Source organism: Streptococcus sp. SG1 (genome assembly GCF_030439935.1).
Lineage (GTDB): Bacteria > Bacillota > Bacilli > Lactobacillales > Streptococcaceae > Streptococcus > Streptococcus gordonii.
Map to the genome: position 1 here is coordinate 1 of NZ_JAQFJC010000010.1, position 56,659 is coordinate 56,659.

Here is a 56,659-nt window from a genome sequence, read left to right on the forward strand (position 1 = left end):
AGAAATCTATTCCAGGTCAAGGAACTTACACGATTGCACCAGACGGAACTGTAACTTTCACTCCAGACAAACAGTTTGTCGGAAACCCAGATCCAGTCACAGTCAAACGTGTGGATAAGAATGGCACTCCAGTCACTGCAACTTACAGTCCAGAGTTTACTAAGGTAACACCAACTGGTACGGGCGATAAGACAGAAGGACTTCAAGGTCAGGTCCAAGAAGGTAAAGTGACCTTCACTCCAGGCCATGACTCTGTTCCATTCCCAGCGGATTCGACTCCACTATTTGACAATGGGACAGCTGTGAAGGAAGTTCCAAATGTTGGTAAGTTCGAGGTGAACGCAGATGGTAAGGTGACCTTCACTCCAGACAAACAGTTCAAGGGTGAAACACCAGAACTTGAATTGACTCGTGTGGATGCCAACGGCACTCCTGTTACTGTCAAGTACCAAGCAGTGGTGAAAGAAGTGGTTCCAACCAGCACTAACGCAACTAGCACAGGCCCTCAAGGCCTTCCACAAACAGGTACTCCAACCTTCCAAGGTGGTGATCCACTGGTTCCAATTGATGAAACAGTTGAACCAACCTTCGAAGATGGAAGCAAGGAAAAAGTGATTCCAGGTCAAGGAACTTACACGATTGCGCCAGATGGAACAGTAACCTTCACACCAGACAAGCAGTTCGTTGGTAAACCAGATCCAATCACCGTGAAACGTGTGGATAAGAATGGCACTTCAGTCACTGCAACTTACAGTCCAGAATTCACTAAGGTCACTCCTACAGGAACTGGTGCAACTAGCACAGGTCCTCAAGGACTCCCTCAAACTGGTACTCCAACCTTCCAAGGTGGCGATCCACTGGTTCCAATTGATGAAACAGTTGAACCAACCTTCGAAGATGGAAGCAAAGAGAAGACCATTCCAGGTCAAGGAACCTACACGATTGCACCAGATGGAACAGTAACCTTCACTCCAGACAAGCAGTTTGTAGGGAAACCAGATCCAATCACCGTGAAACGTGTGGATAAGAATGGCACTCCAGTGACTGCGACTTACAGTCCAGAATTTACGAAAGTAACACCAATTGGTAAGGATGCTTCCTCTGAAAATATTAAGGGACTTGTACAAACAGGTACTCCAACCTTCCAAGGTGGCGATCCACGGGTTCCAATTGATGAAACTGTAGCACCAACCTTTGAAGATGGCTCAACTGAAAAAGTGATTCCAGGTGAAGGAACCTATACCATCTCACCGGATGGCACAGTAACCTTTACTCCAGAAGCTGATTTTGTAGGAAAAGGAACCGGCGTAACAATTGTTCGTAAGGATAAGAACGGTACCTCAGTTACTGCAAGCTATCGTCCAACAGTTGTAGATCCGTCTACTGGACAGGATACAACCTCTACAGGAGCTAAAGGCCAAACGCAAGTGGCAACCCCAGCGTTTGAAGGACATATCGATAGTACAGTTCCACCAACCTTTGAGGACGGCAGCACGACACTGGTTGTTCCAGGAGAAGGAAGCTATACAATTGATAAAGATGGTAAGATTACCTTTACTCCAGAACCAGACTTTGTTGGTACAGCCAAAGGAGTGGTTGTAAAACGTTTGGATATTTATGGCAACGTTGTTACAGCGCAGTATACACCAACGGTCATCGGCCAAACACGAGTAGAAGATGTAACCTCAGATGGACTCAAGGGTCAAACACAGACTGGTAAACCAATCTTTGAAGGTGATGTAGACTTAACAGTAGCACCAACCTTTGAGGATGGCTCAACTGAAAAAGTTGTTCCAGGAGAAGGCACTTATACCATCTCACCAGACGGTGTTGTAACTTTTGTTCCAGAGCCAAACTTTGTTGGTACAGCTAAAGGAGTCGTTGTAATCCGTAAGGATCGAAATGGTCAAACAATTTCTGCAAGCTACACACCGAGAGTGACAGAAATTCCGGTCGTTCCAAACAGACCAAGTACTCCAGAACAACCAAAGGTTCCAGTAATTCCAGCTGATCCTGCAGTAGCAGTTCAAACACCTAAAGCTGAAGAGAGAGTAGAACCTATTTATGTCGATCCAAAAGACGAAAAAGGGGTTCTTCCAAGAACAGGAAGTCAGACAAGTGATCAGACTGCTTCAGGTCTCTTAGCAGCCATTGCCAGCTTAACATTCTTAGGTTTAGCAAATCGGAAGAAGAAATCTGAAGAAGATTAAGAGAGATCAATGTCTCCGCATTCGACAGATTGAGTGAAGTTTAAAAGCGATTCGGATATTCCGAATCGCTTTTTTGGTTATTGAGTTTTCATACTCTTGATTTTCTCTGCGTCAGGTGTAACGCGAAGGGTTTTCTGTCCTGTATAAGTGACAAATCCTGGCTTTCCACCAGTGGGCTTATTTAGCTTTTTAATCTCAATCATGTCTACTTGGACAAGATTGGAGAGTCTGGCCTTGGAAAAGTAGGCCGCTAGCTCGGCAGCGTCAGTCTTGACCTCATCGCTGGGCTGAAGATTGCCTGTGATGACCACATGACTACCTGGAATATCCTTGGCGTGAAACCAAAGCTCGTCCTTCTTGGCCATCTTAAACGTCAGCTCATCATTTTGTAGATTGTTGCGGCCAACCAGGATAATAGTTTGGCCATCTGTTGCCAGATATTTCTCAGGTTTCTGTCTTTTCTGAATTTTCTCTCTCTGGCGTCGGCGGATAAAGCCAGTCTGGATTAGTTCCTCCCGAATTTCCACAATCTCACTAAGACTGGCCTGAGCAAGGGCTGTTTCCACGCTTTCTAGGTAGAGAATTGTGTTCCGTGTCTCTTCAATCAAGCTGGTCAGATGTTTGACGGCTTCCTTTAGCTTCTGGTAGCGTTTGAAATAACGCTGAGCATTTTGATTGGGGGTCAGGGCCTTGTCAAGTGTGATGAGGATCTTTTCACCTGTGTAGTAATTGTCCAGCTCCACCTGATTTTGGTCGTTAGGTACCTGATGTAGAAAGGTGGTCAAAAGTTCCCCTTTTTGGCGGAATTCTTCTGCATTCTCCGTTGCTAGGAGCTCTTCCTCTTGCTTGCCCAACTTTTTCCGGTTCTTTTCCAACTCATTTTCTACTCGGCGGATGAGTTCGCTGGCCTGCTGGTTAACTCGATCGCGCTCAGCCTTGTCCTTGTAGAAAGTGTCTAAAAGTTCGGATAACGTGGACATTTGGGTCTTGCTGTCGGAAAATAGCAGAGCAGAGAAGGATTTTTCGGTCAGGCTAGGATGAGTCGGACTGGCAAAGAAGGATCGGAAAGTTTTGAGCTTGTCAGCTGTCAGACGACCACTGAGCTCAGTAGCCGTATCCCGACCCAATCCCTGAAAAATTTGCTGAAGGCGTTTGGGCTCTATTTCCTCAGTCTGTAGGATTTGAAAGAGCTTTTCATCGCCCACAGTGAAAGGATTGAGACTGCCTGTCTGAGGCGGTGCGACATAAGTTGAGCCAGGTAAAATCGTTCGATAGCTATTTTGTGAAAAACCGACATGTTTGATGGCTTCAATAATCTTACCGCTAGCCTTATCCAAGAGAATGATATTGCTATGTTTACCCATGATTTCGATGACTAGAGTCACAGCCACGCTATCGCCGATTTCGTTCTTATTGGAGACGCTGATTTCCAAAATCCGGTCATTCTCCACTTGCTGGATTGCTTCAATGACAGCGCCCTGCAGGTATTTGCGCATCACCATGATAAAGGTATTGGGAATAGCTGGATTTTCAAAAGTAGTCTCAGTCAGCTGGACGCGCCCAAAGACAGAGTGGGCTGATAGGAGTAGCTTATGGCTTTTGCGATTACTACGAATTTGTAAAACCAGCTCCTGTTCAAAGGGCTGATTAATCTTCTGGATGCGGCCGCCCACTAATTCGTGGCGAAGTTCCTCAGTCATGTGATGTAAAAAAAATCCGTCAAAAGACATGCTTATCTCCTTGAAAGTTACTATAGAAAATTATAACAAAAAAATAAGGTAAAAGCTCCCAATGAGATATCAAATTATTTGAGTTTTAATCGAAAATGGACTAGACAATAAAAATCCGAACATTTTACAAAAATTGTCAAAAAGGTCTTGACATATTATTAGGAAAAACTTACAATATAGGAAATTAGAAAAGTAGTAAATGAATTTGTTTTTAGCGAGCTTGTGGGTGGTGAAAACAAGTAGCAAATCTTTACGAAATTGGGCTAATGATTAGAGTGTCTTTTGGTAATTTACTGATAAGCTAAAAGAATAAATGAATTCGAAACAATAAGAATTCGGTTGGCACACCTTACAGTGCAACTTGTTGGTAGACAAGGCAGAGATATGGGAGAATGCTATTTATTTTTCCATAATTGAGGTGGCACCGCGATTTACGCCCTCACACAGAATATCTGTGTGAGGTTTTTTGTTGGAAAAAAGAGAAGGAGAGTTCCCCATGTTTAAACGATGGCGTCCCTAGGGATTGAAATGAGAAAGCTTAAAAATAGAAATGGAGAAAAAATATGAAGAATAAACGTTTACTCGCTGTTTTAGCAGTATTAGTAGTCTTGGTTGGAGGATCTTTGATCTATTCCAGCTTGAATAAAGGTGGTGGGGCGAAGTCTACTACAGATAAGAAAACAGTCAAAGTCGGAGTATTACAGTATGTCAGTCATCCTTCACTTGATTTAATCTATAAAGGCATTAAAGATGGATTAGCTGAAGAAGGTTACAAGGCCGATGATATTAAAATTGATTTTATGAATGCTGAGGGTGATCAGAGTAAGGTTGCTACTATGAGCAAGCAATTGGTGTCTAATGACAATGATGTGCTGATTGGGATTGCGACTCCGTCTGCTCAAGGACTGGCTTCAGCTACTAAGAACAAGCCCGTCGTCATGGGAGCTATCACAGATCCAGTCGGAGCTAATCTAGTAAAAAATCTTGAAAAACCAGGTGGCAATATCACTGGTGTCTCTGACCGCAATCCAGCTAAGCAACAGTTGGAGCTGATTAAAAAATTGACGCCAAATGTAAAAACTATCGGTGCACTATACTCTAGCAGTGAAGATAACTCTAAATCTCAGGTAGAAGAGTTCAAAAAATTAGCTGAAGAGGCAGGCTATAAGGTAGAAGAATACTCTGTTCCTTCAACCAATGAAATTGCTTCAACCATGAATGTCATGACTGGAAAGGTTGATGCTATCTGGATTCCGATTGATAATACAATTGCATCAGCGTTTGCGACTGTAGTATCTAGCAATAAAGACGCTAAAAAACCTATATACCCAAGTGCGACTGCTATGGTAGAAGAAGGTGGACTAGCATCAGTTGTTGTTGATCAACATGACCTTGGAGTTGCAACAGGAAAAATGGCTGCTAAAATCTTGAAAGGTGCAAAACCAGAAGAAACACCAGTTGAAATTTTTAATAAAGGTAAGTCAGTCATCAATAAGAAGAATGCCAAAGAACTTGGAATTACTGTACCAGAAGATGCCCTCAAAGAAGCTGGACAAGTGATTGAGTAAGGAAGGAGACTTAAAAACTCAAGCCTTAGTTGAGTGGCAAGTTTTAATACAAAGTTAGGATAGAATATGATTATTTCGATTATTTCACAAGGTCTTTTCTGGTCCATTTTGGGTCTGGGAATCTTTATGACCTTTAGGATTTTGAATTTTCCAGATATGACAACAGAAGGCAGCTTTCCTCTGGGAGGGGCTGTTGCTGTCACTTTGATTACTAAGGGCGTTAATCCACTAATTGCAACTTTGATTGCTATTTTAGCTGGATGTTTGGCTGGTTTTGCAACGGGCTTGCTTTATACCAAAGGAAAAATTCCGACTCTGCTGTCTGGAATTTTGGTTATGACCTCATGCCATTCCTTAATCCTTATGATCATGGGAAGAGCCAATCTGGGGCTACTAGGGGCAAAAAAGATTCAAGACTTTCTTCCTTTTTCAGAGGAAATGAATCAAATCTTTCTAGGCCTAATTTTTGTAGTTCTGGTAATTCTAGCTTTGCTTTTCTTTCTTGATACCAAGCTAGGCCAGGCCTACATTGCTACTGGGGACAATCCTGATATGGCCAGAAGTTTTGGGATTAATACTGGTCGGATGGAGCTGATGGGCTTGGTGCTGTCCAATGGAGTGATTGCCCTAGCTGGAGCTTTGATTGCCCAGCAAGAAGGTTATGCGGATGCTTCAAGAGGGATTGGAGTCATTGTTATCGGTTTGGCCAGCTTAATCATTGGAGAGGTTCTCTTTAAGAGTCTTACTTTGGCTGAAAGACTGATGACGATTGTGGTAGGTGCGATTGCTTATCAATTTCTGATTTGGGCGGTTATCGCTTTAGGCTTTAATACCAGCTACCTACGCCTCTACAGTGCGGTGATTTTGGCAATCTGCCTCATGATTCCCACGCTTAAAAATAAATTCTTTAAAGGAGTCACATTAAGCAAATGACAGTCATTGTAGAATTAAAAAATGCCACAAAAGTTGTAAATAATGGTTTAGATGAAGAAAAAGTCATTTTGAATGATGTGTCTCTCCAAATCCATGAGCATGACTTTATTACTATTCTAGGTGGAAATGGAGCCGGAAAATCAACCCTTTTTAACGTAATTGCTGGGACCTTACCTTTAACCAGTGGTAGTATCCATATCTTGGGTGAAGATGTGACACATTATTCTCCAGAAAAAAGAGCAAAATACCTTTCTCGAGTTTTTCAAGATCCAAAAATGGGGACAGCGCCTCGTATGACTGTTGCTGAAAATCTCCTGATTGCTAAGTTTCGAGGAGAGAGAAGAGGTCTTTTTCCTCGCCGATTGAATCATTATAAAGAAGAATTCCAGGCGACTATTGATAAAATTGGCAATGGCCTAGAAAAGCATTTGGATACAGCAATTGAGTTCCTATCAGGTGGTCAAAGACAGGCCCTAAGTCTTTTAATGGCGACACTCAAACGTCCTGAACTTTTGCTACTGGATGAGCATACAGCAGCTTTGGACCCTAAGACTAGTGTGGCTTTAATGGAGTTAACAGACGATTTTGTCCAAAAAGACCAGTTGACTGCTCTTATGATTACTCATCATATGGAAGATGCACTTAAGTACGGCAATCGCTTGATTGTTATGAAGGATGGTCAGATTATTCAGGATCTTAAGCAAGAAGAAAAAGCTCAAATGACCATTTCAGATTATTATAGTTTATTTGAATAGAAAAATGCTGATTTGAGGCCTAAAAGGTTCTCCAATTAGCTTTTTATTTTGCAAAAAATATTATAAAAAAACAATGTAAACGCTTGCTTTTTTAAAGATAAAAGAGTACACTAATAGTGAATAAAAGATAGGTGGGAAATTAAGAATTTTGATATTCTTCTTTCCTTCTTTAAACGTTTCATTCCTTTGATAAGGAATGCATGGCTTAGCAAATAGAAAGGACTGATTCCAATGGGTTTCAGAAATTCAAATCTGTTTTAAGTTATCTATATTTTAGCTTATGTCCTTGTTTACTGATTTGTTGTTCGTCTTTGTTGGAGGTATTGTTAAAAAATATCTGAACTGAATTATCTCTTGTGGCGATTGCAGATTGTTGCTATGGAAAATCAGAGTTTAAAATGAGAAAAAAACCTCAGAGAGCAACAATGAAGAGAGAAGCTTTTCAATGGTTTTCGGACTTCGAATTATACAATCGTCATTGCTTTTGTACGATAAAATATATTTTCTTATTAGATCGATATAAAAGAAAATCATTCTTTAGGGCTATAAAAGATTGAATCAATCATTAAGTAAATTGTTTGTCTGTAGCTTTTAGCTACCTCAGTTGCTTCGTTAATAATCAGTAAACAAGACGCACTCCTGGCTATTCCGTTTTAAATGGATGCCAGGAGCTTTTTATTTTTGTTGCCAAAATAGGGGAAATTTGCTAGAATATTAAGTAATTAAATAGCAATCCGCAAGACCAGTACCCTAGGGGAAGTTTAACAGGGAGGGGAGCCATTGACTGAAAGCTCTCTAGATGAAAGCTAGGCGAATTCACTTGCTCTAGGATTGATAAGTAAGGTCTGGCTTGCCAGATAAAAAACGGATGGTACCGCGTGTCAACGCTCCGCTTATGGAGATTGGCGCGCTTTTTATTTTGGAGGGAAAATGACGAAAACGATTGAAGAACAACTAAAAAGCCTGCGTGAAGAGACTCTAGCTTCTCTCAAGCAGCTAAAGGCGGAGAATCAAAAGGAACTGCAGGACTTGCGTGTAGCTGTCTTGGGTAAGAAGGGTTCGCTGACTGAAGTCCTGAAAGGTATGAAGGATATCTCTGCTGAAATGCGGCCGATTATCGGGAAGCATGTCAATGAAGCGCGTGATATTCTGACAGCAGCCTTTGAAAAGACTGCTCAAGAGATGGAAGAGCAATTAGTAGCTCTGAAACTGGCTGAGGAATCCTTGGATGTGACCCTGCCAGGCCGTCAAATTCCGTTAGGGAACCGTCATATTCTTAGCCAGACTAGTGAAGAAATTGAAGATATCTTCATCGGGATGGGCTATCAGGTCGTGGACGGCTTTGAAGTGGAAAAGGACTATTACAACTTTGAGCGGATGAATCTGCCTAAGGACCACCCAGCACGGGATATGCAGGACACTTTCTATATTACAGAGGAGATCCTGCTCAGAACCCACACCAGTCCGGTACAGGCTCGAGCTATGGATGCCCATGACTTTTCTAAAGGGCCACTCAAGATGATCTCTCCAGGGCGCGTTTTCCGCCGGGATACCGATGATGCGACTCACTCCCACCAGTTCCATCAGATTGAAGGCTTGGTGGTAGGTGAAAATATTTCCATGGCCAACCTGCAAGGAACACTGCAGCTAATTGTCCAGAAGATGTTCGGCCAAGACCGAAGTATCCGTCTGCGTCCGTCATACTTCCCATTCACAGAGCCGTCTGTTGAAGTGGATGTTTCCTGCTTTAAGTGTGGTGGTGCCGGCTGTAATGTCTGCAAGAAGACCGGCTGGATTGAGATTATGGGAGCTGGTATGGTGCATCCGCGTGTGTTGGAAATGAGCGGTATTGATGCAGATAAGTATTCTGGATTTGCTTTTGGCCTTGGTCAAGAGCGGGTAGCTATGCTTCGCTACGGTATCAACGATATTCGTGGCTTCTACCAAGGAGATATTCGTTTTTCCCAGCAGTTTAAGTAGAAACCTGTAATCATCAATGTAGCTTTTCTGAGAAAGGAGTGCAGTATGCTAGTCAGAGTTAAAAAAGAAGAAGCGAGCCTCCTGCGGGAGTTGGAGGTCGCGACCTATCAAGAAACCTTTGGTCCTTTTATCAAGCAAGCTGATATGGCTCATTATTTTGACAATGAGCTGTCGCTTGCAACTATCGAAAAGGAGCTGGCAGATCCTGAATCAGAGACTTATTTTGTTGTCAAAGATGGTGAAATTGCTGGTTTTCTCAAGTTTAACTGGGGACAGGCTCAAACGGAGCAAGAACTGCGTCAGTCCTTTGAGGTTCAGCGAATCTATGTCTTGAAAGCCTATCATGGTCAAGGCTTGGGCAAGGAGATGTTTGAATTTGCCTTAGAAGAAGCCGAGAAACGAGGCTTTGACTGGGTTTGGCTGGGCGTCTGGGAGAAGAATTTTAGAGCCCAATATTTTTACTTCAAATATGGCTTTGAAAAATTCAGTCAGCACGACTATATCACTGGTGAGACGGTAGACACAGACTGGATGCTCCGCAAGAAATTGAAATAAAAAAGAAAATTTAAAGAGAGGAAATGATACGACCTAAAAGCTCGAAATTTAGATGATTTGTCTGAAATCAGGATTTCAGACAAATAACTAAAATTTGGTTGGTCAAGTTCCTCAGCGATAGAATAGAGAAAGGAATTGAACCCGGGCTAAAAACTCGAAAAAAAGATAGATTTGCGATCATTCGTCGAATGCTTAGCAAATCTCCTATTTTTCAGTCGTTTTTGACGCCCTTGGTATCTTGAATATGCTAGTAAGTTATAAGTGGTTAAAAGAGTTAGTAGACATTGATGTGGCGAGCGCTGAGCTGGCTGAGAAAATGTCAACGACAGGAATTGAAGTGGAAGGTGTGACATCACCAGCTGCTGGCCTATCAAAAATTGTTGTTGGTGAGGTGGTATCGTGTGAGGATGTTCCTGATACTCACCTGCATATCTGTCAAGTCAATGTCGGAGAAGAGGATAACCGTCAAATTGTCTGTGGTGCTCCGAATGTTCGCGCAGGCATCAAGGTCATGGTGGCTTTGCCAGGTGCTCGCATTGCTGACAATTATAAGATTAAAAAAGGAAAAATCCGTGGCTTGGAGTCACTGGGCATGATCTGCTCTCTGGGTGAGCTGGGTATTTCTGATTCTGTTGTGCCAAAGGAATTTGCGGATGGCATTCAAATCCTGCCTGAAGAAGCAGTGCCGGGTGAGGAAGTCTTCTCTTATCTGGACTTGGACGATGAGATTATCGAACTTTCCATCACACCAAACCGGGCTGATGCTCTGTCTATGCGTGGGGTGGCTCATGAAGTGGCTGCGATTTATGATAAGTCAGTACATTTCAAAGATTTTTCGCTGGTGGAAAATGAAAAGCAGGCAGCCGACAGTCTTTCAGTAGCCCTTGAGACAGGGAAAGCCCCTTATTACGCGGCTCGTATCTTGGAAAATGTTAGCATTGCCCCAAGTCCTCAGTGGCTACAAAATCTCCTCATGAACGAAGGAATCCGTCCGATTAACAATGTAGTAGACGTGACCAACTACATCCTGCTCTACTTTGGTCAGCCCATGCACGCCTTTGATCTGGATACATTTGAGGGTGACCAGATTGTCGTGCGGGAAGCGCGTGCTGGTGAAAAACTAGTGACACTGGACGGCGAAGAGCGCGAGCTGGAAGTTAGCGACTTAGTCATTACTGTGGCAGATAAGCCAGTGGCTTTGGCTGGTGTCATGGGAGGAGCAGCGACTGAAATTTCTGGTAAGTCCACTCGTGTTGTTCTGGAAGCAGCTGTCTTTGATGGGAAATCAATCCGCAAGACCAGCGGTCGCCTTAACCTGCGCTCAGAATCATCTTCCCGCTTTGAAAAAGGCATCAATGTGGCAACTGTCAATGAAGCTTTGGACGCAGCAGCAAGTATGATTGCGAACTTGGCAGGAGCGACTGTTCAGGCTGGTATCGTATCAGCTGGTAGCTTAGATACTAGAGATGTAGAAGTGGTGTCTAGTCTTGCGGATGTCAACCGTGTGCTAGGAACAGACTTGCTTTATACAGATATTGAGGATGTCTTCCGCAGACTTGGCTTTGGCTTATCAGGAAGTGCTGAACAGTTCACTGTCAGTGTCCCTCGCCGTCGCTGGGATATTTCAATCGAAGCAGATCTCTATGAAGAAATTGCCCGCATTTACGGCTATGACAAATTGCCAGCTAGTCTGCCAAAAGATGACGGAACTGCCGGTGAATTGACTGCAACGCAGAAACTGCGCCGTCAAGTACGGACCTTAGCAGAAGGAGCTGGACTGACAGAAATCATCACCTACGCTTTGACGACGCCAGAAAAGGCGGTTGAATTCACTCTCAATCCTAGCAACTTGACTGAGCTTATGTGGCCAATGACAGTGGAGCGCTCTGTTCTTCGTCAGAACATGGTTTCTGGGATTTTGGACTCCCTAGCCTACAATGTGGCTCGTAAGAACAAGAATCTAGCCCTCTATGAGATTGGAAAAGTTTTTGAGCAGACTGGTAATCCTAAGGAAGAGTTGCCAAATGAAATCAATAGCTTTGCCTTTGCTTTTACAGGTCTGGTTAATGAAAAAGACTTCCAGACCCAGCCAGTAGCGGTTGATTTCTTCTATGCTAAGGGTGTAGTGGAAGCACTCTTTGCTAAGTTGGGCTTGACAGCTGAATACGTGGCTAGCAACCAGATTAAGAGCCTGCATCCTGGTCGGACTGCTTTAATCTCTATCAATGGCCAGCCTGTCGGCTTTGTCGGCCAAGTCCATCCTGCGACAGCCAAGGCTTACGATATTCCTGAAACCTATGTTGCTGAGCTCAACCTGTCTGCCATCGAAGAGCAGCTCCAGCCAGCACAGCCATTTACAGAAATCACTAAATTCCCAGCTGTCAGCCGTGATGTGGCACTCTTGCTCAAGGCTGAAATCACTCACCAAGAGGTCCTTGATGCCATCCAAGCAGCTGGTATCAAGCGCTTGACCGATATTAAACTCTTTGATATCTTCTCTGGTGACAAGCTGGGTGTTGGCCTCAAATCTATGGCTTACAGCCTGACTTTTCAAAATCCAGAAGCTAGCCTGACTGACGAAGAAGTGGCTAAATACATGGAAAAAATCGAAAAATCTCTGATCGAAAAACTCGGCGCAGAGGTGCGTTAGAAGAGTCGAAAAAAGCAGTCTTTACAGGCTGTTTTTTTTAATTGCTAAAAGAAGCTTTATAAAAGGCTTGATTTATGATATTCTAGTCATATTAAAAATTTGTTAAGAGGTTTCTGATGCAGTATAAGAGAAGTTATGCAGGTGAAATTGTTGGTATTATCTTGATTACTATTTTTGCAATCTTTGCTGTATGGTCAAACTCGTCTTCTACCTTTAGTGCAAGTAACTCTAAAGATCCTGAAGTGAGTTTTGACGCCAAGATGGATGAATACAAACTAGAAGAAAGACCGATAACTATCCGAGATGCAGAACTAATGTTTGGTTCAGAAGATGGTCCCAAAGATGAGACTCCAGAGAAAAAAGAAGCCAGGCTCCAAAGCGTTGTAGATACTTATAATAATCAATTAAAGAAAGAACAGGATAGGATAAAAAGGGAAAAAGAAGAGGAAAAGAAAAGAGATGACGATTTTGCTACAACTGTCTTGATTGGTTCAGCAGTTGGGGTTTCTTTATTGTTGATTTCTATTTTTATAAAGTCTAAACAACCTCCTGCAATGACGATTTCAGAAGGAAAACTGGATATTAAATCTTCGATTTTCCAAGATATGAATGAACTTGATCTGGACAAGGTTAAGAAGATCGAATATAAAATCAAAACTTATAGTTCTGATGATATGCAGAAAACAAATCGTATGCTTTATTTTTATGATAAGAATGGTAGTACTCTAGACTCGATTGACTTAAATAACTTGTCTGGTGCTGATTTTAATGATATTTATAAGGAAATTAGTCGTCAGGCGCCTCATATTGAATGGATTTTTCCAGAATAAAAGAAAGACTAGCAAATCATCCTTCTTTTCCAATCATATTAAGTTTTGTGGTTGGGATTATATTTTGAAAATTGGAGAATTAGGATGCGACTAATGATTCGAATGAGGCTGAAAGAATTCAAAATGAAAAATCGGTAGGAAAAGTAAGCATGAAAAATTTAAACCAAATGTCTCAATGTCAGACTCTTTGGGCTAGGAACAAATACTTAGTCCTCAGTCATTCCAGTAAAATCTATCTGGAAATTCGTCAATATTTAAAAAGTGAATCGGTAGAAGTAGCTCATGTTCAAGCCTTGATTGACCAAGCTGTTGCCCTACCAGAAAATCGAGGTCAGGTCTGCAATGCCTTTCAGCATATCTGGGGCTATTTTAAGAAGAAAGCCAGCCCAGCTGAAAAAGATAATTTTATGCTACTCTTGCTTCGTTACCAATCCGGTCAGGCTGAGCAGAAAGATTTGGTTACAGCAGTTAAAGACCTGCTCCTCAAGTACCCCAACCCATATTTGCAAAAATCGACTCTCTTATTTCAGAATGAGGAATGATGCCTTGCTATCAATGAGACATCGCATACCTGTTCTGCTAGTAGCTTAGTGATTACATATGATAAGAAGAACAATAATCTATATCCCCAGTCAAATTAGACTGGGGATTTTTCTTATGTTTAAAAGAAAAGATCTAGATCTGATTGATTGCATCAGTAATATAGAATTCTTAATAGAAAACAAAATTCTTTCTCTTGACAAATAAAACAGACAAGTGTAGAATATAAGTATAAACTACAAATGTAGAAAAGGAGGAATCGATATGTCTATTCCGAAGAAAACAATTTTAGCAATTGTATCCCTTACAGCAGCTGTTCTCTTGACAGCTTGCTCAGGAAATAACAACCAAGGGACTAATGCTAACTCTCAATCTCAAGATGTCAAAAGTCAAAGTTCCCAATCAGCATCTAGTTCTAATACAGAATCTTCTTCTAGTCAAGCTAACTCTTCTAAGTCTACCCAAACTTCGAATCTAGATGGTAGTTATAAGGCAACTGACCATGATGGGGATCAACACCTTCTTCAAATTAATGGGGCCTCTGGGACATGGACGGAGACAGAGGTAGATGGAAGTAAGGAAATCAAGCAAGTCCAGGTTGATGCAACTAATCAGCGTTTGATTGTTGGTGACGATGTTAAAACTTATCAACAAAATGGCAATCAGTTAATTGTCAGCGAACTTGATGACGATCCAGATACTCTAAACTTTACAAAACAGTAAGTTAGGCAACAACCTGCAGTAGAAAAAAACGGATCTCAGGATAATTGCAAAGTGGCATAAAAATAGTAGTTACAACCTATTGGAGTTGTTGAAAAATTTGTACTGAGGTGGATAACTGTTAAACTTGAAGATCTTGCTATTGATTCATTTACTCATGGGTAAGAGCAAGACTATTAAGTCCATGATTGTCTTTGCTTAAATGTAGAAGAAAAACAGCCTTGTTGCGGTCTCTTTAAGATGGCAGTAGGCTGTTTTTGCATGGCTTGGTAGGATTTTTCAGGAAAGGAATTTCATTCTTTATGCTCTTTGCACCAAGTTATCCATCTTGACCATTCAGCAGCCAGGTGGAGCTGGTGTTCTTTGATAAGGCTGTCAGGACAGAGGCTGGGGAATTCGACGCAGAATCGGGCTTCTAGGCCTTTTTCTGTGTCGCGAAACTGATGGCGAATTCCACCGATATTGCAACCATTCGCTAGACTGGCAGCACCGACAGTTTGGAAGGGATAAGACGCATCACGAGGCTCCTCTATCTCAGCTTCAGCACCAAGGTCAAGGAAAAACTGTGTGGGCATCGGGCTGTTTCCTGCAGTCTCAATGACTTCCAGTTTGTCACCGTGCGCCTGCAAAGCATAATGGTCTGGACAGGCACCAAGATTGACTCGTTTATGAACATTTGTCTTTTCTAACATCAACTTTTCTAGCATTATACTGAAAGAAGCGGCAGTCAGTCCACTTGCAAAAATCGTTACAACAGCTCTTTTTCGTGGTTTCTTGGACCATTTGGTCGCCCATTTCATCAAATATTGACTCCATTTGAGTTTGGTTCCGATTTTTTGGATTAGCTCTTCGTATGTCAGCTTCATTTTTGCTTCCAGTAGAGCTTGGTCTAAAATCTCCGTGTTGTCAGTATTAGGCAGCTGTAGATTAAGCATCTTAGCTGCTTTAAGGATTCTATGCTTCCGCCATTGCTCGATTCTTTCTTGACTGACTTCTTTTTGATTGATCATAATCTTCATCTTTTAATCCTCTTGTTCTTGTCTTCTGCTTATATTTATTATATAGTGGGAGCTGGATGGTATACAAGCATCAATTTTAGAGAGACTGTTGCATTTTGAGGTGAATGGCATGTATGAGAAAAAAAGAAGAGAGACAGAAAAGCGGATAGAGACTAGCTTGCTGCAGCTGATGAAAGAGCAGACTTTTGAGACTATCAGTATTCGCCAATTGATTGATTTGGCGGAGGTGAATCGCAGTACTTTTTATCGGCATTATCTGGACAAGTATGATCTGCTAGAGAAGATTGAAAACCGCTTGCTAGATGAATTGCAGGCCTATTATCAAGAGGCTCTTGATTCTGCCTGCTTGTTCAAGTTAGAAAAGGATTTTAAAGTGGAAGACTACATCCATGAGAAACAAAATCTTTTTCATTTTTTTGAGCCATACTTGGAAGATTTGGCCATTCTTTTGGGACCAAATGGCAGTTCAACTAGTTTGTGGCGCTTGCAGGAAGTTTTGAGAGAGATTTTCTCGCAGAGTATTTCCTTGGGTGATCCACTTTTAGAGGAGGTAGAAGCGGATTTACTGCTGAATCATCAAGCAGCGTCCTTTATGGGAACACTGACTTACTGGTTGACTCATCCTCATTATAAGTCTCAACAAATGAGTGATTTTCATACTAAGGTGACCACTGTCGGTCTAGCAGGCTTTGTTAGAGAGCACATGCGGGGAGACTGATGGGATATTTTCTGTATCTTGTTTTTTTATGATATAATAGTCTGGAATCTTTCAAAGGAGGATGGCTTTGTTTTTAGCTTTTAAAGAGATTGTCTACAGTCGCGGAAGGTACCGTATGGTTGTTGCCGTGGTTTTTCTGATTACCTATATGGTTTTCTTTTTATCTAGTCTCTCAGTTGGTTTAGCTCGGCTTAATCGCTTGGCACTAGATCAGTGGGGAGCGCAGTCAGTTGTTTTATCTGAGTATGCCAATAAGAATCTATCTGCTTCGATCATCAAGGAAGAAGAATATGGCCCTCATCTCCAAGGGGACTCAATAGCAGCTTTGGGACAGATGGCAGTAGTAGCCAATCGTGAAGATGGAACAGAAAAAATTAATGCCCAAGTCTTTGGTCTGTCATGGAATAGTTTCTTAGCTCCAAAACTGAGTGAAGGTCGGTCAGCTGATAATGCTTATGAAATTATTGTTGATAAACGCCTACAGCAAAAAGGCGTAAAAATGGGCGACCAGCTTCAGCTCAATGGAAGCGAACGCCTCTATCAAGTTGTTGGTTTTACAGAGGATAATAGCTTCTTTACGCAACCTGTAATTTTTATGACTCTAGATGATTTCAGGGAATTAAAGTACGGCTCTAGTCAGGTTAAGAATATCAGCGCACTTGTAGTAAAAGATGATCAGAAGATTGAAGAAGCTGGCCTGAGTCAACTCTCTATGAGGGAGTTGATAGAAAATATTCCAGGTTATCAGGCTCAGGTACTGACCTTTTCCTTCATGATTGGGGCCATGGTTCTGATTACATTTTTGGTATTGGGAATTTTCATGTACATCATTACCATACAAAAGACGCATCTTTATGGTATTATGCGTGCCCAAGGAATTGCCAGTAGAAAGATTATTGCTTCTATTTTCTGGCAGATTTTCATCCTGTCTTGTCTGGGAATAAGTCTAGCTGTTTTGTTGCTTTTAGGAACCCAGTTAGTATTGCCGGCTTCTGTGCCATTTTACAGTGATTGGCGAGCTTATGGAGGACTGATTGCCTTGATTGTTCTCATGTCACTGGCTGGAGGACTCTTGTCCATTCGTCGGGTTCTAAAAATTGACCCTATCACAGCAATCGGAGGTGAGTAAATGCCAATTTTAGAATTAAAAGGGGTTACCAAAGAATATGGCCAGGGGCATACGCTGGTTCAAGCCCTGAAACCAACTGATTTCCGATTGGAAGCGGGGCAGTTTGTAGCTATTATTGGGCCATCAGGCTCGGGTAAAACAACCTTTCTGACCTTGCTGGGGCATTTACAAACTCCCTCAAAAGGACGGATTCTGCTGCATGGGAAAGATACTTCCCAGCTCAAGGAAAAGGAACGTGCGGCTCTGCGTTTCAATGATTTCGGCTTCATTTTGCAGGCCTCCAATCTCATTCCTTTTTTGAAAATTGAAGACCAGTTCCAGCTGATTGACCGCTTATCTAAGAAGGAAAGAACGGATCTAGACAGTCTGATTGAGTTGCTGGATCTTAAAGGAACTCTCAAGCAATATCCGAAAGAATTGTCCGGCGGGGAAAGGCAGAGAGCTGCTATCGCTAGAGCGCTTTACAATAGCCCGGATATTATCTTGGCTGATGAGCCGACAGCTAGTTTGGATACGGAAAGGGCCAAGCGCGTGGTTCATTTGCTTAAAGAGGTTACTCAGAAATTCAATAAGAGCGTGGTCATGATTACCCATGATACTCGCCTGCTGGATGAGGTTGATAAGATTTATGAGATGCAAGACGGAGTGCTGACTCAAGTTCGATAAAGCTTTAAAAAGCTTGTGCGATCTATTAAAACCATTTATAGGCAACCTGTTTTTCGTTAACAGGCTTGTCTTTTTTTGAATAAAATAATCATAAATAGCAACCGTTTTGATGGGTAGCTTTTTGAATTTGTTGCACTGCAATATGAGAAATACTCATTAAAAATCTTGTAACGGAAATCATTAGTAAAGCAGTTTGTTTCGCTAGTTAGATGAAGAAATGGGATAAATAAGGTTTAATAAAAAATATAGCTAGCCTTGACTAATCTTTGGAAGGCGAGATACTGCTGTTTTTATTATTCCAAAAATGCTAAAAAGGAAGATCGATGCGAAAGAAAGCTAAGCTTACACTATGTCTTTTATTCTTGGCAATGATTGCTCTTTCAGTTTTTCTCTATTTTTCTAGTCGCGTTTACTGGAAATACGATGATCAGTGGATTATCGGTAAAAGAGAATGGGAGATAGTGGAGCGCGTTATGGTGAATTTGATTACGAAACGAAACCCGGCGCCCGAAAGGGATATTATATAGGACAAGAGAATCATTTTTTTGAGACTCATAGAAAAAAGTTGTATTATTTTATTCTTTTGATAACAATAATAAAGCTAAAAAGTCGTGATTGGTGGTCAGCCGGGAAAAGATTAAGTGATTGTAAAGGCAATATTGGAAGAGTTTCTTGCTTATTACTTTCGAAAATTTATAGTGCATCTTGAAGCTTAGTTGAAAGATCTAAGTTTTGAGATGTTTTTTTACTAGATTTTCCATATCGAAGCTATAAGTTTAGCAAAATCTCTAGGATAATGAACCTGCTGAAACTTTTTTAAAATCTGGTAGATAGCAGGAGAGAAGCAAATCTGCTATAATGGTCTTATGATTATTTTACAAGCAAGCAAGATTGAGCGCTCTTTTGCAGGGGAGCTTCTTTTTGACAATATTAACCTGCAGGTGGATGAGGGTGACCGGATTGCCCTCGTCGGTAAAAATGGAGCTGGGAAGTCAACCCTGCTCAAGATTTTGGTGGGCGAGGAAGAGCCTACTTCTGGTCAGATTAATAAAAAACGAGACCTGTCCCTGTCCTATCTGGCTCAGGACAGCCGCTTTGAGTCGGAGAATACTATCTACGACGAGATGCTGCTGGTCTTTGATAGTCTGCGTCAGCAAGAGAAGCGCTTGCGGCAGATGGAGCTGCAAATGGGAGAATTGTCAGGGGAAGATCTGACTGCTCTCATGACCCAGTATGATCAGCTGTCAGAGGATTTTCGCCAGAAAGGCGGTTTTACCTATGAGGCCGATATTCGAGCGATTTTGAATGGCTTCAAGTTTGACCAGTCCATGTGGCAGATGAAGATTTCTGAGCTGTCAGGCGGGCAGAATACCCGTCTGGCTCTGGCTAAGATGCTTTTGGAAAAGCCAGAACTGCTGGTCTTGGACGAGCCGACCAACCACTTGGATATCGAGACCATTGCCTGGCTGGAGACTTACTTGATTAACTACAGCGGTGCCCTGATCATCGTCAGCCACGACCGCTATTTCCTAGACAAGGTTGCGACTATCACGCTGGATTTGACCAAGCATTCCTTGGATCGCTATGTGGGCAATTACTCTAGCTTTGTGGTCCAAAAGGAGCAGAAGCTGGCTACTGAAGCCAAGAACTATGAAAAGCAGCAGAAAGAAATCGCTGCGCTGGAGGACTTTGTCAATCGCAATCTAGTTCGGGCTTCCACAACCAAGCGGGCTCAGTCCCGTCGAAAGCAGCTGGAAAAGATGGAGAGTTTGGACAGGCCGGAGACCGGCAGTCGCTCGGCTAATATGACTTTCAGAGCCGATAAGGTTTCGGGTAATGTTGTGCTGACCCTGGAAGATGCGGCTATTGGCTACGGCGAGGAAGTCCTGTCGGAGCCGATTAACCTTGATATTCGCAAGTTCAATGCGGTAGCTATTGTCGGTCCGAATGGGATTGGAAAGACGACCTTGATTAAATCACTAATCGGACAAGTGCCCTTCATCAGAGGCAAGGAGCAGCTGGGAGCTAATGTGGAAGTGGGCTACTATGACCAGACCCAGAGTAAACTGACTGCCAGCAATACAGTTCTCGATGAGCTATGGAATGACTTCAAGCTGACGCCAGAGGTCGAGATTCGCAATCGCTTAGGCGCTTTCCTCTTCTCGGGAGACGATGTCAAGAAGTCTGTCGGCATGCTATCAGGTGGAGAGCGGGCGCGGCTGCTTCTAGCCAAGCTGTCTATGGAAAACAACAACTTCCTCATCCTAGACGAGCCGACTAACCACCTGGACATTGATAGCAAGGAGGTGCTAGAAAATGCCCTGATAGACTTTGATGGTACCCTGCTTTTTGTCAGCCATGACCGTTACTTTATCAATCGCGTGGCCACACAGATAGTTGAGCTCTCTGAGACAGGCTCCACCCTTTATCTGGGTGATTATGACTACTATCTGGAGAAAAAGGCAGAGCAGGAAGCCTTGCGTGAGGAGTCGGAGCAGGTTGATTCTGACAAGTCTGTCCCTGTCAATGACTATCAAATCCAAAAGGAAAACCAGAAAGAACAGCGCCGGCTGGCCCGCCGCCTAGAGCAATTGGAAGCGCAAATCGAGGACTTGGACAGTCAGATCAGTCAGCTTCAGGAAGCCATGCAGGCTACCAACGACGCCAGTGAACTCATGGAGAGCCAGCAGCAAATCGACCAGCTGACCGCCGCCCAAGAAGAAGCCCTGCTCGAATGGGAAGAACTAGCAGAGAAGGTCTAGTATTTTTAGGGGCAGTCAATCCGCCCGCTTTGGAAGGAGCTACTGATGACGACAGAAAACGATTGGTTTATGCGGCAGATCAAGGGAGCGGCCAATATGCTTGGTTCGGCGCTGCGCCTAACAATCCAGCATTTAGATCTGGGGCAGTTTGAAGATGAGCAAGGCCGGCAGCTTGATGGAGCTGATTATTTGCAAGAGCTGCTGGAAAGCGAGCATTTTGCAGAGGCTGCTGATTTCGTTCAGGCCCAGATGAAGCGCCTGCCTTTCCATCAATATGAGATACTGGCGGACCAGTTCTTGCTTTATCTGGCCAGTCTGGAAGCCCCAGCAAAAGACCGGAATGGCTTGGATGAAGCCTATTTACAGGATTTGGAAAAGCAACTGAAAGAATTTAAGTGGTAAACAAATGGAAAATTTAGGCAAGGTTTTTCGTGATTTTCGTTTAAATGGACATTATTCATTGAAGGAAGCGACTGGTCAGGTTTGCTCGACCTCTCAGCTGTCTCGTTTTGAGCTGGGTGAGTCGGACATGACCCTCTCGAAATTTTTAGATCTCTTGGATAATATTCATGTGACCCTTGAAAATTTTATGGACAAAGCTCGGAATTTCCAGCAGCATGAACACGTGGCCATGATGGGTAAGATTATCCCTCTTTACTACTCAAATGACATCAAGGGATTTCAAGACTTGCAAGCGGAGCAGTTGGAAAAGGCCCAAGCTAGTAGCACGCCTCTTTACTATGAGCTGAATTGGATTTTGATGCAGGGCTTGATTTGTCAGCGAGACAACCAGTTTCGTATGAGGCAAGAGGATTTAGATAAGGTGGCCGATTATCTCTTTCAAGTGGAAGATTGGACCATGTACGAGCTGATCCTCTTTGGAAACCTCTATAGTTTTTATGATGTGGACTATGTCTACCGTCTGGGCAAGGAAGTTATGGAGCGGGAGGACTACTACAAAGAAATCGGTCGCCATAAGAGACTAGTCTTGATTCTAGCTCTCAATTGTTACCAGCACTGTTTGGAAAGTCGTTCTTTTGATAAAGCTAGTTATTTTGAGGCTTACGTAGAGAAAATCATTGGCAAGGGCATCAAACTCTATGAACGCAATGTGTTCCTCTATCTCAAGGGGTTTGCTGCTTATCAGAAGGGAGAGAAGAAGCAGGGCATCAAGCAAATGCAGGAAGCCATGCACATCTTTGAAGTGCTGAATTTACCTGAGCAAGTCGCCTATTATCAAGAGCATTTCGATAAGTTTGTAAAAGCATAATTTCCCAAATATGGGAAAAATAAAGAACCTCCCTCTATTCCTGATACAATAGTTTCAGAAATGGAAGGAGGTATTTTTATGAATCGACAGGCAGCACAGCTTATTACACGGGCTGCTATTAATAAAATTGGGAATATGCTTTATGACTATGGAAATAGTATCTGGCTTGCTTCTTTGGGAGCTCTGGGGCAGACGGTCTTGGGCATTTACCAGATATCAGAGCTAGTTACTTCCATCTTATTCAATCCTTTTGGTGGAGCCATTGCGGACCGCTTTTCCAGACGTAAGGTGCTGATGGTAACAGATTTGATTTGTGCCGGTCTTTGTTTACTGATTTCCTTTATCACAAATGACCAGCTCATGATTGGAGCGCTGATTTTTGCTAATGTGGTTCAGGCTATAGCCTTTGCTTTTTCTCGACCAGCTAATAAGTCTTATATTACCGAAATTGTGGACAAGGAAGACATTGTAACCTACAATTCTCATCTGGAATTGGCCTTGCAGGTTATCAGTGTCTCAGCCCCAGTTTTATCTTTTATCGTGATGCAGTATGCAAATCTGCGCATGACCCTTCAGCTGGATGCCCTTAGCTTCTTTCTGGCTTTTCCCTTGGTTTACTTTCTGCCCAATCATGAGCCAAGCAAGAAGAAGTCTCCCATCAATCTTGGAAATATCCTGAGAGATATCAAGGAAGGTTTAGTCTATATACGTCAGCAAAAAGAAATCTTCTTTCTGCTCTTGGTAGCTTCTGCAGTCAACTTTTTCTTTGCGGCCTTTAATTATCTATTGCCTTTTACCAATCAGCTTTACGGCAGGACAGGTTCTTATGCAAGCATTCTGAGTTTGGGTGCTATAGGCTCAATCATTGGAGCCATTCTAGCCAGCAAGGTTAAGGCCAGTATGGGCAACTTACTTGTAGCCCTGCTATTGACCGGTGTTGGAGTCGCAGTCATGGGCGTCTCTACCTTGATACAGGTTCATCCCTATTTTTCTTATTCTGGTAATCTTATCTGTGAGCTATTTATGACTGTTTTCAACATTCATTTCTTCAGTCAGGTTCAGACCAAGGTGGACAAGCAGTATCTAGGCCGTGTTTTCTCAACGATCTACACGCTGGCAATTCTTTTCATGCCTCCTGCGACTTTTCTAATGACTCTGCTGCCAAGCGTCCACACTCTTTCCTTTCTACTGATTGGCCTAGGGGTGATTGGACTAGCTTTTCTTTCCTATATCTATCAAAAAAGGATACAAAAAAACTAGGCTGGAATAAATTCCAACCTAGTTTTTTGAATGTGAGTTTTCAAGTACTTCCTTGGTTTTCTTAAGCTCTTTTTTCAGTGAGAAATTTTTTACCATGCTGATGAGAAAGGTCGTAATAGATCCTAGAAGTACTGAGATTAAAATCAATATAATCAAGGGAAGTTTGAAGCTAAATAGGATAAAGCTAACATTGACGCTCTGCATATTGGCCAAGGAAATACCAGCAACCAATAGAACGGTAATTAAAAGTAGGATATAATGTAGTTTTTCTTTCATAATAATTCTCCAATATATTTATTCAAATTCAGCCTTGCTTTTGATATCTCCGTATTCTTCTGGGATTTCTTGGGCAAGGATATCTTCATAAGCAGCCAGTTTAATATCTGATCCATACTTGTTTTTCAGTGCTGTTGTTACCAGACGGTAGGCCAAGTTTGCGTTGCGGGACAAGATGGGACCATGGAAGTAAGAACCAAAGACATTTTTATAATGAACGCCTTCACAACCATCCTCTTGGTTGTTACCATTTCCATAGACAACCTTGCCCAGTGGTTTTTCGTCATCAGAGAGGAAGGTGCGGCCTTGATGATTTTCAAAACCATAGTAGGTCTCATTGAATTCATCATTATGAATCTTGATGTCGCCAATGTAACGATTATTAGTCTGATTGAGGGTGTAATGTCCCATGATGCCTAATCCTTCGATCCGTCGACCGGATGCTTCGATATAGTATTTTCCCAAGAGTTGAAAACCACCGCAGATAGCTAACACTACGCCATTTTCGTTGATAAAATTTTCTAAGGCATCCTTTTTAGCTGGTAAGTCACGAGCTACGATCGTTTGTTCATAGTCTTGGCCACCACCAAAGAAGACGATGTCGTAGCTGTCCTTGTCAAAACCATCTTCTAGAGAGACGATATCGACTTGAACTCTAGCACCTAACTTTTCTGCTACATATTTGAGCATGAGCACATTTCCATTATCTCCATAAGTATTCATGAGATCTCCATAAAGATGGGCAATTTTAATATCGTAACGGAAATCCTGGTTATCAAGAGAAGTGAGGGAAGTATAAACCATTAGTTCATCTCCTTTCTAACAACCTGACGCTCTGCCAGCAACTCTCGAAATTCCAGCATAGCAGTATAAGTTGCTAAGATATAGGCATGCTTGGTTTCTTGTTGTTCAATGGCTTTGAAAACTGCTTCTAAGTCTTTGACTTCGCTAATCTGATCTGCTGGATAACCCGTTACCCGCAGTCGCCGAGCAATCTCGGAGTGACGGACACCACCTGCGATGACATGAGGAATATTCATCTCTAAAATTCTCTCAAAATCAGCATCCCAGATCCAGCTGGTATCAATGCCGTCCGCATAATTAGCATTGAGCAAGACAGATAAGCTAAAGTCAAAAGGTGCAAGCTCAATCATTTCCAAGGCTTGGGTAGCACCAACTGGATTTTTAATCAAAACCAAGGTACACTCTTTATCTCCGATTTTGAAGGTTTCCTGACGGCCAAAGACAGCTCGGCTCTTATCAAAACCAGACTTGATTGTAGAAGGATCAACTCCAAAGAATTGAGCCACTGACACTGCAGCCAACGCATTGTAGATATTGTAGAGTCCGCCGATATTGATCTGATAGTCTTGTCCATCAATAGTAAAGGCAGAGCGGTTATGTTCAAGAGCATTGAGAGCAGTCAAGCTGTAGTCTAGTTTAGGACGCTTGAAGCCACAGTCTTCACAGATATAAGCTCCTAGATTGGCATAGGTATTGAGCTCGTACTTGAGGATATGCTCGCACTTGGGACAGAGGATGCCTTCAGTATTATAGTGAGCCAGCTGAGCCTGGCTTTTTTCAGTGTCAAATCCATAGTAGCGGACAGGATTCTTTAGGCTAACTGAGTTAAAGAGAGGGCTGTCCCCATTCATTAGCACTGTCGCTTCAGGAACTTTTGCAGCAGCATCCAAAATCATCTGGTAAGTTGTGTAGATCTCACCATAGCGGTCCATCTGGTCACGGAAAATATTTGTAAAGACAAAGAGGCTGGGCTTGATATAGTCACAAATCCGAGATAGGCTGGCTTCATCTATTTCTAGCACAGCTATATTTTTACCAGATTTGCCTTTTCTAGCAGTCAAGAAAGTAGTGGTGATCCCTGTAATCATATTTGCACCACTAGTATTAGTAGTAACTTCTCCAAAAGCTTCCTTGAGAATGCCCACTGTCAAAGCAGTGGTTAGTGTCTTTCCGTTGGTTCCCGTAATCACTACGACTTCATAGTTCTTAGCTAAGTTTTGTAAAATATTTTTATCAAAGGTTAAGGCAATTTTTCCAGGAAGAGTAGATCCACGTCCCATTTTGCTGAGGACAAAGTGGGAGGATTTACCTGCCCAGAGGCCTAAAAGTGTATTTATCTTCATAAGAATTATTTTATCATAAAAAGTAAATTTGATTACAGAAAAAAACTACTAAAAGTGATATAATAGAAAAGAACGTTTTCTTTGATAGGGTGGATTGATTATGAATTTTCAACAATTGTCTAATCTCCAGTACTGGTCCAGTTTGTTTGGCAGCCCCTGGAGTATTTTGATTAATATCATTGATATTGCTTTGGTGGCTTGGATCTTATATTTCTTTACTAAGGCTGTTGCAGGAACAAAAATCATGATTCTCCTGCGTGGAGTTTTTCTCTTTGTATTAGGACAAATTATTGCAAATGTTCTAGGCCTAGCAACGATCTCTTGGCTGATTAATCAAGTTATTACTTATGGGGTTATTGCAGCAGTAGTAATTTTTGCTCCAGAAATTCGAACAGGACTCGAACGCTTAGGTAGAGCAACAGATCTTTTTTCAGCAACTCCTATGAGCTCGGAAGAAAAGCTTATCCAAGCTTCTGTCAAAGCAGTTGAGTATATGAGTCCACGTAAGATTGGAGCTTTGGTTGCGATTCAAGGTAGCAGAACCTTGCAAGAATATATTTCGACTGGAATTCCCTTGGATGCTGATGTATCAGGTGAATTACTGATTAATATCTTTATCCCCAATACTCCTTTGCACGATGGTGCAGTCATTATCAGAGATAATAAGATTGCTGTATCATGTGCTTATCTTCCTCTCACAGAAAATTCAAGAATTTCCAAAGAATTTGGTACTCGGCACCGGGCTGCTATCGGCCTATCTGAGGTTTCTGATGCTTTTACATTTATTGTATCGGAGGAAACGGGAGGTATTTCTATCACTCACAATGGTGTCTTCAAGCATGATTTGTCTCTGCAGGAATTTGAAGAGGAGCTTCGTAAGGTTTTGGTTCCTGATCAACCTGATAAAAAAGGTTGGCATCAGCGTATACTGGGAGGGCATAGAAAATGAAAAACTATAAAAAAATCTGGTATATCCTCTCCTCTATCTTTTTTGCTCTGGTTTTATTTGTTTATGCAACCTCAAACAATTTCCAAAACAATGCCAACATTCGCTTAAATAAGTCTGAAACATACACTAATACAATTACAAATGTTCCAATTGACGTGAAATACGACAGCGATGAATATTTCATAAGTGGTTTCTCTTCCGAAGCAACAGTTAGTTTGACGGGATCAAATCGCTTGACCTTGGCCAGTGAAATGCAGGAAAGTACTCGTAAATTCAAAATAGTAGCTGATCTGACCAATGTTAAGACTGGTATCTCAGAGGTGAAACTAAGCATTAATAATCTACCTAGTGGCCTGACAGCAACAGTAAATCCTGATAAAATCACTGTAAAAGTAGGTAAGCGCGTGAGTAAGACATTTCCTGTACAGACTACTATCACAGAAAGTCAGGTTGCTCAAGGAGTTTCAATTTCAAGTGTCAACTTCGGTGATTCGAAGGTTACCGTCTTTACTGATGAGGATTACATGGAAAGAATTGACCATGTAGAAGCAGTCTTACCAGAGAGTGACGTCATTAGTGGTAATTATACAGGCGTTGCAACTTTGAGAGCTGTAGACAGTACTGGGACTGCAATACCAAGTGTCATTAGTCCTTATGAAACGACAGTGAAGATTACGACTAAGACATCAGGTTCATCTTCGACAAGTACAAGCTCAACTTCTACGAGCTCTTCTAATCATTAATAAAACAGTTTATAACCTGAAAGGAATAATAGAATAATGGGAAAATATTTTGGAACCGATGGTGTTCGCGGAGAAGCAAATGTGGAATTGACGCCTGAATTGGCCTTTAAATTAGGTCGTTTTGGCGGTTACGTTCTGAGCCAGCACGAAAGTGAAGTGCCTAAGGTCTTCGTTGGACGTGATACACGGATTTCAGGAGAAATGTTAGAAAGCGCCTTGATTGCTGGTCTTTTATCAGTTGGTATTCATGTTTATAAACTTGGAGTTATTGCAACACCAGGTGTTGCTTATTTGGTTAAGTCAGAAAAAGCAAGCGCCGGAGTTATGATTTCTGCCAGCCACAACCCAGCACTTGATAATGGTATCAAGTTCTTTGGTGGTGACGGCTACAAGTTGGATGATGATCGAGAACTAGAAATTGAAGCACTACTTGATGCGACTGAAGATACTTTGCCACGTCCAAGTGCTGAGGGACTCGGAACTCTTGTTGACTATCCAGAAGGACTACGCAAGTATCAACAATATCTAGTTTCAACTGGTTTAGAGTTAGAAGGAATGCATGTTGCTCTAGACACAGCTAATGGTGCTGCTTCAACAAGTGCCCGTCAGATTTTTGCTGATTTGGGCGCTCAATTGACTGTTATTGGAGAAAATCCAGATGGACTTAATATTAACTTGAATGTTGGTTCGACTCATCCTGAAGCTTTACAAGAGATTGTAAGAGAATCAGGCGCTGCTATTGGTTTAGCTTTTGATGGAGATAGCGATCGTCTGATTGCTGTGGATGAGAATGGTGAGCTGGTTGATGGTGATAAGATTATGTACATCATCGGTAAGTATCTATCTGAAAAGGGTCAGTTGGCTCAAAATACTATTGTGACTACAGTTATGTCAAACCTTGGTTTCCATAAGGCATTAGATCGAGAAGGAATTCAAAAGGCTGTAACAGCTGTTGGAGATCGTTATGTAGTAGAAGAGATGCGCCAATCTGGCTATAATCTTGGCGGAGAACAGTCTGGACATGTGATTATCATGGACTATAATACAACAGGTGACGGCCAGTTAACTGCTGTACAATTGACCAAAATCATGAAAGAGACTGGTAAAAAATTATCAGAACTTGCATCCGAAGTAACTATTTATCCTCAGAAATTAGTCAATATTCGAGTAGAAAATAGCATGAAGGACAAGGCGATGGAGGTCCCTGCTATCAAATCAATCATCGAAGAAATGGAAGCAAAAATGGCTGGAAATGGACGGATTTTAGTTCGTCCAAGCGGAACTGAACCATTACTTCGCGTAATGGCAGAAGCTCCAAGCCATGAGGAAGTTGATTTCTATGTTGATACGATTGCAGATGTTGTTCGTGCGGAAATTGGTATTGAATAAATAACTATGAAAACAAAGAAGTAGCATTGATTTTGCTACTTTTTTGTATGAAATGAATCCATTTACATATATATCTTGTACTATAACTGATTTTTTTGTTATTTTTCTATAAAACATTTCCTACTTTTCTGTATTTTAGGTATAATAAAATATGAAGGAGGGAATAATGAATGAAAGAAAAAAATAATCTTGTTCTTAAATTCTTTATTTTGTTGTCGGCTATTGTTTTTGGTCTTGGAGTAACAAAATCAGCTCAAGCGACTGAAGTTACTGACTATACAAACAATGTTACTATAACTAAAAATGGTAGTCCTCTAACTAGCGATACAACAGTTACGACAAATGAGACCTTAGCTGTGACAAGTGACATTACTTTTCCGGATTCACAAGCTATTAATAGCGGTGATACGCTTACTCTGAAGCTGCCTCAAGAGTTAACTCTTATTACAGTTTTGAATTTTAATGTCATTGATGTCAAAAATGATAAGGGTGAAGTTGTTGGTACCGCTCAAGTAGATCCGAACAATCAGACGGTGACAGTAACTTTCAGTGATTACTTCTCTCGTTTGCCTGAAAATAAGAGAATGTCTCTAAATTTCAATGTTCGATTAAATAATGACACAGTCAAAGAGTCTGGCCCTGTTTCATTCCGTTTTGGCCAAACCGACTTTTCATTCCAATATAAAAAGGATGATGGTCAAGCTGGTGAGTACGAGATGAAATATGGTTACCAAGATAAATCAGACCCAAGTATTGTTAAATGGCGTATTATCTTAAATGCTCGACAAGATATGCTTCGCGGAATGGTTATTTCTGATAATTTTGGTGATGGCTTAACTCTTGTGCCAGGAAGTTTACGTGCTGTGCGCTATGCACCAGTTCAAGGAGGAATTCGTAACGAAGCCCATCTTTTAACTCTACCTGTTCTTGATAATTTTACTAAGAAAGCAGTTCTTTCTAAAAATGCAAATGGCGATGTAAATGGCTTCACAATCAACTTTGGTGATAACTACAATTGGCCAATGTATATTGAATACTCTACTCGAGTGGCACCAGGAACTAAAGTAGGTGATACAGTAAATAATAAATTGTCTTGGTCAGCTACAAACTTCCCAGAAGAACGAACAATCAATCGCTCACTTAGATTGGAAGCTGGTTCGGGAGATGGAAGTGCAGAACGATCAAAAGATGTTGTAATCAAGGCACAAAAAACTCTGGTCGGTAAAGAATTGACTAAGGGACAATTTAGTTTTGGTCTTTATGATGATAAGGGGCAACTTTTACAGACAGCTACAAATGAAGCTGATGGTTCTATTAATTTCGCAGCAATCAACTATAGCCAAGCTGGTACATTCAACTATGTAATTAAAGAAATTCCAGGGCAGGAAGATGGCTACACTTATGACTCTAAAGAGGTTAAAGTAACAGTTAAAGTTGTTGATGTATTGGGTGAAAAATTTGGTTCAGTTTCTTATGACGGAGATGCAACTTTTACCAATACATACAAACCAGTTACCTCTGTCTCAGGTCATAAAACATGGGTTAACGATACAAACATGACCCGTCCACAGAGCATTACAGTTAATCTATATGCTAACAATCAAGTAGTAGCATCTAAAGTTGTCAGCGAAGCAGATGGTTGGAACTACACATTTAGTGGTCTTCCAGTGAATGATGAAAATGGTCAAAAAATTACCTATACAATTGGTGAAGATGCCATTGTAAACTATAGTTCAAAAGTTGAAGGTTATGACTTAATTAATACCTATGATCCGCCAACTATTCCATCAGAGCCAGGAAAGGATAAACCAAGTAAGCCAGGTGAAGGTGATCCGAATGATCCTGGTCGTAAAACGCCAGATCCAAAGGTAGAAGATCCAAAGGGTTCAAATAAACAAGATCCAAAAACACCAGGAACCAAGAAAGCTGACAATAAGCCAATCTTGCCAAAAACGGGTGAGCAAGCAGCGATCTGGTTGTCAGTAGCTGGGGTCTCAATTTTGGTCATTCTTGGCGGTGTGTTTGTAGTCTTAAGAAAGAAAAATAAGCAATAATTGATGGCTTAAAAAAATAAGAAGTCAGTTTTTAAGTAATCAAAATAATTTGAAAGAAGATAAGGTTTATCATTTTTATCCCTTTCTTCTTTCTTTTTTTATTTGAAGCGACTAGCATTTGAAAAATACTATCAATCATGTTAGAATAAGTCTATAAAAATATAAGAGGTAATTATTGTGGCTTTTGGAGATGAAGGAAAACGCAAAAAAACAGGATTTGAAAAATTAACAATGGTCGTTGTGGTAATCATGATTGTGGTAACAGTCGGAGCCATTATTGCTAGTGCAGTCAGCGCTATTTTGAGATAATTTTAAATCCGAAACGCTCTTTCAGCGTTTTTTTTAGGAATATGAAAGTGAAATTTAAGAGAAGGTAGAGAAAGAATGAGTATGTTTTTAGATACAGCCAAGATTCAGGTTAAGGCTGGTAATGGTGGTGATGGTATGGTTGCTTTTCGCCGTGAAAAATACGTTCCCAATGGTGGTCCTTGGGGTGGCGATGGCGGTCGTGGAGGCAATGTTGTTTTTGTCGTTGACGAGGGCCTGCGTACTCTGATGGATTTTCGTTATAATCGCCACTTTAAGGCTCAGTCTGGTGAAAAGGGTATGACCAAGGGCATGCATGGCCGAGGGGCTGAGGACTTGATTGTTCGAGTGCCACAGGGGACGACAGTTCGTGATGCAGAGACGGGCAAAGTGCTGACGGACTTGGTAGAAAATGGTCAAGAATTTATCGTAGCGCGTGGTGGCCGAGGCGGTCGTGGAAATATCCGTTTTGCAACGCCTAAAAATCCTGCACCTGAGATTTCTGAAAACGGAGAACCAGGACAGGAGCGGGAGCTTTTGCTGGAGCTCAAGGTCCTAGCAGACGTTGGTCTGGTCGGCTTCCCATCTGTCGGAAAATCCACTCTGCTTAGCGTGATTACAGCGGCTAAGCCTAAGATCGGTGCCTATCATTTCACGACAATCGTGCCCAATCTAGGCATGGTTCGCACCCAGTCTGGCGAGTCTTTTGCAGTTGCAGATCTACCGGGTTTGATAGAGGGAGCTAGCCAAGGGGTCGGACTGGGAACCCAGTTTCTCCGTCATATTGAGCGGACACGGGTTATTCTTCATGTCATCGATATGTCAGCGAGTGAAGGACGTGACCCTTATGAGGACTATCTGGCTATCAATAAAGAGTTGGAATCCTACAACCTTCGTCTCATGGAGCGTCCGCAGATTATCGTTGCTAACAAGATGGATATGCCAGATAGTGCTGAAAATCTCAAGGTATTCAAAGAGAAATTAGCAGCTAATTATGATGAGTTTGCGGAACTGCCACAAATCTTCCCAATTTCCAGTCTGACTAAGCAAGGCCTTGCAACCCTCTTGGATGCGACTGCAGAGTTACTGGATAAGACACCTGAATTTCTTCTTTACGATGAGTCTGAAATGGAAGAGGAAGCTTACTATGGCTTTGACGAAGAAGCTCCTGCCTTTGAAATCTCTCGTGATGATGATGCGACTTGGGTGCTGTCAGGTGACAAGCTTGAGAAACTCTTTAATATGACCAACTTTGACCGTGATGAGGCCGTTATGAAATTTGCCCGTCAGCTTCGTGGTATGGGAGTTGATGAAGCTCTTCGTGCTCGTGGAGCCAAGGATGGCGACTTAGTTCGCATCGGCAAGTTCGAGTTTGAATTCGTTGACTAAGGAGGCTTGAAATGGGTGATAAACCAATATCTTTCCGTGATGAAAATGGAAATTTTGTCTCTGCAGCAGACGTCTGGAATGCAGAAAAGCTAGAAGAACTCTTCACACGCCTTAATCCAAATCGGAAATTACGATTGGAAAGAGAAAAGGCTAAAAAAGAAGAATAAAATAAGAGAGTGGGACAGAAATCGGTAATTCGTTAGAATTCGATTTCGTTGTCCCACCTCCGCACAGTTGAGTAGGGCTGTAAAAGCTGATGAAATCAGCGTAGTAGAGCCCACTCAACCACTGCGTCTTGATCAACGATCCAAAGACAATTGAGAGGCTAGGACTTTTGTCCCAGCCTCTTCGATTTATAGTTAACTGTTAGTGCGCTTCTTTTGCTTCAGATAATGATATAATATGTTTAAGGAATATTCGAATCTAAAGGAGAGTGGATGATGACTAAAGCATTAGAGGATATGACTTTAGAAGAGCTGTGGCAACTTTTTCCGATTTTTTTAAGAGAGCATCAGGATGAGTGGAAAGACTGGTATGAGGAGGAGCGACTTCGGCTTTTGAGTTTTTTGCCAGAACATCAGATTGTTCGTCTTAGCCATATTGGCTCAACATCAGTAGAGACCATCTGGGCCAAGCCTATAGTGGACATCATGCTGGAAATTCCCAAAGAAACAGATATGGCGGTAACGAGAGACTTGCTGCTACAAAATGGTTATCTCCTCATGTCAGAAAGCCAAGGACGGATGTCATTTAATAAGGGCTACACACCGAGTGGTTTTGCGAAGCGGGTTTTCCATCTGCATCTGCGCTATGAAGGTGATCATGATGAGCTTTACTTTAGAGATTATTTACAGGAGCACCCTGCTGTAGCTAAGAACTATGAACAGCTCAAACTTTCTTTGTGGAAACAGTATGAACACAATCGGGATGCCTATACAGATTCCAAGACGGATTTTATCAAGAAATACACTAAAGAAGCTAAAAAGCTTTATGGTAGAAGATATGAGAGGGAAGACAGATGATTTATCTAGCAATGATTGGCCTTATGATTATTCTGGCTTTTCCTTACTTAATTTACCAATCTAAGAAACCATCAGGCTTTATTGGACTATGGATGATGAAGTTATGGAATCGTGTTTATATGCCCATGGTTGTTTGGTCGGTCAGTCAGCTGGGTTATAAGAAACAATTTGATTCAATTTTGGATGTTGGAGTTGGAAATGGAGCCTCCTCGAAGTATTTAAAAATGCACTTTCCTGATAGCCAAGTTTTGGGGATTGATATTTCAACTACAGCCATCAAATCAGCTGAAGAATTGTCTGAGCCTGGTCTATCTTTCGAGGTGAAAAATGTTGAGAAAACAAATCTTCCTGTTGAGGAATTTGATTTGATTACAGCCTTTCAGACGCATTTTCATTGGTCGGATTTAACTCAAGCGTTCCTAGAACTTAAGAGGATTCTTAAGCCAGATGGAACCATTCTACTGGCATGTGAATGGAGCAAATTAGCTTACTACCTACCAGACTTTACAAAGCAAGAAAAACTGGAAAGCTTCTTGACAGCCTTGGACCTACATCTCCTCAATAGTCAAAGAAATGGTCAATGGATTCTTTATCAAATCGTGAAAAACTAAGGGAGGTATCCTATGAAACAATTATTTTTATGCTCTTATTTTGCGGGAGTCAAGGAATTGTTCAGACAATATGTATCTGAAAAGCAATTGGGCAAACAAGTACTTTTTATACCGACGGCTGGAAATGTAGAAGAGTACAGGGGTTATATTGATGAAGCCCTACAAACCTTTGAGGACTTGGGATTTCAAGTAGAGGTCTTGGATATTTCAGCTTGTGATAGAGAAACAGCTCAAGCTAAGATTTTCCAAAGTAAGCTCCTCTATATCTCTGGTGGCAATACCTTTTACCTTTTGCAAGAACTTAAGAAAAAGCAACTTCTGTCCTTGATAAAAGAGCAGATTGCGGATGGCATGGTTTATGTGGGCGAATCCGCTGGTGCTATCATCACAGCTAAGGACATTGACTATAACAAGATCATGGACGATAAGACGGTTGCTATGGAACTGAATGGTACAGAGGCATTAAACGAGGTGGATTTTTATGTTCTTCCTCATGTTGGCGAAGAACCCTTTGTAGAAAGTGCCCAGACTACTTTGGATACATACAGCGACCAGCTGAATCTCCTTCCCCTAAATAATCGTCAAGCTTTGCTTGTGGAGGGTGAAGAAGTGAAGGTTTTGGAGGAGTAATAAAATATTTTTGCCACGAATTTTAACAAAAGGTCTATAAAAAGTAAGAAAAGCTTGGTTGAAGCAACCAGCTTTTTTGCTATACTAACAGTGTAATCATAAAAAGGAGATTAAAAAATGATTTCTAAAAATATTGCTATTTTAAGAAAAAGAGAGAATATTTCTCAGGAAAAACTGGCCGAGGAAATAGGTGTATCAAGGCAGACTATAGCAAAATGGGAAGCAGGAGAAAGCGTTCCAGATGTGATTTATTCCTCTCAATTAGCTGATTTTTTTGATGTGAGTTTGGATGAACTAGTACATTTAGAGAGCAATTTATTGACAACTCCTAGTATCAAAGGGAAATATATTTTTGGAACAGTAACGGTGGGGGATCGTGGTGAAATCCACTTACCCCCTCGGGCGCGAAATATTTTTCAAATAAAAGCGGGAGATCAGCTTCTTTTGCTAGGAGATGAAAATCAAGGATTGGCATTATTAGATCCGAATTTTTTTCTAGAAACTCCTAAGTATTTTTCAGAAAAGTAGCAGGCGATGAATGAAAAGGACAATGATGTTAGTTATTTTGATATTGATAGCTGTTATATTGGTAAGTGCGCTGATTTTTTTGATGTGAGTTTGGATGAACTAGTACATTTAGAGAGCAATTTATTGACAACTCCTAGTATCAAAGGGAAATATATTTTTGGAACAGTAACGGTGGGGGAGCGTGGTGAAATCCACTTACCCCCTCGGGCACGAAATATTTTTCAAATAAAAGCGGGAGATCAGCTTCTTTTGCTAGGAGATGAAAATCAAGGATTGGCGTTATTAGATCCGAATTTTTTCTAGAAACTCCTAAGTATTTTTCAGAAAAGTAGCAGGCGATGAATGAAAAGGACAATGATGTTAGTTATTTTGATATTGATAGCTGTTATATTGGTAAGTGCAGGGTGGTTTGCTTATCGCAATCATCACTATGATAAGGCTAATCTTGAATATATACGACAAGCTGGGATGATAGAAAAGCAAGTGACTTTACCAGATGGATCTCTTATTAATTATGGAGAAGGTCCAAAAAATGGTCCCCCTTTACTCCTGATCCATGGCCAGCAAGTATCTTGGGAGGACTACGCCAAGGTTTTTGGAGAATTGTCTAAGCGATATCATGTATATGCAGTAGATTGTTATGGACATGGTGGGTCTAGTAAAAATCCTGCTAAATATTCAGCACTGGAAAATAGTCAGGATTTCATTTGGTTTATTCATAATATTATAAAAGCTCCTGTGTTCATTTCAGGACATTCATCAGGTGGGATTCTGGCAACAATGGTAGCTGCACTAGCTCCTGATACTGTTAGAGGACTGTTGATAGAAGATGCACCGTTCTTTTCAACAGAGCCTAGTCGAGCACTTTCTACTTTTTCTTGGTTAGGATTTAAAGATATGTATGATTTCTTAAAAAGCGGTAAAAAAAATTATACTGACTATTTTTTAGAACATACTTATTTAAAAAAACTTTTTGGTGAGGAAAATTTTAATAAAATTGTCAAAAAACCAGCTCTGAACTATATGAAAAATCATCCAGGAAAGATTCCTAGAATTTGGTACTATCCGCCAGAATTACAAGTGAATCTCATCTATGACTTAACAGCTAATTTACAGGATGGAACAGGAGATTACGATCTTCGTTTTGGCTCAACATTTTATGATTTTTCTTGGTTCAAGGGATTTGAACAGGAAGAAATCTTGAAAAAAGTTCAATGTCCATCTATATTGCTTCATGTGGCTCGGCCTTTGAATCAGAAGAATTACTATGATAAAAATGGGATTCTCTTGAGTGCTATGGATGACAAAGATGCTAATCGAGTAGACAAACTTTTGTTGAACAATCATCTAATAGATAATATCAAGAGTGGGCATGATATTCATGCTGAAAAACCTGAGATTTTTATTCGGTCGATTGATGATTTACAAAAAAGGTGTAAATAGAATCTTAAAGGTGAGAGATGTTTTTGCTTTATCTATTGGGATTTTCACTTGACGAAAAGTTTAAAGTTTATTTTAGTTGTACTTCTTATTTTTATTTCAAAAACGGCCATCAGACTGTTTTTTTGATATAATAGACTCTATGAACACAAAAGATAAAATTTCAAATTATCAACTTTTATTAGCACAGCTGGAAGCCTTGTTAGATGGTGAGACCAATGCTTTGGCCAATCTTTCCAATGCTAGCGCTCTTCTCAATCAAGCCCTGCCTCATTCGGTTTTTACTGGTTTCTATCTTTTTGATGGAAATGAGCTGATTCTGGGGCCTTTTCAGGGTGGTGTTTCCTGTGTCCATATTGCCTTAGGTAAGGGTGTCTGTGGGGAATCTGCTGAGAAAAAGCAAACGATTATCGTAGACGATGTGAGCCAGCATGCCAACTATATCTCTTGTGATAGCCGGGCTAAGAGTGAAATTGTGGTGCCCATGGTAAAAGATGGCCACTTTTTGGGAGTGCTAGATTTGGATTCGGCATTGACAGGCGATTATGATAAGATAGATCAGGAATATCTGGAAAAGTTCGTCCAGATTTTGCTTGAAAAAACGATTTGGAATTTTGAAATGTTTGGAGAAAAAGCCTAATGTATCAAGCTTTATATCGGAAGTACCGCAGTCAGACCTTTGGTCAGCTGGTGGGTCAGCAGGTAGTGGCAACCACTCTGCGACAGGCTGTGGAGCAAGGGAAAATTAGCCATGCTTATCTCTTTTCTGGACCACGTGGAACAGGGAAAACTAGTGTTGCCAAGATTTTTGCCAAGGCTATGAATTGTCCGAATCAAAAGGACGGCGAGCCCTGCAATGATTGCTATATTTGTAAGGCCATTACTGAGGGAAGCCTTGAAGATGTCATAGAAATCGACGCTGCTTCAAATAATGGGGTAGATGAGATTCGTGATATTCGGGATAAATCTACCTATGCACCTAGTATGGCTAAGCACAAGGTCTATATTATTGACGAGGTGCACATGCTCTCAACAGGGGCATTTAATGCCTTGCTCAAGACCTTGGAAGAACCGACAGAAAATGTGGTCTTTATCCTAGCGACGACTGAGCTACATAAGATCCCAGCGACTATTCTTTCCCGTGTTCAGCGTTTTGAGTTTAAGTCTATCAAGACGCAGGACATTATTGGCCATATTGAGTGGATTCTCGAGCAGGAAGGCATTAATTTTGAGCAAGAAGGTGTGCAGATTATTGCCCGTAGAGCAGAAGGTGGTATGCGGGATGCCCTGTCTATCCTTGATCAGGCTCTTAGTTTAACCCAGGAAAAACGTCTGACCACTGATATTGCTGAAGAGATCACAGGCTCTATCAGCTTGGGAGCCTTGGATGCTTATGTAGCAGCCTTGATTTCGCATGATTCAGTTGCGGCCTTGGATAATCTCAATCTGATTTTTGACAGCGGAAAAAATATGGCCCGTTTCGTAACGGATCTTCTGCAATATCTGCGTGACCTAATCATTGTCAAAACTGGCGGGGAAAATCATCATGCCAGTGAGCTCTTTCTGGAAAATCTCAAGACACCGCAGGAGACTCTCTTTGCTATGATTGATATGGCAACTAAGAGTTTGCCTGATATCAAGAACAGCCTGCAGCCTAAGATTTATACAGAAATGATGACCATTCGACTGGCAGAGACCAGTAGCCATTCTACGTTGGCAGCTATTCCGGATAATCTAGCTGATGAACTCAAGGGATTGAGGCAAGAGCTTGATAGTCTCAAGCAGCAGCTGGCTAATGGCAATGGAAAACCTGCAGCACCTATCAAAACTTCAGATATTCGGCCGCAGAAATCTAAGGGCTACCGTGTAGATCGCAATAAAGTTAATGCTATACTGGAGGAAGCTGTTGACAATCCTAGCCTAGCTCGTAGCAATCTGACTAAGCTACAGAATGCTTGGGGAGAGGTCATTGAGAGTTTATCTGGGGCGGACAAGGCTTTATTAGCTGGCTCGCAACCTGTGGCAGCCAATGAAAGCCATGCCATCTTAGCTTTTGAGTCTAATTTTAATGCTGAGCAGACCATGAAGCGAGACAATCTCAATACCATGTTTGGCAATATTCTTAGCAACGCAGCAGGGTTTTCACCAGAAATTTTGGCTATTTCCTTAGAAGAATGGACCAAGATCCGAGCGGATTTCTCGGCTCGTAGCAGAAATGGTAAAGTTGAAGTCGAAGAGAAGAGAGAGGAAAAACTGATTCCAGAAGGATTTGACTTTTTAGCTGAAAAAATTACCGTGCAAGAAGACTAATAAAAGATTTTTTGAATTTTTCATGATATAATACATTTATGAATAGAAGACAATTTATCACAGTGGCTCTCTTTACGGCTGTTGAAACATACTTTTTTAATGAATCCATAATGTCGGAACACTATTTCATGGCGATTTTCTGGGCCTTTCTGATTTTGCGGAATCTTCAGATTTCCTATGTCATGGGTCGGATTGTTGATGAAATTGATAAACATTTAAAATAAATATAAGAAAAGGACTGAGCTTTCTCAGTCCTTTTATCTTGTGATTTTATGTGGCCTATTACCAACTGCTTAGAGAAACTTCGCCACTATTAAGCCAGATTTCCTGACCATTATCAAGCTGAACGAGGAGCTGCCCACTGTCAGAAACGTCCTTAGCCAAACCCTTGTAGTCAGTATTATTTTGACTGAAGCAGACTTCCCTCCCCAGCACCAAAGAGCGCTGCTTGTAAAGGTAGATGAGTTCTTCTGGATCACTTTCGTAAAAGCATTTCCAGATCTCAGCAATGAGCTCATTACGACTGATTGGAGGTTTCTTATCAAATAAAGATCCGGCCTTGTCCTTGAGGTCTTCAGGAAAAGCTTTAATAGAGAAATTAAAACCAACTCCGATAATAACATCAGTTACTTGCCCATTCTCGATAGAAGTAGTAGCTTCTGTTAGGATGCCAGCTATCTTTTTATTTTTATAATAAATATCATTGACCCACTTGATGTCAATGTCCATAAGAGTTAAATTTTTTATAGCTTTATAGATGGCTCCCGCAGTTAAGATAGTATAAGATGGGATCTGGCCAAAGGGGAGGTTGGGCTTGAGGTGGAGAGACATGTAGAAGCCACCTTGGCTAGGGCAGAAGAAAATACGACTGAAACGGCCACGACCAGCTGACTGGGAGGTGGCTAGATAAAGGGTATCGGATGGGGCGCCAGCTTCCATCCCAGCTTTAGCATCGATTTGAGTGGACTTACAGTCAGGATTGAAGGAAACCTGAACAGGAGCGTGTTCTTCAATCCAAGAAGGAAGTAGCAAATCTCCATCAAGCAATCGATAGCCACGATTCTTGACTGATTCGATTTGAATGCCTTCTTTCTCAAGTTTTTGAATGGCCTTCCAAATAGAGGTCCGAGTAATCCCTAGCTCTTGGGCTATTTTTTCACCATTGACATAATCATCGGCCTGACTAAGAATATCATAGAGTTTTTCGTAGGTTTTCATAGTATGTCTTTCTAATTTAAATGCTGCTTTCTCTAATAGTCAATCTTGTAGCTAATTTGACCATATAAGGAACTGAAGAACCATCTTTTTGGAAACTTTGCTCAAGAATTTGAATGGCTTGTTTTCCCATTTCTTCAGTAAAAACTGTCACAGTACTGAGTTTTGGATACATATATTTGGCTAGAGAAGTATCGTTAAAAGAAATCAAGCCAACTCTTTCTGGGACAGGGATTTTAGCTTCTTGCAAAGCACGCAAGGCGCCTGAGGCTAAGGCATCATTTGCTGCAAAGAAGGCTGGAGGTAGATTGTCACCAAGCTCCATAATGAACTCTTTCATTATTTTATATCCAGCTTCTGAAGAAAAACTCCCAATTTTGATCAAGTTGGGATCATATAGTGTGAGTTGTTTGAGATAGGATTGAAAAGTGTTGAGTCGAGGGTCAGATAGGAGTGTGCTTTTATCAGAAGAGGTTTCTTGGCCAGCAATCATACCAATTTTTTTTAGGCCACTGTTGATAAAGTAATCTATAACATTGATGACGGAGTTTTCAAAGTCGGTTGTGACGCAAGAATGACCAGATTTTAAGGTATCGCTATCGACAAAAACTAAGTTGTCACTGTAAGTTTCCAGTTCTTTTATCTTATCAGGACTAAACTTACCGATAGCAATGATTCCGTCAATATTTTCTAGTTGAGCCATAGAATCATTGTTGAAAATTCTAATGATCTCATAGCCTAATTCTTGAGCTCTTTTTTCAGCTCCTAAACGAATAGAGTAGTAGTAGAGATCATCTAATTCTTCTTGTTCTGTATACCATTCGATTATAGCAACTCTGTGAGAAGATTTAGAATGTTTATTTGTTCTCTTTGATTTTTTATAACCAAGCTGTTCAGCGATAGTAAAAATTTTGGTACGCGTTTCATCACTGACAGACATGGCTTGATCTTGGTTTAAAACTCGCGAAACAGTCGCAGATGAGACACCGGCTGCATGGGCAATATCTTTGATGGTAGCCATACGATTCAATCCTTTTTCTTTACTATTCTTTCATTATACATCAAAAATTAGTAAATCACAAAGCAGAATTTAGTAAAACACCCCAGCATATTTGTCATAGTTATTAGTGGGCAGATTATAGTATGTGGTATAATAAAATAAAGCTTTGAATGAGGAGGATAAAAGATGAAAAGAGCTGGAATTAGTTTTCTTGCATTAACAACTCTTTTATGTGGCTTGTTTTTCCTAACAGCCTGTAAGAAAGGACCGCTAAGTCTTGACCAACAATTTGATGTTTATTCAAAGGCTAAACCGGTCTCCATTTCTGATGGAGAAACTTATTATCTTTGGGTTAAAGATAGTCAAGATAAGACAGTGGATAGCCTGAAGTATATGATTCCAAAAGAATGGGAACTAGATCTTGAACAAAGTCTAAAACCTAATGAAGATGTGGCTTATACTGCTAAAGAAGATGGTCGTTATTTTTTAGTACAAATTTATACTTTGCGTATTCAAGATAATCAGAAACTTTCTGAAAAAGCTCTAAAGCAAACTATGATTGATGACGGTCATCATTTTTCTAAAGAAGGAAAGGTCACTATCGGAGATAAGGAGTGGCTGACAGGATATGAGCGTTCAGAGCAAGCCAACAAGGCTTCAGCTATCTCTTTTTATCGTCTAGAAAAAGACTCGTCTGGAAAACCCATGATTTTAGTGGGGAATTTCCTGTATCCAACTTATCCTGAAAAAGCAGAAGATGATGTAGATGCTTTGGTAGAGAGGGGAATTGGACACTTAAAGACAATTTTAAAGCAGTTGTCTAGTCAAGATCAATTTTCTTAATATTTAAGATTTGATCGAATCTTCCTTTTCCTAATAACAAAAAGACTTGGCTGGGTAGAAACAGAGTGCAGTATATTAAAAATTTTCAGAAAATATCGACTTTTTCTTGACAAGACAAAAATACTGTGTTAGAATTCTAAACAATAAGAAATCATCTCAAAAGGAGTTAGTCAAACATGAAGTCAACCCAATCTTCAAACTTTGCTTTGTTGTTGCGTTACTCGGGCTAGTGCAAAAGCATTAGTCCTGTTTGGCTTACCAAGCGGGAGTAAATCAACATCTCGCTTGTTCCTCAAGTGAGATGTTTTTTTATACCTACTCACCTCAATATTGATTTAGGTTTTTATGTCAGGCTAAAGGTACTAGTCTCTGAGGGATATTTTCCGCTGCTAGTTTACACTATCTTGCCTTGATTATAAGAGTCCTTGTGTATTAGAAAAGGAGTTGCTATGACACGAAAAATTGAGTTTCTTGATACCAGCCTTCGGGATGGTGAGCAGACACCTGGAGTGAACTTTTCCGTTAAGGAAAAGGTTGCTATTGCTAAACAACTTGAAAAATGGGGAATTTCGGCCATCGAGGCTGGCTTCCCAGCTGCTAGTCCAGATTCATTTGAAGCAGTACGGGAAATCGCCAAAGCAATCACCAAAGCTTCGGTCACTGGCCTAGCACGTTCGGTTAAATCTGATATTGATGCCTGCTATGAAGCACTCAAGGATGCTAAGCACCCGCAGATTCATGTCTTCATTGCGACTAGTCCCATTCACAGAGAGTTCAAGCTGAAAAAGTCCAAAGAAGAGATTTTAGAGGCCATTAAGGAACATGTTTCTTACGCTCGCTCTAAGTTTGAGATTGTTGAGTTTTCTCCTGAGGATGCGACACGGACAGAGCTAGATTTTCTGCTTCAAGTCGTTCAGACAGCAGTTGACGCGGGTGCTAGCTACATCAATATTCCAGATACGGTTGGTTTTACTACACCTGAAGAGTTTGGTAATATCTTCAAGTATCTGATTGACAATGTCCAAACGGACCGCGAAATCATTTATAGTCCTCACTGCCATGATGATTTGGGAATGGCAGTAGCCAACAGCTTGTCTGCGATTAAATATGGTGCTGGACGTGTGGAAGGCACGATCAACGGTATTGGTGAGCGTGCTGGTAATGCGGCTCTGGAAGAAGTAGCGGTTGCCCTAGAGATTCGTCAAGACTATTATCAGGTTGAGACAGATATCGTCCTTAATGAAACCATTAATACTTCTGAACTTGTGTCTCGTTTTTCAGGTATTCCAGTGCCTAAGAACAAGGCTGTCGTTGGTGGCAATGCCTTCTCACATGAGTCTGGTATCCATCAGGATGGCGTTCTTAAGAACCCACTGACTTATGAAATCATCACCCCAGAGTTGGTCGGTGTCAAGAGCAACTCACTCCCACTTGGTAAACTCTCTGGTCGCCATGCCTTTGTCGAAAAACTCAAAGAATTGGCTCTGGACTTTGCTGAATCTGAAATTAATAATCTCTTTGCTAAGTTTAAGGTTCTGGCAGATAAGAAAAATGAAGTCACAGATGCTGATATTCGAGCTCTGATTGCTGGAACGACGGTTGAAAATCCAGAAGGATTCAGATTTGATGATCTGCAGTTAACGACCAATGATGACCAAACTATCACAGCTGATGTGCAGTTGGTTAATGGCGATGGTGAGACAGTCACTTGTGTGGCAGAAGGCAAGGGAAGTGTTGAAGCTATCTTTAATGCGATTGACCAATTCTTTAACCAGTCTGTTCAGCTTTTGTCTTATAACATCGAGGCAGTAACGGATGGTATCGACTCACAGGCTCGCGTCTTGGTAGCTGTAGAAAATACGGATACAGATACGATCTTTAACTCTTCTGGTATTGACTTTGATGTTCTTAAGGCTAGTGCTATTGCCTATATCCATGCCAATACCTTTATTCAAAAGGAAAATGCAGGTGAAATTGGCCGTCGCGTTTCTTATCATGATTTACCCGCTAGTGAATAGGAAGGAGTCCCTATGACAAAAAAAATCGTAGCTCTGGCGGGTGATGGTATCGGGCCAGAAATCATGGAAGCAGGTCTTCAAGTACTGGCTGCCATTGCGGATAAGTTCGGTTTTACTTATCATGTTACGGAGAAGGATTTTGGGGGTGCTGGGATTGATGCAGAAGGTCATCCTCTGCCTCAGTCTACTCTAGAAGCAGCCAAGGAAGCAGATGCTATACTCCTAGCAGCTATCGGCAGTCCCCAGTATGATAATGCCCCAGTTCGGCCTGAGCAAGGTTTGCTCGCTCTGCGCAAGGAGCTTGAGCTCTATGCTAATATTCGTCCAGTTAAGATTTATGATGCTCTTAAGCATTTGTCGCCTTTGAAAGCCGAAAGGATCGCTGGTGTGGATTTCGTGGTTGTGCGCGAGTTGACTGGTGGGATTTACTTTGGCGAGCATATTTTGGAGGACAAATCTGCGCGGGATATCAACGACTACAGCTATGAAGAGGTGGAACGAATTGTCCGTAAGGCCTTTGACATTGCGCGTGGTCGCAGAAAGCACGTGACCAGTATTGACAAGCAAAATGTGCTAGCGACATCCAAACTCTGGCGCAGAGTAGCAGATGAAGTGGCCAAGGATTATCCAGATGTGACCTTGGAGCACCAACTGGTGGACAGCGCTGCGATGCTTATGATTACCAATCCTGCTAAGTTTGATGTTGTAGTAACAGAAAATCTCTTTGGGGATATTCTCTCAGACGAGTCCAGTGTCTTGTCAGGGACGCTGGGAGTTATGCCTTCAGCCAGTCATTCGGCTTCTGGACCAAGTCTTTACGAGCCTATCCATGGTTCGGCTCCCGATATTGCGGGGCAGGGTATTGCCAATCCTATCAGCATGATCCTTTCTGTAGCCATGATGCTACGGGATAGTTTTGCAGAGCTTGAAGCAGCAGAAGCGATTGAAGCAGCAGTGGAGAAGACCTTGGCTCAAGGGATTTTAACGCGAGATCTGGGTGGCCAGGCAGGGACAGCTCAAATGACGGAGGCCATTATCAATAGCTTATGAAATGGATACTAACAGGTATTTGCCTGCTATGGAACCTTGTCGTTTTCCTGCTTTATGGCTGGGATAAGCGAAAGGCTAAGAAAAATCACTACCGCATTCCAGAGAAGACTTTGCTGATGTCAGCGTTAGCAGCAGGAGGTTTGGGCGCTTTATTAGGCGGTCAATTCTTTCATCATAAGACCAGAAAATGGTATTTCTGGTTGGCTTGGATTTGCGGAATAATAGTTGAAATCGGAATTTTATATAACATATGGAGAAGCTAGTATGGCTGGAAAATCGATTTTTGATAAGCTGTGGGAAAGGCATGTAATAACAGGTCAAGAAGGCCAGCCTCAGCTTATGTATGTGGATCAGCATTATATTCATGAAGTAACCAGTCCTCAGGCTTTTCAAGGCCTTCGAGACGCAGGGCGCAAAGTTAGACGGCCGGACTTGACATTTGGTACATTTGACCATAATGTTCCTACGGTCAATATTTATGATATCCGGGATGTGATTTCCAAGGCTCAGATTGATAAGCTTTCTGAGAATGTCAAGGATTTTGGCATCGAGCATGCGGCTCACGGATCAGAGTTGCAGGGGATTGTCCATATGGTTGGACCTGAAACAGGCAAGACCCAGCCGGGCAAATTCATTGTCTGCGGTGACAGTCACACGGCCACTCACGGAGCTTTTGGAGCCATTGCTTTTGGAATCGGTACTTCGGAGGTGGAGCACGTCTTTGCCACGCAGACCATTTGGCAGGTCAAGCCTAAAAAAATGCTGGTCAAATTTACCGGAGTGCCACCTAAAGGTGTCTATTCCAAGGACTTTATCCTCGCTCTGATTGCCAGATATGGTGTGGCTGCAGGTGTCGGTCATGTGGTCGAGTATGCTGGTGATGCGATTGACCATCTGACCATGGAAGAGCGTATGACCATCTGCAATATGTCTATTGAGTTTGGCTCCAAGATGGGCATTATGAACCCCGACCAGAAGACCTATGATTACGTTAAGGGTCGGCCGGGCGCTCCCAAGGACTTTGAGGCAGCAGTAGCTGATTGGAAGACTCTGGTCAGTGATCCCGATGCTGTCTATGATAAGGTCATTGAGATTGATGTTTCCACGCTTGCACCAATGGTGACTTGGGGAACCAATCCTTCTATGGGAGTAGAGTTTGGTGCTGCTTTCCCAGAAATACGTGACATGAACGACGAGCGAGCCTACAATTACATGGACCTCGCCCCGGGTAAGAAAGCAGAAGATATTGACCTAGGTTATATCTTTATCGGATCCTGTACTAATGCTAGACTCAGCGATTTGCAGCTGGCAGCTAAGTTTGTCGCTGGTAAGCACATTGCTCCTAATCTGACTGCTATCGTCGTACCAGGCTCTCGCCCAGTCAAGCGGGCTGCTGAAAAAATGGGACTGGATAAAATTTTCATGGATGCAGGATTTGAGTGGCGCGATCCGGGTTGCTCTATGTGCCTGGGAATGAATCCAGATAAGGTGCCAGATGGAGTCCACTGTGCCTCTACAAGTAATCGGAACTTTGAGGATCGGCAAGGCTTTGGAGCTAAGACTCATCTTTGCAGTCCTGCCATGGCAGCAGCGGCAGCTATTGCCGGACGCTTCGTAGACGTCCGTCAGCTACCGGAGATCCAGTAAGGAAGGTTTATGGAAAAATTTACAATCTATACAGGGACAACAGTCCCACTCATGAACGATAATATTGATACGGACCAAATTTTGCCCAAGCAGTTTCTCAAGTTGATTGATAAAAAGGGCTTTGGCAAGTATCTCATGTACGCTTGGCGCTATCTGGACAATCAGTACACCGAAGATCCTGATTTCGTCTTTAATAGACCGGAGTACCGCAAGGCGACTATTCTGATTACAGGGGACAATTTCGGAGCGGGTTCCTCTCGGGAACATGCTGCCTGGGCCTTGGCTGACTACGGTTTTAAGGTAGTTATTGCCGGATCTTTCGGGGATATTCACTACAACAATGAACTTAATAACGGCATGTTACCTATCGTCCAGCCACTGGAAGTTCGGCAAGCTTTGGCGAATCTGAAACCAACGGATCAAGTGACAGTGGATTTGGAACAGCAGAAGATTTTTTCACCGGTGGGAGAATTCTCCTTTGACATTGATGGAGAATGGAAGCACAAGCTCCTCAACGGGTTGGATGATATCGGTATTACCCTGCAGTATGAGGATTTGATTGCAGAATATGAAAAAAATCGTCCATCTTATTGGCAGTAACTATATTTTTGATATATTCAGAAAATTCTAAATATATCTTGTCTCTGATAAAAATATATGGTAAAATAAATCTTAATTTAATAGAAAAGGAATAAACTTATGACAAAACACATTCAATGGAACGGAACTCTTTCACAAGAAGGTTATGACATTCTTAAAGGCGATGGGGGCTGTATCGTTTGTCCGACTAAGGTAGGTTACATCATTATGACCAGCGATAAGGCAGGTTTGGAGCGTAAGTTCGAAGCTAAGGCACGTAACCGTAATAAGCCTGGTGTTGTCCTCTGTGGCAGCATGGATGAGCTCCGTGCTTTGGCTCAGCTCAATCCTGAAATTGAAGCCTTTTATCAAAAGCATTGGGATGAAGATATCCTCTTGGGCTGTATCCTTCCATGGAAGCCTGAAGCTTTCGAAAATCTCAAAGCCTATGGCGACGGTCGAGAAGAGCTGATGACAGACGTTCGTGGAACTAGCTGTTTTGTTATTAAGTTTGGTAAGGCGGGTGAGCAGCTGGCAACCAAGCTTTGGGAAGAAGGTAAGATGGTCTATGCTTCTTCAGCCAACCCATCTGGTAAAGGGAACCGCGGTAAGGTCGAAGGAATTGGCGAGCGCATTGAAAACGCAGTTGACCTAGTCATTGAAGCAGATGAATATGTAGCCTCTATCCAGCCAGACAAGACCATTGAAACTCGCTATGAGCAAGGTGTTATGGTCTCAATGGTTGATAAGGATGGAAAACTGATTCCAGAACAAGGTGGTCAACGTTCCATCTCACCAGCACCAGTTGTCATCCGCAAAGGCTTGGACATTGACAAAATCATGATGCACCTGTCCGATACTTTCAACTCATGGGATTACCGTCAGGGTGAATACTACTAAGATAAAAAGAAGCTCAGTGCGAGAGGGGGATTTCCTCTGTACACTGGGCTTTTTTGTTTGGAATTTTTAGTTTAAAATCTTTATTCAGTTTAAAATTATTTCGAAATAGAATAAAATTCTTGACAGATGTAATATCTGGTGTTACAATAATTTAAAATCGATTCGATATAGAAATAAATTGGAGGAAGTATGAAAGACAGTCATTTAGTAGCCTATCATATTCGTTTGTTGAATGGGCGAATTTTTCAAAAGTTACTGAATCAGGATCCTGAAGCTCTTTATCGAAGTGAGCAGGGCAAGATTCTCACAGTTTTATGGAATAGTGAAACGGGCTGCGCGACGGCGACAGATATTGCGCTGGAGACAGGATTAGCCAATAATACGCTGACGACTATGCTGAAAAAGTTGGAAGAGCAGGGTTTGGTGACCTTTAGTCAGTGTGGTTTAGACAAGCGAAAAAAATATGTAAAGTTGACAGAGCGGGGTTGGTCTCAGAAAGAAGTGGGCCATCGTATCAGTCAAAAATTGGATGCTATTTTTTATAAAGGCTTCTCAGAGGAAGAAATTCGTCAGTTTGAAAGTTATCAGGAACGCATCTTAGCAAATTTAAAAGAAAAAGAGGCATAAATTATGTCAAAACAAGTTGAAAATGCACAAAATCTATACATTCATGCTATTCAAGACGGACGAGTTGCTGAGGCTCAAACTCAGTCTGTAGGAGATACCTACATTCAACACTCGACAGGTGTGCCAGATGGGAAAGAAGGGTTTGCGGCTTTCTTTGCAAATTTCTTTGAGCGCCATCCCGAGCGTGAGATGAAAATTGTTCGCACTATTGAGGATGGCAATCTGGTCTTCGTCCATGTTCATCAATATCTCAATGGTGGGGAAGCTCAATGGGTGACGACAGATACTTTCCGTGCGGATGAGAATGGTCGTATCGTGGAGCATTGGGATGTTATTGACTACTATCGAACACCTGAAAACGGCCAATTAGATCAGATTTTTGGTGATTTTGAAATCACAGATTTGGATAAGACAGCAGAAAATAAAAAGTTAGTCCGTCGTTTCTTGACAGAAATTTTCCAAAATGGGGAACTGGAGCAGTGGAATGATTATGTGGCAGACGATCTGATTCAGCATAATCATGAGATTGGCCAAGGAAGTGCTGCTTATAAAAACTATGTGGCTGAACATGGTGTCACTTTTGATTTTGTTTTCCAGCTTTTGGGACAAGGAAACTATGTGGTCAGCTATGGGCAGACTCAGATTGATGAAGTTGCCTATGCCCAGTACGATATCTTCCGTTTGGAGAATGGCTTGGTTGTGGAGCATTGGGATAATAAGGAAGTTATGCCTAAGGTAGAAGACTTGACTAATCGAGGGAAGTTTTAAATTGAGGAGAAAGAATGATTGAATATAAAAATGTAGCGCTACGCTATACAGAAAAAGATGTTTTGAGAGATGTCAATTTACGGATTGAGAATGGGGAGTTCATGGTTTTAGTTGGACCTTCTGGGTCAGGTAAGACGACCATGATTAAGATCATTAACCGTCTTTTGGAACCCACTGATGGAAATATTTATATGGATGGCAAGCGCATCAAAGACTATGATGAGCGTGAACTTCGTCTTTCTACTGGTTATGTTTTACAGGCCATTGCTCTGTTTCCCAATCTAACTGTTGCAGAAAATATTGCTCTCATTCCCGAGATGAAGGGCTGGACTAAGGAAGAAATTGCTCAGAAAACAGAAGAGCTTTTAGCTAAGGTTGGTTTACCGGTAGCTGAGTATGGGCATCGCTTACCTAGTGAATTATCTGGTGGAGAACAGCAACGGGTCGGCATTGTCCGTGCCATGATTGGTCAGCCTAAAATTCTCCTCATGGATGAGCCCTTTTCGGCCTTGGATGCTATTTCGAGAAAACAGCTACAGGTTCTGACGAAAGAATTGCATAAAGAATTTGGAATGACAACGATTTTTGTGACCCATGATACGGATGAAGCTTTGAAATTGGCGGACCGTATTGCTGTCTTGCAGGATGGAGAGATTCGTCAGGTGGCGAATCCTGAGACGATTTTAAAGGCGCCTGCAACGGACTTTGTAGCAGACTTGTTTGGAGGTAGTGTTCATGACTAATTTGATATCAACTTTTCAGGATCGTTTTGGTGATTGGGTAACTGCTCTATCTCAACATTTGAAGTTGTCACTTTTGACCTTATTACTAGCTATTTTTATTGCTATTCCCTTGGCTGTTTATCTTCGCTATCATGAGAAGTTGGCGGACTGGGTCTTGCAGATTGCAGGGATTTTCCAGACCATTCCGTCTCTAGCCTTGTTGGGACTCTTTATCCCCTTGATGGGAATTGGAACCTTGCCTGCTTTGACGGCTCTAGTGATTTATGCGATTTTCCCGATTTTGCAAAATACCATCACTGGGCTAAAGGGAATTGATCCAAGTCTACAAGAGGCTGGGATTGCCTTTGGGATGACCAGATGGGAGCGTCTCAAGAAGTTTGAAATTCCACTTGCCATGCCTGTCATAATGTCTGGGATTCGGACGGCAGCGGTTTTGATTATCGGCACGGCAACCTTGGCTGCCTTGATTGGGGCAGGGGGACTGGGTTCCTTTATCCTTTTGGGAATTGACCGCAATAATACCAGTCTGATTTTGATTGGGGCACTTTCTTCTGCAGTGCTTGCTATTGCCTTTAACTTCCTACTAAAAGTGATGGAAAAAGCAAAATTGCGGACGATTTTCTCTGGTTTTGCCTTGGTGACCATATTGCTCGGTCTGTCTTATAGTCCAGCACTCTTAGCTCAAAAAGAGAAAGAAAACTTGGTGATTGCTGGAAAATTGGGACCAGAACCCGAAATTTTGGCCAATATGTATAAGTTGCTGATTGAAGAAAATACCAGTATGACTGCGACTGTTAAACCGAATTTTGGGAAAACAAGCTTCCTCTATGAAGCTCTGAAAAAAGGGGACATTGATATCTATCCTGAATTTACCGGTACGGTGACTGAAAGTCTGCTTCAACCATCTCCTAAAGTAGGTCATGAGCCAGATCAGGTTTATCAAGTGGCGCGTGATGGCATTGGCAAACAAGATCATCTTGCCTATCTCAAACCTATGTCTTATCAAAACACCTACGCTGTAGCTGTTCCGAAAAAAATTGCTCAAGAATATGGCTTGAAGACCATTTCGGACTTGAAAAAAGTGGAAGGGAAGCTGAAGGCAGGCTTTACTCTCGAGTTTAATGACCGTGAAGATGGCAATAAGGGCTTGCAATCAATGTATGGTCTCAATCTCAACGTAGCGACCATGGAGCCAGCTCTTCGCTATCAGGCAATTCAGTCAGGCGATATTCAAATCACAGATGCCTATTCGACAGATGCAGAGTTGGCGCGTTATGATTTGCAGGTCTTGGAAGATGACAAGCAACTCTTCCCACCTTATCAAGGAGCGCCACTCATGAAAGAAGCTCTTCTCAAGAAACATCCTGAGTTGGAGACAGTTCTCAATAAACTAGCAGGTAAAATTACTGAAAGCCAGATGAGCCAGCTCAACTACCAAGTCGGTGTTGAAGGTAAGTCAGCAGAACAAGTAGCCAAGGAGTTTTTACAAGAACAAGGTTTGTTGAAGAAATAGATTGAGAATGTCAAACTCAACTTATTTAGACGACCATATAGAAAAATGCTCAGACAATCTTGTCTGGGCTTTTTTGGTGTCAGAATTAATGATTTTCATTTTTAAATGAAAATAAGCGGAAATTTTCAGGATTTTCTAAATTTTTACTGTAAATACACTTGACTATTCAGAAATTAGGTGTATAATGTGTTGTGAACTACTTAACAAATAAGGATTTCCAGCTCATGTCGACTAAGGATGGAAATCTTGTGTATAGACAGTTCAGTAGATATATAATAGAGCGTTGCGTCCGAAAGTCTATCCAGACACGGCTCTTTAAAAACAAAAGGAGAAGATTATGAAAATAGAACCGATTCATCGTACCAGTATGTGGAAATTTAGGTTAAGTGCTGCCACCATGACTTTGATTCCCGCTGCCGTGGGGATTAACTATGTTGCCAAAGCCTTGGCGGAGGGGTTAAAGTTGCCCGTTTGGCTGGGGTCTTTGGGAACCTTTCTTACCAGCATGTTGGCTGGGCCGGTTGCCGGTGCCATTAGTGGTTTCATCAACAACGTGATCTATGGGCTGACCTTATCGCCAATTTCAACCGTGTATGCGATTACCAGCATCGGAATTGGGATTGCTGTCGGAGTTTTGCACGCCAATGGGTGGTTCTCGTCAGCGCGACGAGTATTTGTTTCTGCTATTATTATTGCCATCGTTTCAGCTGTCATTTCAACGCCACTCAACGTCATCTTTTGGGGTGGTCAGACCGGTATCGCTTGGGGTGACTCATTGTTTGCGGTAATGGTCGCCAATCATGCACCAGTGTGGCTGGCCTCATTTACCGATGAGTTCGTCTTGGATATTTTGGATAAAGTCTGCGTGGCCTACCTGGCATTCTTCATCTATCGTCAGCTGCCGAAGCGGATGGTGCACTTCTTTAGCGATGATAAATGATGACTGATAAAACAATGATTTCTGGAGCGCCACGGGTCAAGCTCAAGTGGTACCAGGTGATCGATCCGATTACTAAGCTCTTGTTCATCTTGGACATGACGTTGTTGAGCTTTGCCAGTATGAATTTATTGCTTCAGGCCGGATTAATTCTTGTCGCAACACTGCTATTGTTATTTTCCAAATTGAGTTCTACCACCTTTAAGGCGCTGGGATTCAGCCTGTTTCTGATTTGCACCATGCTGATCATCCAAGGGTTATTTTACAGTCGGAATCAAACTGTGCTGTTTTCTGTGCTTGGGGTGTCGTTCTACAAAGAAGGCCTGATTTACGCCACCACTCTGGGTTGTCGAGTATTGGTGATTATTTTGACCAGTGGCTTTTTTATGGTGACCACGAGTATTTCAGAAAACGCGGCCTATTTGGAACTGTCCGGATTGTCTTATAAAACCGTCTACGTTCTGATGTCGGTGTGTTATATTTTGCCGGAAATGATGCGCAATATGCGGAAAATCCAGCAGGCACAAAAAGTTCGCGGAACCAATCCGCAAAAAACGTTGATTCAGAAATTAAAGTCAGTCCTGCCGGTTCTAATTCCATTGGTGATTAAGACCTTAGATCAATCGATGACGCGGTCGATTTCTCTCCAACTGAGAGGTTTTGATAATCTCAACCGGACTGTCAGAACCTCCCAGCGCGTGTATCGCCTGTCGCGGACGCTGCACATTGGTCTGACTGGATTGGCAATTTTATTGATTGGGTGGAAGATATGGACGAAGATAAACGGATTGTAATTGAAAATTTGACCACCCGTTATCCGGGTACTGAGCAACCACAACTGCGTCAGATTAACGCGGAGGTTCATACCGGCCAGGTGGTTGGGATTATCGGGAATAGCCACTCCGGCAAATCGACTTTGTGCCGTGTGCTGGCAGGGGTCATTCCCAAAATTGTGTCTGCTGAGATTGAGGGCGATTGGCACATGTTTGGCCAGCGAGTGTCTGACAATTGGCCCGTTTATAATGCCATGAATGGAGTTGTACTGCAAAATCCAGCTGGCCAACTAAGCGGGTTGGCAGACACGGTTGCCGATGAAATCGCCTTTGACTTGATTAATCAGGGAATGGCTGAAGGACTGATTCAAAAACGGGTTGAAGAAGTTGCCACGCAAATGGGGCTGATTGAACAGCTGAATTTGCGTCCCGAGAGCCTTTCCGGTGGTCAGATCCAGCGGTTGGCAATTGCCACGGCGATTGTGGCTAATCCGGCTGTTTTGATTATGGATGATCCGACCAGTGAGATGGATCCCCTTGGCCGCCGGCAATTTTTCCAATGGCTGGCCCAAGTCAAAGAGACGACTGTCTTCATTGTCACCAGTGAAATTGACGATTTGTGCGAAGTCGCCGACGTTGTGTGGGTGCTGCACGAGGGTCAAATGGTAGCCCAGGGCAGGCCGGGTGAGGTGTTTAATCATTTGGTAGCTGACTGGCAGATTCCAGCCCCGACAATCCAGCAACTTGCTCAAAAAATGGATTGGCACTTGGCTGATGGCCGGTATCCGGTGAATTACGCTGATCTGAAGGAGGTTCGTTATGTCCACAATTGAACTGAGCCACCTGACGTTCACTTATCCGGAACGGTCCTTTAGCTTGGATGTTGAAGACAAACACTTCGCCGATCCGATGGTGGCGATTGTCGGCCAAAATGGTGCCGGCAAATCAACGCTCTTCAAATTGTTGACGGGTTTGCTGACACCACAAACCGGTGTGATTAAGATCGATGGAGAAAATTTTAATGATCTTAAACCAGTCGAAAAGTTACTGAAGGTTGGGATTACTTTTCAGAATCCTGACGATCAGCTTTTCAACCCGACCGTTCAACGAGAGGTGGAGTGGAATGTCGCGCAGGTCATGGATGACCACGACACGATTACGAGGCGGGCTTTAGCGGCTCTAAAAAGAGTTGGCTTGGATGATAAAACAGCTGAAAGTCCATATGACCTGTCATTGTCGGAACGCAAGCTGTTGAGCGTTGCCACAGTTTTGGCAGTGGATCCGGCGATTTATTTATTTGATGAGCCGATGATGTCGCTTGATTGGGAAAGCCGGCGCAAGTTGACCGCAATTTTCCATCAGTTGGCTGATTCGGGCCACCAAGTTGTGACCATCACCCATGACATGGATTGGGTCGCCGCCGAGTTTGAGTCGGTGTATGTTATGGAACACGGGAAGTTTGGCTTCGCCGGCAGTCCACGGGAATTGTTCAGCAATCACGAACTTGTCCAGCGAGTGGGATTACTACCACCGCGGATTATGGACATAGCGGAGTCGCTGGGTGATTCACAGACATATTTATCGGTTAATGATTATTGCCAGAAAAATCGAGATGTATAGAAAAAGTCACCTCTGCGGGTTTTCCAGGTTGAAGGATTAACTTCAGCTTCTGGCAAGAACTCACATGGGTGACTTTTGTGTTTAATAACGTTTCATGATCATCGGGTGCTTCCTCAGATCACTCGGTTTGATTTTACTTTGTTTCATGGTCATAATCATATACCATTTCTTTTGGATTTTTTGTTTGACTAATACAAAATAGGTCTTCATAGGTCTTCGCATTTTTAGCGCCCATTAGGATCATCAGTATAATTTTCTGAATTAGGAGACTGTCCCATCACTATTCGAACTTCGTCTCCCAACTTACGCTGTTCCCATTCATCCGTGAATCCTTTAAATCGCAATTCTGGAACTTTCTTTTTAACTGAATCATCTATTTTCGCCATAGTCCCCACCATTTTATTGGTTTTTCTTGTTCTTCTATCCTTTTTTGATCTTTGATTTTTTCTTGTAAATTTTCCAACTTCTCTTTAAGAGCGTTCACTTCATCTTTATATTGATTGTCTAAGTGTTTGAATTCTGTTTCCTGTGAGGGCATTTTGAGGGCTTTTAAGTTATCATTTTCCGCCTTGTATTCTTCTAGCAACTTTTTATCTTGCAAGGCTAATTGTTGTTACTGGTCTAACAAATTAGTTAGTTTTTCTATTTGTTGGTCTTTGCTACTTATTTGTTGGTCTTTGGTATTTGATTTGCTACTACTTTCTAATTTACCTAAAATTATTTTTTCTGCTTTAGAATTTATTAGATTAGACCCATTGGAACTTTTAAGCTGTAATTCTTTTGGTAACCTTTGGTAGTGATATTGAATATTTTGTTTTGTAACACTCAACTCATCCGCCAGCTCTTTGATCGTTTTTAAGTCTTCACTCATGGTTTAAGTCTTGCCTTTTAACCGTTGGTAGATATTGTTCAATGGCTTTTTTGAGGTAGCGTGCGATATTATGCTTAGAATATTCTTCACGTCTGCTGGCAACATAAGACAAGTGGTCTTTAACACTATTTAGCCCTCTTAATTCTTTCAGTTCGTCATAGAGGGGGTAAACATGGACTTGCAATCCTGCCATGATTTTTGTATCATGCATTTCAAACGGACTTAGCAACATATTTTCTAGGAATAGCATGGTGTACTTGCTTTTCATTGCTTCAATAGCTAGCTTATCTTCGGTTTCTGCTTTGCGTGCTTTATCTTCTTGATAGGCGGTATCTTCTAACTTATAGCTGTTATCGTCTGCTCGACGTTTCTTTCGTAACCAGATATCCAATGTTAAACCGTCCGCATCAATCGCTCGATAGAGATAATGCCAACGCCCCTTAATTTTGATATAGGTTTCATCCAT

General features: G+C 41.9%; 58 protein-coding genes and 1 pseudogene (1 of these 59 cut by a window edge). 48 read left to right on the forward strand and 11 right to left on the reverse strand.

Annotated elements, in window-relative coordinates; all coding sequences use genetic code 11:
- Positions 1-2,210, forward strand: a pseudogene (gene cshB, locus PCY06_RS08855) (LPXTG-anchored fibrillar adhesin CshB); the annotation flags it as partial.
- 77 nt (positions 2,211-2,287) lie between these two features.
- On the opposite strand, the gene fbpA reads toward cshB, so the two are convergent.
- Entirely contained in the window at positions 2,288-3,940 is a 1,653-nt protein-coding gene (fbpA, locus tag PCY06_RS08860) for an Rqc2 family fibronectin-binding protein FbpA (RefSeq protein WP_082307720.1), read from the reverse strand.
- 563 nt (positions 3,941-4,503) lie between these two features.
- Between fbpA and trpX the strand changes: the two genes are divergently transcribed.
- The 9 genes from trpX (at position 4,504) to PCY06_RS08905 (ending at position 14,474) form a co-directional block, all read left to right on the forward strand.
- Positions 4,504-5,508, forward strand: a complete 1,005-nt coding sequence (trpX, locus tag PCY06_RS08865; RefSeq protein ID WP_061583764.1) for a tryptophan ABC transporter substrate-binding protein — start codon at positions 4,504-4,506, stop codon at positions 5,506-5,508.
- Between the two features lie 66 nt (positions 5,509-5,574).
- Entirely contained in the window at positions 5,575-6,441 is an 867-nt protein-coding gene (locus PCY06_RS08870; protein ID WP_061595799.1) for an ABC transporter permease, read from the forward strand.
- Positions 6,438-7,196 carry an ABC transporter ATP-binding protein gene (locus PCY06_RS08875; RefSeq protein WP_082307719.1) on the forward strand — a complete coding sequence of 253 codons (759 nt, stop codon included), beginning with the start codon at positions 6,438-6,440 and terminating at the stop codon, positions 7,194-7,196. Before PCY06_RS08870 ends, PCY06_RS08875 begins: the two co-directional genes overlap by 4 nt.
- A gap of 930 nt (positions 7,197-8,126) precedes the next feature.
- On the forward strand, positions 8,127-9,176 hold the full coding sequence (gene pheS, locus PCY06_RS08880) for a phenylalanine--tRNA ligase subunit alpha (RefSeq protein WP_070493824.1): 1,050 nt from the start codon (positions 8,127-8,129) through the stop codon (positions 9,174-9,176).
- Between the two features lie 45 nt (positions 9,177-9,221).
- Positions 9,222-9,731, forward strand: coding sequence for a GNAT family N-acetyltransferase (locus tag PCY06_RS08885; protein WP_048779731.1), 510 nt, complete (start codon positions 9,222-9,224; stop codon positions 9,729-9,731).
- 244 nt (positions 9,732-9,975) lie between these two features.
- Entirely contained in the window at positions 9,976-12,381 is a 2,406-nt protein-coding gene (pheT, locus tag PCY06_RS08890; protein ID WP_082307718.1) for a phenylalanine--tRNA ligase subunit beta, read from the forward strand.
- Between the two features lie 116 nt (positions 12,382-12,497).
- The gene (locus tag PCY06_RS08895; RefSeq protein ID WP_082307717.1) at positions 12,498-13,211 is read left to right on the forward strand and encodes a hypothetical protein; all 714 of its coding nucleotides are present in this window, start codon (positions 12,498-12,500) and stop codon (positions 13,209-13,211) included.
- A 149-nt stretch (positions 13,212-13,360) separates the two neighbouring features.
- Positions 13,361-13,753: a YbgA family protein gene (locus PCY06_RS08900; RefSeq protein ID WP_045773723.1), complete on the forward strand. Its 393-nt coding sequence runs from the start codon at positions 13,361-13,363 to the stop codon at positions 13,751-13,753.
- 262 nt (positions 13,754-14,015) lie between these two features.
- Positions 14,016-14,474 (forward strand): SP_0198 family lipoprotein, encoded by a 459-nt coding sequence (locus tag PCY06_RS08905; RefSeq protein WP_048779724.1) that lies wholly within the window; start codon positions 14,016-14,018, stop codon positions 14,472-14,474.
- Positions 14,475-14,764: 290 nt separating this feature from the next.
- Here the strand turns inward: PCY06_RS08905 and PCY06_RS08910 are convergent, their stop codons facing one another.
- Entirely contained in the window at positions 14,765-15,490 is a 726-nt protein-coding gene (locus tag PCY06_RS08910) for a hypothetical protein (RefSeq protein ID WP_082307716.1), read from the reverse strand.
- 109 nt (positions 15,491-15,599) lie between these two features.
- Between PCY06_RS08910 and PCY06_RS08915 the strand changes: the two genes are divergently transcribed.
- From PCY06_RS08915 to PCY06_RS08945, 7 genes are all read left to right on the forward strand, one after another.
- On the forward strand, positions 15,600-16,208 hold the full coding sequence (locus tag PCY06_RS08915) for a TetR/AcrR family transcriptional regulator (RefSeq protein ID WP_082307715.1): 609 nt from the start codon (positions 15,600-15,602) through the stop codon (positions 16,206-16,208).
- A gap of 67 nt (positions 16,209-16,275) precedes the next feature.
- Positions 16,276-17,337, forward strand: a complete 1,062-nt coding sequence (locus tag PCY06_RS08920) for an ABC transporter permease (RefSeq protein WP_082307799.1) — start codon at positions 16,276-16,278, stop codon at positions 17,335-17,337.
- The gene (locus PCY06_RS08925) at positions 17,338-18,003 is read left to right on the forward strand and encodes an ABC transporter ATP-binding protein (RefSeq protein WP_061595793.1); all 666 of its coding nucleotides are present in this window, start codon (positions 17,338-17,340) and stop codon (positions 18,001-18,003) included.
- A gap of 866 nt (positions 18,004-18,869) precedes the next feature.
- On the forward strand, positions 18,870-20,765 hold the full coding sequence (locus PCY06_RS08930) for an ABC-F family ATP-binding cassette domain-containing protein (RefSeq protein ID WP_082307714.1): 1,896 nt from the start codon (positions 18,870-18,872) through the stop codon (positions 20,763-20,765).
- A 45-nt stretch (positions 20,766-20,810) separates the two neighbouring features.
- On the forward strand, positions 20,811-21,167 hold the full coding sequence (locus PCY06_RS08935; RefSeq protein WP_045773717.1) for a hypothetical protein: 357 nt from the start codon (positions 20,811-20,813) through the stop codon (positions 21,165-21,167).
- A gap of 4 nt (positions 21,168-21,171) precedes the next feature.
- Positions 21,172-22,035, forward strand: a complete 864-nt coding sequence (locus PCY06_RS08940; protein ID WP_061595791.1) for an XRE/MutR family transcriptional regulator — start codon at positions 21,172-21,174, stop codon at positions 22,033-22,035.
- Between the two features lie 78 nt (positions 22,036-22,113).
- A complete protein-coding gene (locus PCY06_RS08945; RefSeq protein WP_082307713.1) occupies positions 22,114-23,295 on the forward strand; it encodes an MFS transporter in 1,182 nt (393 codons plus the stop codon).
- A gap of 18 nt (positions 23,296-23,313) precedes the next feature.
- Here the strand turns inward: PCY06_RS08945 and PCY06_RS08950 are convergent, their stop codons facing one another.
- The 3 genes from PCY06_RS08950 to murT are packed head-to-tail and all read right to left on the reverse strand — an operon-like array spanning position 23,314 to position 25,718.
- Positions 23,314-23,571, reverse strand: a complete 258-nt coding sequence (locus PCY06_RS08950; RefSeq protein WP_012000335.1) for a lipopolysaccharide assembly protein LapA domain-containing protein — start codon at positions 23,569-23,571, stop codon at positions 23,314-23,316.
- Between the two features lie 18 nt (positions 23,572-23,589).
- Entirely contained in the window at positions 23,590-24,375 is a 786-nt protein-coding gene (gene gatD, locus PCY06_RS08955) for a lipid II isoglutaminyl synthase subunit GatD (protein WP_012000336.1), read from the reverse strand.
- A complete protein-coding gene (murT, locus tag PCY06_RS08960; protein ID WP_008808906.1) occupies positions 24,375-25,718 on the reverse strand; it encodes a lipid II isoglutaminyl synthase subunit MurT in 1,344 nt (447 codons plus the stop codon). The genes gatD and murT overlap by 1 nt, the downstream gene beginning before the upstream one ends.
- A 100-nt stretch (positions 25,719-25,818) precedes the next feature.
- On the opposite strand from murT, the gene cdaA reads away from it, so the two are divergent.
- From cdaA to PCY06_RS09040, 16 genes are all read left to right on the forward strand, one after another.
- Positions 25,819-26,667 carry a diadenylate cyclase CdaA gene (gene cdaA, locus PCY06_RS08965; protein WP_008808905.1) on the forward strand — a complete coding sequence of 283 codons (849 nt, stop codon included), beginning with the start codon at positions 25,819-25,821 and terminating at the stop codon, positions 26,665-26,667.
- On the forward strand, positions 26,664-27,410 hold the full coding sequence (locus tag PCY06_RS08970; protein ID WP_012000338.1) for a YbbR-like domain-containing protein: 747 nt from the start codon (positions 26,664-26,666) through the stop codon (positions 27,408-27,410). Before cdaA ends, PCY06_RS08970 begins: the two co-directional genes overlap by 4 nt.
- Before the next feature lie 36 nt (positions 27,411-27,446).
- A complete protein-coding gene (glmM, locus tag PCY06_RS08975) occupies positions 27,447-28,799 on the forward strand; it encodes a phosphoglucosamine mutase (RefSeq protein ID WP_061583746.1) in 1,353 nt (450 codons plus the stop codon).
- 170 nt (positions 28,800-28,969) lie between these two features.
- A complete protein-coding gene (locus tag PCY06_RS08980) occupies positions 28,970-30,853 on the forward strand; it encodes a Cna B-type domain-containing protein (RefSeq protein ID WP_061595788.1) in 1,884 nt (627 codons plus the stop codon).
- Between the two features lie 177 nt (positions 30,854-31,030).
- Positions 31,031-31,162 (forward strand): DUF4044 domain-containing protein, encoded by a 132-nt coding sequence (locus PCY06_RS08985; protein ID WP_012000341.1) that lies wholly within the window; start codon positions 31,031-31,033, stop codon positions 31,160-31,162.
- Between the two features lie 75 nt (positions 31,163-31,237).
- Positions 31,238-32,548 carry a GTPase ObgE gene (obgE, locus tag PCY06_RS08990; protein WP_012000342.1) on the forward strand — a complete coding sequence of 437 codons (1,311 nt, stop codon included), beginning with the start codon at positions 31,238-31,240 and terminating at the stop codon, positions 32,546-32,548.
- Positions 32,549-32,559: 11 nt separating this feature from the next.
- Positions 32,560-32,715 carry a hypothetical protein gene (locus tag PCY06_RS08995; RefSeq protein WP_045634997.1) on the forward strand — a complete coding sequence of 52 codons (156 nt, stop codon included), beginning with the start codon at positions 32,560-32,562 and terminating at the stop codon, positions 32,713-32,715.
- A 273-nt stretch (positions 32,716-32,988) separates the two neighbouring features.
- A complete protein-coding gene (locus PCY06_RS09000; RefSeq protein WP_060970346.1) occupies positions 32,989-33,570 on the forward strand; it encodes a GrpB family protein in 582 nt (193 codons plus the stop codon).
- Positions 33,567-34,181, forward strand: a complete 615-nt coding sequence (locus PCY06_RS09005) for a class I SAM-dependent methyltransferase (RefSeq protein WP_046165757.1) — start codon at positions 33,567-33,569, stop codon at positions 34,179-34,181. The genes PCY06_RS09000 and PCY06_RS09005 overlap by 4 nt, the downstream gene beginning before the upstream one ends.
- A gap of 12 nt (positions 34,182-34,193) precedes the next feature.
- Entirely contained in the window at positions 34,194-34,811 is a 618-nt protein-coding gene (locus tag PCY06_RS09010) for a Type 1 glutamine amidotransferase-like domain-containing protein (protein ID WP_045773707.1), read from the forward strand.
- A gap of 117 nt (positions 34,812-34,928) precedes the next feature.
- Positions 34,929-35,339 (forward strand): helix-turn-helix domain-containing protein, encoded by a 411-nt coding sequence (locus PCY06_RS09015; RefSeq protein WP_045634994.1) that lies wholly within the window; start codon positions 34,929-34,931, stop codon positions 35,337-35,339.
- A gap of 6 nt (positions 35,340-35,345) precedes the next feature.
- Positions 35,346-35,642 carry an AbrB/MazE/SpoVT family DNA-binding domain-containing protein gene (locus PCY06_RS09020; RefSeq protein WP_081106673.1) on the forward strand — a complete coding sequence of 99 codons (297 nt, stop codon included), beginning with the start codon at positions 35,346-35,348 and terminating at the stop codon, positions 35,640-35,642.
- A 39-nt stretch (positions 35,643-35,681) separates the two neighbouring features.
- Positions 35,682-36,782: an alpha/beta fold hydrolase gene (locus PCY06_RS09025; RefSeq protein WP_367400239.1), complete on the forward strand. Its 1,101-nt coding sequence runs from the start codon at positions 35,682-35,684 to the stop codon at positions 36,780-36,782.
- Between the two features lie 139 nt (positions 36,783-36,921).
- Complete coding sequence (locus tag PCY06_RS09030; RefSeq protein WP_082307710.1) at positions 36,922-37,419, forward strand: GAF domain-containing protein; 498 nt, start codon at positions 36,922-36,924, stop codon at positions 37,417-37,419.
- Positions 37,419-39,089: a DNA polymerase III subunit gamma/tau gene (gene dnaX / locus PCY06_RS09035; RefSeq protein WP_301390517.1), complete on the forward strand. Its 1,671-nt coding sequence runs from the start codon at positions 37,419-37,421 to the stop codon at positions 39,087-39,089. Before PCY06_RS09030 ends, dnaX begins: the two co-directional genes overlap by 1 nt.
- 38 nt (positions 39,090-39,127) lie before the next feature.
- A complete protein-coding gene (locus PCY06_RS09040; protein ID WP_046165754.1) occupies positions 39,128-39,313 on the forward strand; it encodes a DUF3272 family protein in 186 nt (61 codons plus the stop codon).
- Between the two features lie 58 nt (positions 39,314-39,371).
- Here the strand turns inward: PCY06_RS09040 and birA are convergent, their stop codons facing one another.
- Positions 39,372-40,307 carry a bifunctional biotin--[acetyl-CoA-carboxylase] ligase/biotin operon repressor BirA gene (birA, locus tag PCY06_RS09045; protein ID WP_082307708.1) on the reverse strand — a complete coding sequence of 312 codons (936 nt, stop codon included), beginning with the start codon at positions 40,305-40,307 and terminating at the stop codon, positions 39,372-39,374.
- 16 nt (positions 40,308-40,323) lie between these two features.
- The gene (locus PCY06_RS09050; protein WP_105165152.1) at positions 40,324-41,325 is read right to left on the reverse strand and encodes a LacI family DNA-binding transcriptional regulator; all 1,002 of its coding nucleotides are present in this window, start codon (positions 41,323-41,325) and stop codon (positions 40,324-40,326) included.
- A 165-nt stretch (positions 41,326-41,490) separates the two neighbouring features.
- Between PCY06_RS09050 and PCY06_RS09055 the strand changes: the two genes are divergently transcribed.
- The 15 genes from PCY06_RS09055 (at position 41,491) to PCY06_RS09125 (ending at position 55,322) form a co-directional block, all read left to right on the forward strand.
- Positions 41,491-42,147 carry a hypothetical protein gene (locus tag PCY06_RS09055; protein WP_082307707.1) on the forward strand — a complete coding sequence of 219 codons (657 nt, stop codon included), beginning with the start codon at positions 41,491-41,493 and terminating at the stop codon, positions 42,145-42,147.
- Between the two features lie 449 nt (positions 42,148-42,596).
- Positions 42,597-44,165: a 2-isopropylmalate synthase gene (locus PCY06_RS09060; protein ID WP_082307706.1), complete on the forward strand. Its 1,569-nt coding sequence runs from the start codon at positions 42,597-42,599 to the stop codon at positions 44,163-44,165.
- Positions 44,166-44,177: 12 nt separating this feature from the next.
- Positions 44,178-45,215 carry a 3-isopropylmalate dehydrogenase gene (gene leuB, locus PCY06_RS09065; RefSeq protein ID WP_082307705.1) on the forward strand — a complete coding sequence of 346 codons (1,038 nt, stop codon included), beginning with the start codon at positions 44,178-44,180 and terminating at the stop codon, positions 45,213-45,215.
- Positions 45,212-45,478 (forward strand): DUF1294 domain-containing protein, encoded by a 267-nt coding sequence (locus PCY06_RS09070; RefSeq protein ID WP_061594043.1) that lies wholly within the window; start codon positions 45,212-45,214, stop codon positions 45,476-45,478. The genes leuB and PCY06_RS09070 overlap by 4 nt, the downstream gene beginning before the upstream one ends.
- A gap of 1 nt (position 45,479) precedes the next feature.
- A complete protein-coding gene (gene leuC / locus PCY06_RS09075; protein WP_082307704.1) occupies positions 45,480-46,862 on the forward strand; it encodes a 3-isopropylmalate dehydratase large subunit in 1,383 nt (460 codons plus the stop codon).
- Positions 46,863-46,871: 9 nt separating this feature from the next.
- A complete protein-coding gene (leuD, locus tag PCY06_RS09080; protein WP_002897735.1) occupies positions 46,872-47,462 on the forward strand; it encodes a 3-isopropylmalate dehydratase small subunit in 591 nt (196 codons plus the stop codon).
- Between the two features lie 99 nt (positions 47,463-47,561).
- A complete protein-coding gene (locus PCY06_RS09085) occupies positions 47,562-48,341 on the forward strand; it encodes an L-threonylcarbamoyladenylate synthase (protein WP_082307703.1) in 780 nt (259 codons plus the stop codon).
- Positions 48,342-48,530: 189 nt separating this feature from the next.
- Entirely contained in the window at positions 48,531-48,968 is a 438-nt protein-coding gene (locus PCY06_RS09090) for a MarR family winged helix-turn-helix transcriptional regulator (protein WP_008808884.1), read from the forward strand.
- 3 nt (positions 48,969-48,971) lie between these two features.
- Positions 48,972-49,736, forward strand: coding sequence for a nuclear transport factor 2 family protein (locus PCY06_RS09095; RefSeq protein ID WP_082307702.1), 765 nt, complete (start codon positions 48,972-48,974; stop codon positions 49,734-49,736).
- 14 nt (positions 49,737-49,750) lie between these two features.
- A complete protein-coding gene (locus tag PCY06_RS09100) occupies positions 49,751-50,479 on the forward strand; it encodes an ABC transporter ATP-binding protein (protein WP_060553745.1) in 729 nt (242 codons plus the stop codon).
- Entirely contained in the window at positions 50,472-51,992 is a 1,521-nt protein-coding gene (locus tag PCY06_RS09105; protein WP_046165740.1) for an ABC transporter permease/substrate-binding protein, read from the forward strand. The genes PCY06_RS09100 and PCY06_RS09105 overlap by 8 nt, the downstream gene beginning before the upstream one ends.
- A 337-nt stretch (positions 51,993-52,329) precedes the next feature.
- On the forward strand, positions 52,330-52,932 hold the full coding sequence (locus PCY06_RS09110) for a hypothetical protein (protein WP_060553744.1): 603 nt from the start codon (positions 52,330-52,332) through the stop codon (positions 52,930-52,932).
- The gene (locus PCY06_RS09115) at positions 52,932-53,723 is read left to right on the forward strand and encodes an energy-coupling factor transporter transmembrane component T (RefSeq protein ID WP_172455862.1); all 792 of its coding nucleotides are present in this window, start codon (positions 52,932-52,934) and stop codon (positions 53,721-53,723) included. Before PCY06_RS09110 ends, PCY06_RS09115 begins: the two co-directional genes overlap by 1 nt.
- Complete coding sequence (locus tag PCY06_RS09120; protein ID WP_020901625.1) at positions 53,699-54,535, forward strand: ABC transporter ATP-binding protein; 837 nt, start codon at positions 53,699-53,701, stop codon at positions 54,533-54,535. The genes PCY06_RS09115 and PCY06_RS09120 overlap by 25 nt, the downstream gene beginning before the upstream one ends.
- The gene (locus PCY06_RS09125; RefSeq protein ID WP_000103848.1) at positions 54,522-55,322 is read left to right on the forward strand and encodes an energy-coupling factor ABC transporter ATP-binding protein; all 801 of its coding nucleotides are present in this window, start codon (positions 54,522-54,524) and stop codon (positions 55,320-55,322) included. Before PCY06_RS09120 ends, PCY06_RS09125 begins: the two co-directional genes overlap by 14 nt.
- A 224-nt stretch (positions 55,323-55,546) precedes the next feature.
- Here the strand turns inward: PCY06_RS09125 and PCY06_RS09130 are convergent, their stop codons facing one another.
- The 4 genes in view from PCY06_RS09130 to PCY06_RS09145 are tightly spaced (at most 12 nt apart) and all read right to left on the reverse strand, a layout consistent with a single transcriptional unit that may run on beyond the window.
- Positions 55,547-55,708: a hypothetical protein gene (locus PCY06_RS09130; RefSeq protein WP_001062367.1), complete on the reverse strand. Its 162-nt coding sequence runs from the start codon at positions 55,706-55,708 to the stop codon at positions 55,547-55,549.
- Complete coding sequence (locus tag PCY06_RS09135) at positions 55,696-55,923, reverse strand: hypothetical protein (protein WP_060553741.1); 228 nt, start codon at positions 55,921-55,923, stop codon at positions 55,696-55,698. Before PCY06_RS09135 ends, PCY06_RS09130 begins: the two co-directional genes overlap by 13 nt.
- 12 nt (positions 55,924-55,935) lie before the next feature.
- Positions 55,936-56,193: a plasmid replication protein gene (locus PCY06_RS09140; protein ID WP_045502463.1), complete on the reverse strand. Its 258-nt coding sequence runs from the start codon at positions 56,191-56,193 to the stop codon at positions 55,936-55,938.
- Positions 56,186-56,659, reverse strand: the 3' portion of a protein-coding gene (locus PCY06_RS09145) for an IS6 family transposase (protein ID WP_082307701.1). 222 nt of this gene lie beyond the right edge of the window; the window shows 474 of its 696 coding nt (coding positions 223-696); the start codon falls outside the window, past its right edge; it ends in the stop codon at positions 56,186-56,188. The genes PCY06_RS09140 and PCY06_RS09145 overlap by 8 nt, the downstream gene beginning before the upstream one ends.

Excerpts from the sequence above, each read along its gene's own strand:
- fbpA (WP_082307720.1), bottom strand. The coding sequence starts at position 3,940 with ATGTCTTTTGACGGATTTTTTTTACATCACATGACTGAGGAACTTCGC.
- trpX (WP_061583764.1), top strand. The coding sequence starts at position 4,504 with ATGAAGAATAAACGTTTACTCGCTGTTTTAGCAGTATTAGTAGTCTTG.
- PCY06_RS08870 (WP_061595799.1), top strand. The coding sequence starts at position 5,575 with ATGATTATTTCGATTATTTCACAAGGTCTTTTCTGGTCCATTTTGGGT.
- PCY06_RS08875 (WP_082307719.1), top strand. The coding sequence starts at position 6,438 with ATGACAGTCATTGTAGAATTAAAAAATGCCACAAAAGTTGTAAATAAT.
- pheS (WP_070493824.1), top strand. The coding sequence starts at position 8,127 with ATGACGAAAACGATTGAAGAACAACTAAAAAGCCTGCGTGAAGAGACT.
- PCY06_RS08885 (WP_048779731.1), top strand. The coding sequence starts at position 9,222 with ATGCTAGTCAGAGTTAAAAAAGAAGAAGCGAGCCTCCTGCGGGAGTTG.
- pheT (WP_082307718.1), top strand. The coding sequence starts at position 9,976 with ATGCTAGTAAGTTATAAGTGGTTAAAAGAGTTAGTAGACATTGATGTG.
- PCY06_RS08895 (WP_082307717.1), top strand. The coding sequence starts at position 12,498 with ATGCAGTATAAGAGAAGTTATGCAGGTGAAATTGTTGGTATTATCTTG.
- PCY06_RS08900 (WP_045773723.1), top strand. The coding sequence starts at position 13,361 with ATGAAAAATTTAAACCAAATGTCTCAATGTCAGACTCTTTGGGCTAGG.
- PCY06_RS08905 (WP_048779724.1), top strand. The coding sequence starts at position 14,016 with ATGTCTATTCCGAAGAAAACAATTTTAGCAATTGTATCCCTTACAGCA.
- PCY06_RS08910 (WP_082307716.1), bottom strand. The coding sequence starts at position 15,490 with ATGAAGATTATGATCAATCAAAAAGAAGTCAGTCAAGAAAGAATCGAG.
- PCY06_RS08915 (WP_082307715.1), top strand. The coding sequence starts at position 15,600 with ATGTATGAGAAAAAAAGAAGAGAGACAGAAAAGCGGATAGAGACTAGC.
- PCY06_RS08925 (WP_061595793.1), top strand. The coding sequence starts at position 17,338 with ATGCCAATTTTAGAATTAAAAGGGGTTACCAAAGAATATGGCCAGGGG.
- PCY06_RS08930 (WP_082307714.1), top strand. The coding sequence starts at position 18,870 with ATGATTATTTTACAAGCAAGCAAGATTGAGCGCTCTTTTGCAGGGGAG.
- PCY06_RS08935 (WP_045773717.1), top strand. The coding sequence starts at position 20,811 with ATGACGACAGAAAACGATTGGTTTATGCGGCAGATCAAGGGAGCGGCC.
- PCY06_RS08940 (WP_061595791.1), top strand. The coding sequence starts at position 21,172 with ATGGAAAATTTAGGCAAGGTTTTTCGTGATTTTCGTTTAAATGGACAT.
- PCY06_RS08945 (WP_082307713.1), top strand. The coding sequence starts at position 22,114 with ATGAATCGACAGGCAGCACAGCTTATTACACGGGCTGCTATTAATAAA.
- PCY06_RS08950 (WP_012000335.1), bottom strand. The coding sequence starts at position 23,571 with ATGAAAGAAAAACTACATTATATCCTACTTTTAATTACCGTTCTATTG.
- gatD (WP_012000336.1), bottom strand. The coding sequence starts at position 24,375 with ATGGTTTATACTTCCCTCACTTCTCTTGATAACCAGGATTTCCGTTAC.
- murT (WP_008808906.1), bottom strand. The coding sequence starts at position 25,718 with ATGAAGATAAATACACTTTTAGGCCTCTGGGCAGGTAAATCCTCCCAC.
- cdaA (WP_008808905.1), top strand. The coding sequence starts at position 25,819 with ATGAATTTTCAACAATTGTCTAATCTCCAGTACTGGTCCAGTTTGTTT.
- PCY06_RS08970 (WP_012000338.1), top strand. The coding sequence starts at position 26,664 with ATGAAAAACTATAAAAAAATCTGGTATATCCTCTCCTCTATCTTTTTT.
- glmM (WP_061583746.1), top strand. The coding sequence starts at position 27,447 with ATGGGAAAATATTTTGGAACCGATGGTGTTCGCGGAGAAGCAAATGTG.
- PCY06_RS08980 (WP_061595788.1), top strand. The coding sequence starts at position 28,970 with ATGAAAGAAAAAAATAATCTTGTTCTTAAATTCTTTATTTTGTTGTCG.
- obgE (WP_012000342.1), top strand. The coding sequence starts at position 31,238 with ATGAGTATGTTTTTAGATACAGCCAAGATTCAGGTTAAGGCTGGTAAT.
- PCY06_RS08995 (WP_045634997.1), top strand. The coding sequence starts at position 32,560 with ATGGGTGATAAACCAATATCTTTCCGTGATGAAAATGGAAATTTTGTC.
- PCY06_RS09000 (WP_060970346.1), top strand. The coding sequence starts at position 32,989 with ATGACTAAAGCATTAGAGGATATGACTTTAGAAGAGCTGTGGCAACTT.
- PCY06_RS09005 (WP_046165757.1), top strand. The coding sequence starts at position 33,567 with ATGATTTATCTAGCAATGATTGGCCTTATGATTATTCTGGCTTTTCCT.
- PCY06_RS09010 (WP_045773707.1), top strand. The coding sequence starts at position 34,194 with ATGAAACAATTATTTTTATGCTCTTATTTTGCGGGAGTCAAGGAATTG.
- PCY06_RS09015 (WP_045634994.1), top strand. The coding sequence starts at position 34,929 with ATGATTTCTAAAAATATTGCTATTTTAAGAAAAAGAGAGAATATTTCT.
- PCY06_RS09020 (WP_081106673.1), top strand. The coding sequence starts at position 35,346 with ATGAATGAAAAGGACAATGATGTTAGTTATTTTGATATTGATAGCTGT.
- PCY06_RS09025 (WP_367400239.1), top strand. The coding sequence starts at position 35,682 with ATGAAAAGGACAATGATGTTAGTTATTTTGATATTGATAGCTGTTATA.
- PCY06_RS09030 (WP_082307710.1), top strand. The coding sequence starts at position 36,922 with ATGAACACAAAAGATAAAATTTCAAATTATCAACTTTTATTAGCACAG.
- dnaX (WP_301390517.1), top strand. The coding sequence starts at position 37,419 with ATGTATCAAGCTTTATATCGGAAGTACCGCAGTCAGACCTTTGGTCAG.
- PCY06_RS09040 (WP_046165754.1), top strand. The coding sequence starts at position 39,128 with ATGAATAGAAGACAATTTATCACAGTGGCTCTCTTTACGGCTGTTGAA.
- birA (WP_082307708.1), bottom strand. The coding sequence starts at position 40,307 with ATGAAAACCTACGAAAAACTCTATGATATTCTTAGTCAGGCCGATGAT.
- PCY06_RS09050 (WP_105165152.1), bottom strand. The coding sequence starts at position 41,325 with ATGGCTACCATCAAAGATATTGCCCATGCAGCCGGTGTCTCATCTGCG.
- PCY06_RS09055 (WP_082307707.1), top strand. The coding sequence starts at position 41,491 with ATGAAAAGAGCTGGAATTAGTTTTCTTGCATTAACAACTCTTTTATGT.
- PCY06_RS09060 (WP_082307706.1), top strand. The coding sequence starts at position 42,597 with ATGACACGAAAAATTGAGTTTCTTGATACCAGCCTTCGGGATGGTGAG.
- leuB (WP_082307705.1), top strand. The coding sequence starts at position 44,178 with ATGACAAAAAAAATCGTAGCTCTGGCGGGTGATGGTATCGGGCCAGAA.
- PCY06_RS09070 (WP_061594043.1), top strand. The coding sequence starts at position 45,212 with ATGAAATGGATACTAACAGGTATTTGCCTGCTATGGAACCTTGTCGTT.
- leuC (WP_082307704.1), top strand. The coding sequence starts at position 45,480 with ATGGCTGGAAAATCGATTTTTGATAAGCTGTGGGAAAGGCATGTAATA.
- leuD (WP_002897735.1), top strand. The coding sequence starts at position 46,872 with ATGGAAAAATTTACAATCTATACAGGGACAACAGTCCCACTCATGAAC.
- PCY06_RS09085 (WP_082307703.1), top strand. The coding sequence starts at position 47,562 with ATGACAAAACACATTCAATGGAACGGAACTCTTTCACAAGAAGGTTAT.
- PCY06_RS09090 (WP_008808884.1), top strand. The coding sequence starts at position 48,531 with ATGAAAGACAGTCATTTAGTAGCCTATCATATTCGTTTGTTGAATGGG.
- PCY06_RS09095 (WP_082307702.1), top strand. The coding sequence starts at position 48,972 with ATGTCAAAACAAGTTGAAAATGCACAAAATCTATACATTCATGCTATT.
- PCY06_RS09100 (WP_060553745.1), top strand. The coding sequence starts at position 49,751 with ATGATTGAATATAAAAATGTAGCGCTACGCTATACAGAAAAAGATGTT.
- PCY06_RS09105 (WP_046165740.1), top strand. The coding sequence starts at position 50,472 with ATGACTAATTTGATATCAACTTTTCAGGATCGTTTTGGTGATTGGGTA.
- PCY06_RS09110 (WP_060553744.1), top strand. The coding sequence starts at position 52,330 with ATGAAAATAGAACCGATTCATCGTACCAGTATGTGGAAATTTAGGTTA.
- PCY06_RS09115 (WP_172455862.1), top strand. The coding sequence starts at position 52,932 with ATGACTGATAAAACAATGATTTCTGGAGCGCCACGGGTCAAGCTCAAG.
- PCY06_RS09120 (WP_020901625.1), top strand. The coding sequence starts at position 53,699 with ATGGACGAAGATAAACGGATTGTAATTGAAAATTTGACCACCCGTTAT.
- PCY06_RS09125 (WP_000103848.1), top strand. The coding sequence starts at position 54,522 with ATGTCCACAATTGAACTGAGCCACCTGACGTTCACTTATCCGGAACGG.
- PCY06_RS09130 (WP_001062367.1), bottom strand. The coding sequence starts at position 55,708 with ATGGCGAAAATAGATGATTCAGTTAAAAAGAAAGTTCCAGAATTGCGA.
- PCY06_RS09140 (WP_045502463.1), bottom strand. The coding sequence starts at position 56,193 with ATGAGTGAAGACTTAAAAACGATCAAAGAGCTGGCGGATGAGTTGAGT.